Raw genomic sequence first — 52806 nt, forward strand, 5'->3', positions numbered from 1 at the left:
CAACTGACCGAAGACTTTGCAGCGTTCGCCGGACTTCTGGGCGTCAAGTTCCTGCTCTGCAAGCCCCGTGACCCCGAGGCCAAGGGCCTGGTCGAGCGGGCCAACGGCTATCTCGAGACGTCGTTCCTGCCCGGGCGGGTGTTCACGTCACCGGCGGACTTCAACATTCAGCTCGCCGACTGGCTGACCAGGGCGAACCGGCGCATCCACCGGACCTTGCAGGCCCGCCCGGCAGACCGGCTGGAAGCGGACCGCTCCCGAATGCTGGCCCTGCCGCCGATCGCCCCGCCGGGCTGGTGGAAGGCATCCCTGCGGCTGCCCCGGGACCACTACGTCCGCCTGGACACCTGCGACTACTCGGTGCATCCGCTGGCCGTCGGCCGCCGCATCGAGGTCGCCGCCGACCTGGACCAGGTCCTGGTGACCTGCGACGGCGTCGAGGTCGCCCGCCATGCCCGCAGCTGGGCCCGACACCAGACCATCACCGACCCGGACCACGCGGCCGCTGCCGCAGCCGCCCGCAAGGCGGCCGCCGGCACGAAACCGGCGCCGGTGGACGTGACGGAGGTCGAGGAGCGGTCGCTGGACACCTATGACCGGATCTTCGGTGTCATCGACGGCGGGCTGAGCACGGGTGAAGGGGCAGCGTGATGAGCACGAAGAACGGCACGAACCAGGCCCGGGCCAGCCGCGACGTCGGCTCCGAACTGATCTACCTGACCAAGGCGTTGAAGGCCCCGGCCCTGCGGGATGCGGCCACCCGGCTCGCCGAACGGGCCCGCGACGAGGGCTGGAGCCACGAGGAGTATTTGGCCGCATGCCTGCAGCGGGAGGTCGCAGCCCGTGACTCCCACGGCGCCGAGGGACGCATCCGGGCGGCTCGTTTCCCCTCTCGCAAGTCGCTGGAGGACTTCGATTTCGACCACCAACGGTCCGTGAAACGCGAGGTCATCGCCCATCTGGGGACGCTGGACTTCGTCACCGGAAAGGAGAACGTGATCTTCCTGGGGCCGCCCGGCACCGGCAAGACCCACCTCGCCACCGGGCTCGGCATCCGGGCCTGCCAGGCCGGACACCGGGTCGCCTTCGGCACCGCCGCCCAGTGGGTCACCCGCCTCGCCGAGGCTCATCAGGCCGGACGTCTGAGCGACGAGTTGACCCGGCTGGGACGGATTCCGCTGATCGTGGTCGACGAAGTGGGTTACATCCCTTTCGAGCCCGAGGCGGCGAACCTGTTCTTCCAGTTCATCTCGGGCCGCTACGAACGCGCCTCCGTGATCGTGACCAGCAACAAGCCCTTCGGGCGCTGGGGCGAGGTCTTCGGCGACGACACCGTCGCCGCGGCGATGATCGATCGACTCGTTCATCATGCCGAGGTGATCTCGCTGAAGGGCGACAGTTACCGCATGCGCGGCCGCGACCTCGGACGGGTTCCCGCCGCCAACACCGGGGAATGACCAACATCAACTGACGCAGTGGGGGTCAATTTTCACCCGCCGGAACCGGCTCACTATTCAAGCGTCGCCGACAGTCTGCGGCTGTCCACCGCAATAGGCGCAGCCTCCGTCGTTGGCTTCGAGCACAGGTCTGGCTTCGCCACCAGGCTCTTTCGACCTGCTGCCACGGGACGGTATCCCGGACGCGGCAATCAGGAAGAGCACCCTGTGCCGGTGGTCGCCGAGCCGTGGCCCGGGATTCCGACACGTGGGCAAGGGGCCTGCAGGCGGGCTGAGGCGTGCTGGATGCCGATCGCTCCCGGTCTGACGCCGCACGGGTTCCGCCACACGCACAAGACTCCGATGCGAGAGGTGGGGACGCCGCCGAAGCTGATGGACGAACGGATGGGTCACGTGGACGGCTCGGTGCAGTCGCGCTACGACCACATCGCGGCCGGGATGCGGCAGGCGCTGATGACCGCGCTCACCGGGATGTGGGAGGAGGCGTTGGACGCGCGTCGAGCGATGAGCCCCGGCTCGCCCGTGGCTGCTCTGGATGCGCTGCTGAGGGCTCGTGGGTAGGGCACTGGTCTGGAGACGATTTCCGAGATCTTCCCAGAGAGCTTCTGGAGAACAGTTCAGGGCCGGTGCTGATCTCTCAGCACCGGCCCTGAACTGGTGTGTCTCTGTCGGGGTGGCGGGATTTGAACCCACGACCTCTTCGTCCCGAACGAAGCGCGCTGCCAAGCTGCGCTACACCCCGATGTCGCTGCTCGTCGCGGCGACGTCGTTTACTTTAGCCCACCGGTGGCTGGAGACGAAATCCGGTTTGTGAGCGGTGGTGGACGCGTCCGCGCAGCGGGTTCGGGCGGACGTGGTCCAGGGCCACCAGGAGCAGCGCCAGGGCGTACATCGCCAGGCCCAGGAGCAGCGCGTTGCCCAGGACGCTCTTGAGGCCGTGATCGGCGACGTCGAGGAACGGGTACAGGTAGCGGGCCGGCTCGGCGGGGACCAGGAACTCGCCCCGGGCCAGGACGAAGGCCAGGTAGGCCACCGGGTAGAGCAGCCAGGGCGCGGCCTGGCGCAGGTGCAGGTCGCGTGGGGGTGTGAGGAGCAGCCAGTCCAGCAGGGCCGCCAGGGGAGTCACCGTGTGCAGGATCTGGGTCGTCACCGCGTGCCAGCCGGTCGGGGCGGCCGCCTCGCCCGAGAGGACGCCGGGCAGGGTGAAGGGGCTCGCGCTGTTCACCAGGAGTAGGTGGTAGACCAGGCCCGTGATCAGGACGTAGAGCAGGGTCGCCCCGGTCAGTGACGAGGGGAGGGGGCGGCGGGCCGTCCAGGCGCGGCGAGCCGATGCGGCGAAGACCAGGACCAAGAGGATGTTGCTCTGGATCGCGAAGTGACTCAGTAGGCGCAAGGGGCTGCCAAGGATCAGTTCGATGATCACGGCCGCGGTCGCGAGTACGGCGACGACCAGACGGAACGCTGCCGCCAGGCGGCGGGGCGCCGGGGTCGCCACCGCCGTGGCGGGGACGTGCGACGGCATCAGTATCGGCACGCCCGGTATCGCGGGCAGATCCGGGATGTCCCTGGGTATCGGGGGTATCGGGGCGCTCATGTACCTCACGCTAGGGAGCGTGGGTGAAATGGGCGATATGGGTGGGCCAGGTGGGTTACGGCTCCTCCGTCGGCCCCAGTGGTCACATCGGCTCTCAGCGGCCCAGCGCCCAGCGGTCACAGCGGCACTCAGCAGTGATCACATCGCCCCACCAGCACCCGTTGGTCACACCAGCCTCACCGGCGTGCATCGGTCACACCAGCCCCACCGACCGCGCACCGGTCACGCCACTCCGGAGCCGCGGGCCGCAGCCCCCGGCCCCAAGCCCCCGGGGCAGCAGCCTCCCGACCGCAGCCCCCGACCCGCCTGGGGCCCCAGCCCCCCGACCGCAGCCCCCGCCCTACTCCCGCCCCACGAACGTCAGCAACGTCGCCTCCGGTGGGCAGGCGAAGCGGAACGGGGTGTAGCGGTTCGCGCCGCAGCCCGCCGAGACGTGGAGGTAGGACCTACGGCCCTCCGCCGTGTGCGTGGACAGGCCCCTCGCCCGGTCCGTGTCCAGGTCGCAGTTGGTGACCAAGGCGCCGTAGAAGGGGATGCGAAGCTGGCCGCCGTGCGTGTGGCCGGCCAGGACCAGCGGGTAGCCGTCGGCCGTGTACGCGTCCAGCACGCGCAGATACGGCGCGTGCACCACGCCCATCGCGAAGTCCGCCGCGCCGGACGGGCCGCCGGCCACCTGCGCGTAGCGGTCCCGCTTGATGTGCGGGTCGTCGAGCCCCGTCAGCTCCACGGACACGCCCTCGACCTTGAGCGTCCCGCGCGTGTTCGTCAGGTTGAGCCAGCCCGCCGCGTCGAAGCCCTCGCGGAGGTCCTCCCACGGGTTGTGGATCGCGTCGACCGCGGGCGCGTTGCCGTTCAGGCCGTGGCGGCCCTGGGCCTTCTCCAGCAGGTAACGGGCGGGATTGCGCAGCTTCGGGCCGTAGTAGTCGTTGGAGCCGAACACGTACGCGCCCGGGAACTCCATCAGCGGGCCCAGCGCGTCCAGCACCTCCGGCACGCCCTCCGGGTCGGACAGGTTGTCGCCCGTGTTGATCACGAAGTCGGGGCGCAGCCCGGCCAGGGAGCGCAGCCACCGCTGCTTCTTGCGCTGGCCGCCGACCATATGGATGTCGGAGACCTGGAGCACGCGCAGTGGGCGCATGCCGGCCGGGAGGACGGGGACCGTCACTCGTCGGAGGCGGAAGGAACGGGCCTCGAAACCGGCCGAGTAGAGCAGACCGGCGGCGCCGACCGCCGTGATGCCAAGGGGTACTCCGTATCGCGCGTGCATACGACCATCGTGTCAGACCGCGGAAGTGCCCCGCGCCCGGCGGTCCCGGACCGGCCGCGCCCGCCCCCGGTACGGCCTTCTGGCGCAGCTCCCTTGAAATCAAGGGGCGTTCCGATCCCCGCACCTGCGACAATCGGACACATGACCACGCTCAAGTCGAAGCTGCAGGAAGACCTCAACGCCGCGATCAAGGAGCGCGACGAGCTCCGCTCCGCGACGCTCCGGCTGACGCTCGCCGCGATCACCAAGGAGGAGGTCGCGGGCAAGACGAAGCGCGAGCTCTCCGACGACGAGGTGCAGAAGGTGATCACCCGCGAGGCGAAGAAGCGCCGTGAGGCGGCCGAGGCGTTCGCGCAGGGCGGGCGTGCCGAGCAGGCCGAGCGGGAGAAGGCGGAGGGCGAGGTCCTCGCCGCCTACCTGCCGAAGCAGCTCAGCGACGACGAGCTGAACCAGATCGTGGCGCAGGCCGTCGAGGAGGCCAAGGCCGCCGGTGCCGAGGGCCCGCGGGCCATGGGTGCCGTCATGAAGATCGTGAACCCGAAGGTGGCGGGTCAGGCGGAGGGCGGCCGCGTCGCCGCCGCGGTGAAGAAGCTCCTCGCCGGCTGAGGACGACGGGGGAGCGGGGCAGCACCTCCGCACACCAGACACGACGAGGGGCCCGGCACATGTGCCGGGCCCCTCGTGCTGTCACTCGCGTCGGCCGTCAGCCGCGCCCCCCGGTCCCGTTCCCGTTCGACTGGCCGCGCCAGAAGCCCTCCGGGATGGAGAAGGACGGGGCGGGCTCGGGGCCGCCGTTGCTGTTCCCGCCGCCGTTGCCGTTCCCGCCGCCGTTGGAGCCGCCGACCAGGCCGCCGATGACGTTGTCACCGTTGCCGTTGTCGTCGCCGCGCCCGTGGTCGCCGTCACCGCCTTCGTCCCCGCGGCCGTGCTCCCCGTCCTCGTCCTCGTCCGGGATGTGCACGGTGTGGAACCGCTCGGCCGGCTTGTTCTCCAGCGCGCCCGACATCGCGTCCCGCCAGATGGGGCCCGGGACCCGGCCGCCGTAGACGAGGTCGTGGTACTCGCCGCCGATGTAGATGTTGCGCATCTTGACCTTCTGGGTCGCGCTGCCGACCCAGACCGCGCCCGAGAGGTTCGGGGTGTAGCCCACGAACCACGCGTTGCGGCGCTCGTCCGTCGTACCGGTCTTGCCGGCGCTCTCCCGGGACGTGAGGCCGGCCTCCTTGCCGGTACCGGAGTCGACCACGCCCTGCAGCAGGCTGTTGACGGTGTCGGCGGTCTTCTCGGACATCGCCCGCGAGCACGTCGACTTGGGGACTTCCAGCGACTTCTGCTGGTCGCCGACCTTCTGCGTGATGGCCTCGATGGCGACCGGCGTGCAGTACATGCCGCGGGAGGCGAAGGCGGCGTACGCGCTCGCCATGGTCAGCGGGGAGAGACCGACGGAACCGAGGGCGATGGCGGGCCGCTCGGGGAGCTTGTCGCCGTTGCCCTGGCGGACCTGGAGATGGTCGGTCATGTCGACCACCGGGCACAGCCCGATGTCGGCGATCATCTGCACGAAGTAGGTGTTGACCGACAGCTCCATCGCCTTGCGCAGGCGGTACGGGCCGTGCTCCGACTCGCTCTCGTTCTCCAGCTTCTCGCCGCGCAGGTTGGTCCACGGCTTGCTGTCGCACGTCTGGACCGGGCTCGGGTACTCCATCTGGTACGGCGAGGAGTACTCCTGCGTCGGTGGCCGGCCCTCCTCCAGGGCGGCCGCGGCCACGAACGGCTTGAACGTCGAACCGGTCGGGAAGCCGTAGTTGGAACCGCCGTACGCCGCGTCCACCGAGTAGTTCAGCTCGGTCTGGTTCTTGCCGGAGCCGTACGGCTTCGACTGGCCCATGCCGAGGATCTTGCCGGTGCCGGGCTCGACCAGGGTGGCCGCCGCGGCGACCTTGTCCGACTTGTAGACGTGCTGCCTGAGCGAGGCCTGGACCGACGTCTGGGACTTCGGGTCCAGGGTGGTCTTGATCGTCAGACCGCCGCGGTTCCAGATCTTGGCGCGCGCCTCGCGGTTCTTGCCGAAGACCGGATCGTTGAGGAAGACGTGCTTGACGTACTCGCAGAAGAAACTGGCGCCCTCGACGGCGGTGATGCAGCCGTTCTCCGGCCTGCGGACCTTCAGGCCCAGCGGGGCCTTCTTGGCCGCGTCGGCCTCCTGCTGCGAGACGTCACCCAGGTCGGCCATGCGCTGGAGGACGGTGTTGCGCCGCTTGGTGGCCTCGGCCTCGTCGTTGACCGGGTCGTACCGGCTGGGCGACTGCACGATGCCGGCGAGCAGCGCCGCGTCCTGGAGCTCGAGGTCCTTCGCGGACTTGGAGAAGTAGCGCTGGGCGGCGGCCTCGACGCCGTACGCCTGCTGGCCGAAGAACGTGATGTTCAGGTAGTTCTCGAGGATCTTCTTCTTGCCGAGCTCCTCCTCGACCTGGATCGCGTACTTCAGCTCCCTGATCTTGCGGCCGAGGGTCTGCTGGGTGGCCTGCGCGACCTTGGTCGGGTCGTCGCCGGCCTCCTCCACGAAGACGTTCTTCACGTACTGCTGGGTGAGCGTCGAGGCGCCTTCGGAGACGCCGCCGCTCTGCGCGTTCTTGTTGAGGGCGCGCAGGATGCCCTTCAGGTCGACCGCGCCGTGCTGGTAGAAGCGGGCGTCCTCGATCGCGACGATCGCCTTCTGCATGTACGGCGAGATGTCCTTGAGCTCCAGCACCGTACGGTCGCGCGAGTAGACCGAGGCGATCATGCCGCCGTCGGCGTCCAGGATCGTGGTCCGCTGGCTCAGCGGCGGGGTCTTCAGGTTGGCCGGGAGTTCGTCGAAGCTTTCGACCGACCCCTTGGCCGCGAGCCCCAGCGCGCCGACGGCGGGCAGCGCGATGCCCGCCAGCACGGCTCCGGCGAGCACACTGACACCGAGGAACTTCGCGGCCTGCTGCGTTGGCGACAGACCACCGCCCGAGCGCTTCTTTGGCATGGGGGAAGCCTAAACCGTAGAGATGAGCGAACCGAGAGCCGACCGTGCCGGGTGATGGCATGGCGGGGTGACGCGGGCCACGGTGCCTTCCCATTCGCCGGACAGGCGCACAGGCCTTGGCCTAAGCTGCTCTCAACTGTCACAGCAGAGCGGCCACGTATCAATACGTCCGGCGACCCCGAATCGTTCCGGAGATTCCCCACTTTTCCGGTGGGGGCGTGTCCGAATCCGCCTCGTGTGTCATCCGGCGTCCGTTGTGGCGCAAGGTAACTGTCCCGGTTTGCCGGGAAGGTCACGCATGTCGCCAGCTCACTCCCCCGGGTGATCTGCCGCTTACCCATAGTCCGTTCGGACCATTCAAGATTGGGCCCGCTGGGGGTGTTGCGCTGTGCCCACCTTCCGTAACGTCCTCAACTGGCGGCGGTGAATATGCCGCTGCCGCCGTGGGGGAGCCTCGATTCGGGAGAGGACGGCGCCGGTATGGGCTGGGTAGTCGACTGGAGTGCGCAGGCGGCCTGCCGCACTACCGATCCGGATGAACTGTTCGTTCAGGGAGCAGCGCAGAACAGGGCCAAGGCGGTGTGCACCGGATGCCCGGTGCGTACGGAGTGCCTGGCGGACGCGCTCGACAACCGCGTCGAGTTCGGCGTGTGGGGAGGCATGACGGAGCGAGAGCGTCGCGCACTGCTGCGCCGGCGGCCCACCGTCACCTCGTGGCGCCGGCTGCTGGAGACGGCGCGCACGGAGTACGAGCGGGGAGCGGGACTGCTGCCCCTCGACGACGACGAGGTCTACGAGGACTACGCCGCCGTGGGCTGAGGCGCGGCCGGTCACCGGGCCCTGATACAGGGACAGGGCCCAGACACGCCGTACGGGTGCCCAGGCACGCCCACAGGAGTCGGCCGTCAGGCCTCGGGCACCTGGGCGGGTGGCTCGGGATCGGGAAGCTCCGGCCGGTTGGCCGCGAGCCTGTTCCCGATGTCCCGCAGCCCGGCCAGGTCGTGCACGTCACCGGGGAGCGCGGCCACTTCGGCCACCGCCACCTCGGGGTGCAGCGCGGCGAAACGGTCGCGCGTGCGCTGTTCGCGGGAGAGCAGTTGCATACGTTCGGCGTGCAGCTTCAGCAGGCCGGCCGTGAGTTGGTCGACGGTCCGCTCCACATGCGGAGCGCCGGTCTCGGGCTGGTCGGGGGCCGCGATGTGCTCCATGTCCGTGGCGGCGGGGGAGCCTGCGTCGGGAGCTGGCGCCTCGGGAGCGGCCGTGTCTGAACTGTCGTACGTGTCGGGAGAGTTACGAAGACCAGCTTTCCCGGCCTCCTGATCCACAATGCGGGGCTCTTCAAGATTTTCCGCGGCGGCGAGCGCCCGCTCGGCCGACAGGCGGTCGGCGCCGCTGCCGTGGACCCGGTTGAGCACCAGCCCGGCGAGCGGCATGTCCTCGGCGGCCAGCCGCTCCACGAAGTACGCGGCCTCCCGCAGCGCGTCCCGCTCCGGCGCCGCCACCACCAGGAACGCCGTACCGGGCGCCTGGAGCAGCTTGTACGTGGCGTCCGCGCGCGTGCGGAAGCCGCCGAACATCGAGTCCATCGCGGCCACGAACGTCTGCACGTCCTTCAGCAGCGGCCCGCCGAGGAGCTTGCCGAGGGCGCCGGTCATCATCGACATACCGGCGTTCAGGAACTTCATGCCCGCGCGGCCACCGACCTTCGCCGGAGCCAGCAGGACGCGGATCAACTTGCCGTCCAGGAACGAGCCGAGCCGCTTCGGCGCGTCCAGGAAGTCCAGCGCCGAGCGGGACGGCGGGGTGTCCACGACGATGAGGTCCCACTCGTCCTTGGACCGCAGCTGGCCCAGCTTCTCCATCGCCATGTACTCCTGCGTGCCCGCGAAGCCCGCCGAGAGCGACTGGTAGAAGGGGTTGCCCAGGATGGCGGCCGCGCGCTCCGGGTCCGCGTGCGCCTCGACGATCTCGTCGAAGGTGCGCTTCATGTCGAGCATCATCGCGTGCAGTTCGCCGACTCCCTCGACGCCCTTCACCCGGCGCGGAGTGTTGTCCAGCGAGTCGATGCCCATGGACTGGGCGAGCCGGCGGGCCGGGTCGATGGTCAGCACGACCACCTTCCGCCCCCGCTCGGCGGCCCGCAGGCCCAGGGCCGCCGCCGTCGTGGTCTTGCCGACCCCGCCCGAGCCGCAGCACACCACGATCCGGGTCGCCGGGTCGTCGAGCAGCGGGTCCAGGTCGAGCACGCGTGACGCGGAGAGGTGGTGGGGGCGGCGGGCGGTGTCCTGCCCTTGTGCCCATTTCTCCGCCCGATTCTGCGACTGCGACGGCGACTGCGACTGCGACTGCGACTGCGCCTGTTCCTGGGTCTGCGCGGAATTCGGACGGCTCATGAGTTCCCCTCTGCTTCTGGGGCCGACGCCCGTGGTCCAGCTTCAGGCCCGCGGCGGGTCACCATGACAGGTCCTGTTCCCGCAGCTCGCGCGCGAGGGCGTACAGGCCCGCCAGATCCATGCCCTCGGCGAGCAGGGGCAGTTCGTGCACCGGCAGCCCCAGGTCGGCCAGCACGGTGCGCTGCTCGCGCTCCAGGGCGTGCCGCTCGGCGTACTCCGCGGCCTGCCCCAGCAGCGGGTCGACCAGTCGCTCGGCCAGTCCGCCACGGCGCGCCCCGCCGAGTCCCGCCGCCGACAGCGACTTGGCCACGGCGGCGCGCGGGACACTGCGGACGAGTTCCAGATCGATCGCGTCCAACACCTGGGGCCGCATCATGTTCACGATGATCCGGCCCACCGGCAGCCGCGCCGCCCGCAACTCGGCGATGCCGTCCGCGGTCTCCTGGACGGGCATCTCCTCCAGCAGCGTCACCAGGTGCACCGCCGTCTCCGGCGACTTCAGCACCCGCATCACCGCCTGCGCCTGATTGTGTATCGGCCCGATGCGGGCGAGGCCCGCCACCTCGTCGTTGACGTTCAGGAAGCGGGTGATGCGCCCGGTGGGCGGCGCGTCCATGACCACGTGGTCGTAGACGAAGCGGCCCGCCTTGTCCTTGCGGCGGACGGCCTCGCAGGCCTTGCCGGTCAGGAGGACGTCCCGGAGCCCCGGGGCGATGGTGGTGGCGAAGTCGATGGCGCCGAGCTTCTTCAGGGCCCGGCCGGCGCCGCCCATCTTGTAGAACATCTGGAGATACTCCAGAAGGGCCAGTTCGGGGTCGATGGCGAGGGCGTACACCTCCCCGCCCCCGGGCGCGACGGCGATCTTCCGCTCCTCGTAGGGCAGCGCCTGCGTCTCGAAAAGCTGTGCGATGCCCTGCCTGCCCTCGACCTCGACGAGGAGTGCCCGTTTCCCCTCCGTCGCGAGGGCGAGCGCGAGTGCGGCGGCGACCGTGGTCTTTCCGGTCCCGCCCTTACCACTGACGACCTGGAGCCTGCTCACGTCTTCGAGCCTAACCAGTATGTGCGCCGAGTACGCGGCAGCCTGTGGACAACGTGACGCGGTCGGCCGTCCGGGCCGCCCGGGGCAGCGGATAAAGTCGGCCGCATGACCAAGTGGGAATACGCAACCGTGCCGCTGCTCGTCCATGCCACGAAGCAGATTCTGGACACCTGGGGCGAGGACGGCTGGGAGCTCGTCCAGGTCGTGCCCGGGCCGAACAACCCCGAGCAGCTCGTCGCCTACCTGAAGCGGGAGAAGCAGGCGTGAGCGCGGTCGAGGAGAGGCTGGCCGAGCTGGGCCTGACGCTGCCGGAGGTCGTCCCTCCGCTGGCCGCGTACCAGCCTGCCGTGCAGTCGGGCGTGTACGTCTACACCGCCGGCCAGCTGCCGATGGTGGACGGCAAGCTTCCGGTGACCGGCAAGGTGGGTGCCGAGGTCACCGCCGAGGAGGCCAAGGACCTCGCGCGCGTCTGTGCCCTGAACGCCCTGGCCGCCGTGAAGTCGGTCGCGGGCGACCTGGACCGTGTCGCACGTGTCGTGAAGGTCGTGGGCTTCGTGGCCTCCGCGTCGGACTTCACCGGGCAGCCGGGTGTCATCAACGGCGCCAGCGAGCTGTTCGCCGAGGTCCTGGGCGACAAGGGCGTCCACGCGCGCAGCGCGGTGGGTGTGGCGGTGCTTCCGCTGGACGCGCCCGTGGAGGTCGAGGTGCAGGTGGAGCTGAGCGGGGCGTAGGTCTCCGACGGTTCGGCCGCGGCCGGCTCCGGCTGCGGCCGTCCGGCTTCCGCCGCCTGTTCGGGGCGCGTGGTCAGAGGGCCGAGCGCGGTTCGATGAGGCCGTGTTCCTCCAGGTAGTCCAGCTGCGCCCGGACCGACAGCTCCGCCGCCGGCCACAGCGAGCGGTCCACGTCGGCGTACACATGGGCGACCACCTCGGCCGGGGAGCGGTGGCCGTCCTCCACCGCCGTCTCGACCTGCGCCAGGCGGTGGGCGCGGTGGGCCAGGTAGAACTCGACCGCGCCCTGGGCGTCCTCCAGGACCGGGCCGTGGCCCGGCAGGACCGTGTGGACGCCGTCGTCGACCGTGAGGGACCTCAGGCGCCTCAGGGAGTCCAGGTAGTCGCCGAGGCGGCCGTCGGGGTGTGCCACGACGGTCGTGCCCCGGCCCAGGATCGTGTCGCCCGTCAGGACGGCCTGGTCGGCCGGCAGATGGAAGCACAGCGAGTCGGCGGTGTGGCCCGGCGTCGGGACCACCCGCAGCTCCAGGCCCCCGACGGTGACCACGCCCCCGGCGCCGAGCCCCTCGTCCCCGAGCCGCAGCGCCGGGTCGAGCGCACGCACGCGTGTGCCGGTCAGTTCGGCGAACCGCAGGGCGCCGTCGGCGTGGTCCGGGTGCCCGTGCGTGAGCAGTGTCAGGGCGACGCGCTTGCCGGACCGCTCGGCCGTGGCGACGACGTTGCGCAGGTGCCCCTCGTCCTGCGGCCCCGGGTCGATGACGACGGCGAGGTCGGAGTCCGGCTCCGAGACGATCCAGGTGTTGGTGCCGTCCAGGGTCATCGGTGACGCGTTGGGGGCCAGGACGTTGACGGCGCGGGCGGTGGCCGGGCCGGAGACGACCGCGTCTCGCGGCTGGCCGGGAAGGGCTGCGGCGTCCGTCATACGAGGGGGCCTTCCGGGGCTCGGGGCGTGGGCGCGAGCGGCCGCGCGGTCGCGGTCACGCGGGGGCTCCGCCGGTCGGGATGTGCTTGGTGAACTCGTCGTGGCCGGGCCAGGCGAGCACGATCTCGCCGTTCACGAGGCTCGCCTGTGCGAGGACGGCGGTGAGGTCACGGCCGGGGGCGGCGGCCAGGGCCTCGGCGGCGCTGCCGTACGGGATGAGCTGGCGCAGGGTCGCGATGGTGGGCGGCATCATCAGCAGCTCGCCCTTGTCGTACGCGGCGGCGGCCTCGGCGGGGCGGATCCAGACGGTGCGGTCGGCCTCGGTGGAGGCGTTGCGCGTGCGCTGGCCCTCCGGGAGGGCGGCGACGAAGAACCACGTGTCGTAGCGGCGGGGCTCGAACTCGGGGGTGATCCAGCGGGTCCAGGCGCCGAGCAGGTCGGAGCGGAGGACGAGGCCGCGGCGGTCGAGGAACTCGGCGAACGACAGGTCGCGGGCGACCAGGGCGGCGCGGTCCGCCTCCCAGTCGTCGCCCGTCGTGTCGCCGACGACGGTGTCCTCGGTGGGGCCGGCGAGCAGGACACCCGCCTCCTCGTAGGTCTCGCGGACCGCCGCGCAGACGATCGCCTGGGCCGTGGCCTCCTCGACGCGCAGCCGGGCCGACCACCACGCGCGCGTGGGGCCCGCCCAGCGGATCTCGTGCTCGTCGCGGGGGTCGACACCGCCGCCGGGGTAGGCGTAGGCGCCGGCGGCGAAGGCCATCGAGGTGCGGCGGCGGAGCATGTGGACGAGGGGTGCCTGGTCCGAGTCCTTGAGCAGCATCACCGTGGCGGCGCGTCTGGGGACGACCGGGGTGAGGCCTCCTTCCGCGAGTGCGCGGATGCGGTCCGGCCACTCCGGTGGGTACCACTGCCCGTTTGCCATGGGCGCGAGGCTATCTCGTGACGCGCAGATGTTCGAGGGGGCTCTGGGGGTGGGGGTGTGTGGAGGTGAGGTGCGGGTTTGTGTCCGCGACGGCCCTGGCGGGCGGACACCCCCGGCACGTCCCCGCACCGCCGTGGGCGGGGGCCCGTCCGTGGCGGGTCGCGGATCGGCTTCGCCGTACGCGGGGGGCCTGTCCATGTCGGGTCGCGGTTCGTCGTCGTACGTACGCGGCGGGGCCCCGCCTCGGTGGGAGGCGGGACCCCGTTCCACGGCTGTGTCAGCGCGAGCGCTTGGCCAGGCGTTCGACGTCCAGGAGGATCACGGCGCGGGCCTCCAGGCGGAGCCAGCCGCGCTGGGCGAAGTCGGCCAGGGCCTTGTTGACCGTCTCGCGCGAGGCGCCGACCAGCTGGGCCAGCTCCTCCTGCGTCAGGTCGTGGACGACGTGGATGCCCTCCTCGGACTGCACCCCGAAGCGGCGGGAGAGGTCGAGCAGAGCGCGGGCCACGCGACCCGGGACGTCCGAGAAGACGAGGTCGGACATCGCGTCGTTGGTGCGGCGCAGGCGCCGGGCGACGGCGCGCAGGAGCGCGGTGGCCACCTCGGGGCGGGCGTTCAGCCAGGGCTGGAGGTCGCCATGGCCGAGGCCGAGCAGCTTGACCTCGGTCAGCGCGGTGGCGGTCGCCGTGCGCGGGCCCGGGTCGAACAGGGAGAGCTCGCCGATGAGCTCTCCGGGGCCGACGACGGCGAGCATGTTCTCGCGGCCGTCGGGGGACGTGCGGTGAAGCTTGACCTTGCCCTCGGTGACGACGTACAGCCGGTCGCCCGGGTCGCCCTCGTGGAAGAGGGAGTCGCCCCGTGCGAGCGTCACCTCACTCATGGAGGCGCGCAGTTCCGCGGACTGCTCGTCGTCGAGAGCCGCGAAGAGCGGATTGCGCCGCAGAACGTCGTCCACGAGTTCTCTCCTTGTCGACCTGCTCAGGGGGTCGATTCCCCCGCGTGCCAGGGGACCGTGTTCCCCATTTTGCCGGACGGTCCAAACAGTGTGATCTGTCACAAGGATGCCGCACACATGTCCGGAGGTACGCGGCAGGGGTCCAATTGGGCGCCGATCTTCCCGGTCCAGGGCGGATGTCGGTGCCGGGCTTTAGGCTGGCCGGGTGTCCAAATCGCCGGTGAGAGCACAGGCCAAGGGGGCTGGGTGGGTGGTTGATCGTCATGATTCCGCTGTGGGCGAACAGGGCCCTGGTGGAGGGAAGAGGACGGCGCGAACGGCGAAAAAGGCGCCGGGCGGAGCCGCTGCGCGCGGCAGGAAAGCGCCGGTGAAGAAGGCTGTCGCCAAGAAGCCAGCCGTTGTTCCCGAGAAGGGTGCCGTGCCGGTGAAGGGCGCCTCGGCCGCCAAGGCGGTGGGGGGCTCGCGGACCGCTCTCGTGCGGCGGGCCCGGCAGATCAATCGGGAGCTCGCCGAGGTCTATCCGTACGCCCATCCCGAGCTGGACTTCGAGAACCCCTTCCAGCTTCTTGTCGCGACCGTTCTGTCCGCCCAGACCACGGACCTGCGCGTCAACCAGACGACACCGGCGCTTTTCGCCAAGTACCCCGGCCCGGAGGATCTGGCCGCCGCCAATCCGGAGGAGGTCGAGGAGATCCTGCGTCCGTGCGGGTTCTTCCGGGCCAAGACCCGGTCGGTGATGGGGCTGTCCAAGGCGCTTGTGGAGGATTACGGCGGGGAGGTCCCGGGGCGGCTGGAAGACCTGGTCAAGCTGCCCGGCGTGGGGAGGAAGACGGCCTTCGTCGTCCTGGGCAACGCGTTCGGGCGGCCCGGTATCACCGTCGACACCCACTTCCAGCGGCTGGTGCGGCGCTGGCAGTGGACCGAGCAGACCGACCCGGACAAGATCGAGGCCGAGGTCGGCTCGCTGTTCCCGAAGAGCGACTGGACGGACCTGTCGCACCATGTGATCTGGCACGGCCGCCGTATCTGCCACGCCCGCAAGCCCGCGTGCGGCGCCTGCCCCATCGCCCACCTGTGCCCGGCGTACGGGGAGGGCGAGACCGACCCGGAGAAGGCGCAGAAGCTGCTGAAGTACGAGAAGGGCGGCTTCCCCGGGCAGCGTCTGAAGCCGCCGCAGTCCTATCTGGACGCGGGCGGCAAGCCGGCTCCGCCGCTGGGGGCCGCGTGACGCGGTGCGGGTGCACGGAACGATCCGGAGAGCGTCCCGCGTTGAAGCAGGCAGGACGACAGGGGTGGCGATGGCGCGGGTGAGCGGTACGCAGGACGGCCCGGTGGTGCTCAGCAAGGACGGGCTGCCGGGCTGGCTGGAGCCGGTGGCGCGGGTCGTCGACACCGTCGAGCCGTTGCAGCTGAGCCGCTTCCTGCCGCCGAAGGACGGGGCCGGGCGCCAGTCGGCCGTACTGATCCTCTTCGGGGAGGGTGAGCGCGGGCCCGAGCTGCTGCTCATGGAGCGGGCCAGCTCCCTGCGGTCGCACGCCGGGCAGCCGTCCTTTCCGGGCGGCGCGCTCGACCCCGAGGACGGCGATCCGGGGACCGACGGGCCGCTGCGGGCCGCCCTGCGCGAGGCCGAGGAGGAGACCGGCCTCGATCCGGGCGGTGTGCAGCTCTTCGGAGTGCTGCCGCGGCTCTACATCCCGGTCAGCGGGTTCGTCGTCACCCCGGTGCTGGGCTGGTGGCGTGAGCCGAGCCCGGTCGGCGTCGTCGATCCGAACGAGACCGCCCGCGTCTTCACCGTCCCCGTGGCGGATCTCACGAATCCGGACAACCGTGCCACCACGGTCCACCCCAGCGGCCATCGAGGACCGGCATTTCTGGTCGAATCGGCCCTCGTGTGGGGCTTCACGGCCGGTGTCATCGACCGGCTGCTCCACTTCTCCGGCTGGGAGCGGCCCTGGGACCGGGGGAAGCAGGTCCCGCTCGACTGGCGGTCATGACAGGGTGTCTGCGGTGCTGTGCCGTCCCGGGGGCCTCGTGTCCGAAATGCCGCCGGGTCCATGGCTGACCTGGTGAGCGAAGAATGATGAGGCGAGGCTAGAACCGGTGAACGTGCTGGACATCCTGTTGCTGGTCGCCGCCGTCTGGTTCGCGATCATCGGTTACCGCCAGGGCTTCGTCGTCGGCATCCTGTCGGTGATCGGCTTTCTCGGGGGCGGTCTCGTGGCCGTGTACCTCCTTCCGGTCATCTGGGACGCCCTCACCGACAACGCCGAGGTGAGCACCACCGCGGCCGTCGTCGCCGTCGTCGTCGTGATCGTCTGCGCCTCCATCGGGCAGGCGCTGACCACCCATCTGGGCAACAAGCTGCGCCGCTACATCACCTGGTCGCCGGCCCGTGCGCTGGACGCCACCGGCGGCGCCCTCGTCAACGTCGTGGCGATGCTCCTCGTGGCCTGGCTGATCGGCTCGGCCCTCGCCGGGACGACGCTGCCGACGCTCGGCAAGGAGGTCCGCGGCTCCAAGGTGCTCCTCGGTGTCTCCCGGGCGCTGCCCGCCGAGGCCGACACCTGGTTCGCCGACTTCTCCTCCGTCCTCACGCAGAACGGTTTCCCGCAGGTCTTCAGCCCGTTCTCGAACGAGCCCATCACCGAGGTCCAGCCGCCCGACCCGGCCCTGGCGAACAGCCCGGTGGCCACCCGCGCCCGGCGCTCCATCGTCAAGGTCGTGGGCACGGCGACCAGTTGCGGCAAGGTTCTGGAGGGCACCGGCTTCGTCTTCTCCGAGCGCCGCGTCATGACCAACGCGCATGTCGTCGGCGGCGTCGACGAACCCACGGTCCAGATAGGCGGCGAGGGCCGGCGGTACGACGCGACGGTCGTCCTGTACGACTGGAAGCGCGACATCGCCGTACTGGACGTGCCCGATCTCGACGCACCCGCGCTGCGGTTCACGGCCACCGACGCCAGGAGCGGCGACGGCGCGATCATCGCGGGCTTCCCGGAGAACGGCGCGTACGACGTACGGGCCGCGCGGGTGCGCGGGCGTCTGCCGGCGAACGGGCCGGACATCTACCACCACGGCACCGTCAGCCGTGACGTCTACTCCCTGTACACGACCGTGCGCCAGGGCAACTCCGGCGGCCCGCTGCTCACCCCCAAGGGGAAGGTGTACGGCGTGGTCTTCGCCAAGTCCCTCGACGACGCGGACACCGGGTACGCGCTGACCGCGGACGAGATCCGGGAGGACATCGCCAAGGGGCGTACCGCCAAGCAGCAGGTGGACAGCGACAGTTGCGCGCTGTGAGCCCGGTGCCGTGGTGAGAGGGCGCCGCCTGTCAGCCGCGCGGGTGGCGCAGGCGTACCGAGACCCAGCGGGCCCTGCGGCGGAGAATGCGCGGAATCCCCACCCGGGGGTCCGCGACCGGCATCTGCCCGGCGCTGCCTCGCTGGTGGGAGCTCAGCCCGCCGGCCGAGCGCCGATCGCGTGCCGCGTCACTGTAGTCGTGCGTCCAGCCCATACCCCGACGTCTGCCCCCGCCCCAAGGTCGATAACCGCGCCGGAAGGCCCCAATTGGCCTATGCGCCAGGCAATTGGCTGTTCGAAGAACAGGTGTTCAGTACCGGATAGCGGGCGTGCCGGCCCGGTCACCGGTCGGGCTCGGGGTCCTTCAGCCAGTTGATGAGCTCGGTGGAGAAGGCGACCGGGTCCTCCTCGTGCGGGAAGTGCCCCAGACCGTCGAACAGGCGCCAGCGGTACGGCGCTTCGACGTACTCGCCCGAACCGGCCGCGCTGCGCGTACGCATCACCGGGTCGAGGGAGCCGTGCAGATGCAGCGTCGGCACCCGCACCGGCCGCTTCATCCGGCGGTTGAACTGGATGCCGTCGGGCCGTGCCAGCGAGCGCACCATCCACCGGTACGGCTCGATCGAGCAGTGCGCGGTGGACGGGATGCAGAGGGCGCGCCGGTACGTCTCCACCGCCTCGTCGTCCGGCAGTCGCGGGCCCGACCAGCCCCGGATCAGCCGGCCGACCAGCGCCCCGTCGTCGGAGGTCAGCTGCCGTTCGGGGATCCAGGGCCGCTGGAACCCCCAGATGTAGGAGCTCGCGCTGGTCTGCTTCACGTCCGAGAGCATCGCCGAACGCCAGCGCCGGGGGTGCGGCATGGACGCGACCGCGAGCCGGCGGACCAGCTTGGGGCGCATCACGGCCGCCGTCCAGGCCAGATAGCCGCCCAGGTCGTGCCCGACGAGAGCGGCGTCGGGCTCGCCGAGCGAGCGGACCACACCGGTGATGTCGAGGGCGAGGTTGGCCGGGTCGTAGCCGCGCGGCGTACGGTCGCTGCCGCCCACGCCGCGCAGGTCCATCGCCACGGCACGGAAACCCGCGTCGGCGAGCGCGACGAGCTGGTGCCGCCACGCCCACCAGAACTGCGGGAAGCCGTGCAGCAGCATGACCAGGGGGCCGTCGCCCATTTCGGCGATGTGGAAGCGCGCGCCGTTCGCGGCGACGTCCCGGTGCGTCCAGGGGCCGTCGAGCCGTACGACCGAGCCGGGTTGTGCCGAAGGGGCGGGATCCGTCATGACGACGAGCGTGCCACAGCCTCGATGGCCGCGGGTGCCCGGTCCTCCAGCTCGGCCGCGGGAGCCGGCCGCGGGTGCGGCTTGGCGTTCTGCAGGACGCCCGCCGTCTCCTTCATCGACGACGCGACCTTCTGCGGGCTCTTGCTCTTCTTGGCCTTCTTCGCGAAGACGACGCCGATCAGCGCGAGAACCACCGCGACGAGGACGTTGGCGGCGAAGGACAGCAGGAAGCAGAGCGCCAGGTTCCAGTCGCTCCAGGTCCTGATGCCGTACGCCAGGGCGAAGTTCAGCATCGGCAGCGAGAACACCAGCACCGCGCCCGCCAGCGAGAACGCCCCGCCGCTGGTCGCGCCGCGCTTGACGTCCTGCTTGAGCTGCGCCTTGGCCAGGGCGATCTCGTCATGCACCAGCGCCGACAATTCGGTCGTCGCCGAGGCGAACAGCTGGCCGATGCTGCGTTCGGCGCCGACCGGGCTGCCGTCGGGTGCGCTCATCGCGGTCTCCCTCGTAGTCACGGTTCCGTCTTCCGCCTGACCGGGTACGGTTCCGTCTTTTGTACCGTCCCGTCAGATCATGCCCGACGGTGCCCCTCATCGCCTGCCCTGCCCGCCCCTTCGGCAACCGCGTGGCGTGCGGCGGCCTTCTCCTCGGCGAGCCGGCGGTGCTCGGCGGCCCTGCGATCGTGCAGGGCGGCCATGCGCAGGTGGTACTCGGGGTCGTCCTGCTCGTAGATGTCCGGCACGCCGGAGGCGTCCTCGTCGCGCTCCTCGTCCTCCCACATCCGGCGGTACTTGGCGTTCCGGATCTTCAGCAGCACGGTCGCCAGGATCGCCGCGGTCAGGGAGCCGAGGAGGACGGCCGCCTTGACCTCGTCGGTGAGCGCGGTGTCGCCCGCGAAGGCGAGCTCGTCGATCAGCAGGGAGACGGTGAAGCCGATCCCGGCGAGGGTCGCCACGGCGAACACGTCCGCCCACGCCAGGTCGTCGCTGAGCGAGGCCCGGGTGAAGCGCGCCGTCAGCCAGGTGCCGCCGAAGATGCCGACGGCCTTGCCGACGACCAGCCCGAGCAGCACCCCGAGCGTCTCCGGCTGGGTGAACACGTCGCGCAGCGCTCCCCCGGAGACCGCCACCCCGGCGCTGAACAGCGCGAACAGGGGCACGGCCAGGCCCGCCGACAGCGGCCGTACCAGGTGCTCGATGTGCTCGCCCGGGGACTCCTTCTCGCCCTCGTGCCGGGTGCAGCGCAGCATCAGGCCCATCGCGACACCGGCGATCGTGGCGTGGATGCCGCTGTTGTACATCAGCCCCCAGATGACGAGGGCGAGCGGCACGTACACGTACCAGCCGCGTACTCCCCTGCGCAGCAGCAGCCAGAAGACGACCAGGCCCGCGACGGCGCCGCCGAGCGCGGCGAAGTTCAGCTGCTCGGTGAAGAAGAGCGCGATGATCAGGATGGCGAAGAGGTCGTCGACGACGGCGAGGGTCAGCAGGAACGCGCGCAGCGCGCTCGGCAGCGAGGTGCCGATGACCGCGAGCACGGCCAGCGCGAACGCGATGTCGGTGGCCGTCGGCACGGCCCAGCCCGCCAGCGAGCCGCCGCCGGTCACCGCGGTCAGCGTGTACACGAGGGCCGGTACCGCCATGCCGCACAGCGCCGCGACGACCGGCAGGACGGCCTTGCCCGGGTCCTTGAGATCGCCGGCGACCAGCTCGCGCTTGAGCTCGATCCCGGCGACGAAGAAGAAGATCGCGAGGAGCCCGTCGGCCGCCCAGTGCTCGACGGACAGATGCAGGCCCAGGGCCTCGGGGCCGACGTGGTAGTGCCCGACGCTCTCGTAACTGTCCTGCAGGGCCGGAATGTTCGCCCACAGCAGGGCGGCGATCGCGGCGACGAGGAGCAGGACGCCGCCGACGGTCTCGGTGCGCAACGCGTCCGCCACGAAATTCCGCTCGGGCAGGGAGAGCCGGCCGAAGGCCTTGCGGGCGGGGGTGGGGGGAGGGGACGCGGCCACGGGGGATTACCTCCGGTCGGTGGGCATGACGGAGAACATGCCGACCAGACTTCCCGGCGCACCTATGAACGAGTTTCGCTGCGTTCAGCCTACTCACGGGTGCACCGGGGTGCATCCGGGTCTCATCGTACGAACGCCGAGGGCACCCGGCGCGCCTGGCGCCGGGTGCCCTCGGGGCGTGCTCAGTCCTCGCTGGACGACGTCGGCAGCTTCGCCTGGATGAAGTCCATGACGGTCGAGTCGGTCAGCGTGGTCACATCACCGAGCTGGCGGTTCTCGGCGACGTCCCGCAGCAGCCGGCGCATGATCTTCCCGGAGCGGGTCTTCGGCAGCTCGGCCACCGGCAGGACCCGCTTGGGCTTGGCGATCGGGCCGAGGGTGGCGCCGACGTGGTTGCGCAGGTCGGCGACCAGGTCCTCGGTCTCGGCGGCCGTGCCCCGCAGGATGACGAAGGCCACGATGGCCTGGCCGGTGGTCTCGTCGGCGGCGCCGACGACGGCCGCCTCGGCGACCGACGGGTGGGACACCAGCGCCGACTCCACCTCGGTGGTGGAGATGTTGTGCCCGGACACCAGCATCACGTCGTCGACCCGGCCCAGGAGCCAGATGTCGCCGTCGTCGTCCTTCTTCGCACCGTCACCGGCGAAGTACTTGCCCTCGAAGCGCGACCAGTACGTGTCGATGAACCGCTGGTCGTCACCCCAGATGGTGCGCAGCATCGACGGCCACGGCTCGGTCAGGACCAGGTAACCGCCTCCGCCGTCGGGCACCTCGTTCGCCTCGTCGTCCACGACGGTCGCGGAGATGCCGGGCAGCGGCCGCTGGGCCGAGCCGGGCTTCGCCTCGGTCACACCGGGCAACGGCGAGATCATCATGGCGCCGGTCTCGGTCTGCCACCAGGTGTCGACGACCGGGGTGCGGTCGGCGCCGATGTTCTTGCGGTACCAGATCCACGCCTCGGGGTTGATCGGCTCGCCCACCGACCCCAGGACGCGCAGCGAGGACAGGTCGAACTTCGCGGGGATGTCGTCGCCCCACTTCATGAACGTCCGGATGGCCGTCGGCGCCGTGTAGAGGATCGTCACCCCGTACTTCTGCACGATCTCCCAGAAGCGGCCCTGGTGCGGCGTGTCCGGCGTGCCCTCGTACATGACCTGGGTCGCGCCGTTCGCCAGCGGTCCGTACACGATGTACGAGTGACCGGTGACCCAGCCGACGTCCGCGGTGCACCAGTAGACGTCGGTCTCCGGCTTGAGGTCGAAGACGGCGTGGTGCGTGTAGGCGGTCTGGGTGAGGTAGCCGCCGGAGGTGTGCAGGATGCCCTTGGGCTTACCGGTCGTCCCGGACGTGTAGAGGATGAAGAGCGGCTGCTCGGCGCCGAACGCCTCCGCGGTGTGCTCGGCGGACTGCCGGTCGACGACCTCGTGCCACCACACGTCACGGCTGTCGTCCCACGCCACGTCCTGGCCGGTACGGCGGACCACGAGCACGTGCTCGACGTTGTCCACCTTGGAGACCGCCTCGTCCACGGCGGGCTTGAGCGCGGACGGCTTGCCGCGCCGGTAGCCGCCGTCGGAGGTGATGACGACCTTGGCGTCGGCGTCCTGGATCCGGGTGGCGAGCGCGTCGGCGGAGAAGCCGCCGAAGACGACCGAGTGGGCGGCGCCGATACGCGCGCACGCCAGCATCGCGATGGCCGTCTCGGGGATCATCGGCAGGTAGACGGCGACCCGGTCGCCCTTGCGCACGCCCAGTTCGAGCAGCGCGTTGGCCGCCTTGGAGACCTCGTCCTTGAGCTCGGCGTAGGTAATGGCGCGGCTGTCGCCGGGCTCGCCCTCGAAGTGGATGGCCACCCGGTCGCCGTGTCCGGCCTCGACATGGCGGTCCACGCAGTTGTAGGCGACGTTGAGCTCGCCGTCCTGGAACCACTTGGCGAACGGCGGGTTCGACCAGTCCAGTGTCTCGGTCGGCTCCTTGGCCCAGGTCAGGCGGCGGGCCTGCTCGGCCCAGAAGCCGAGCCTGTCAGCCTTGGCCTGTTCATACGCCTCCGCGGTGACGTTGGCGTTGGCAGCCAGGTCGGCGGGGGGTGCGAACCTGCGCTCTTCCTTGAGCAGGTTGGCCAGGCTTTCGTTGCTCACGACATCTCCCTTTCCCGGGGTGTCCGTTGTGTCCCAGGCCACAGCTCATCAGACCCGAGGGCCCGCTGACAAGGGTCGACGGATAATTGGTTTAGACCTGTGCGGCCGGGTGTGCACCTGCTGTCGGCGCCGGGGGTCATCCGTTCCCACGGACGCCGTACGCACGCGGTTCAGGTGTGTAATCCCTTTCACACTCCGGCACCCAGCCCTGTGCGGACCCCCGCACGAGTCGCCCGGACGGCCCCGCCCCTCGCGGCCCCCGCTCCCGCGTCATGCCGCTCGCCGGATGCGCGGCCGCGCCGGGGGGCGGGGCCGCGCATCCGCCGGTTCAGGCCGACAGGTCGGCCGCCCCCACGTGGTCGAACACCTCGTCCTCCCCGCCTTCGGCCAGCAGGTACGCCTGCGCCTCCCCGACGTGGAAGTACATCCCGTGCAACTCCAGCTCTCCCGCCCGCAGGGCCCGGCTCACCGAGTCATGGGCGCGCAGATGCTCCAACTGCTGGATCACATTGGTCAGGCAGAGCTGCTCGACCGCGTCGGCCGCCGCCCGCCCGGCGAGCCTGGCCGTGGGCCGGCTCCTGTCGGCCATCCGGGCGACGCTCGGTCCGCCGTGCCGCAGCCATCTGCGGAGCGGGGTGTCCACGGCATCCTGGCCGGAGGCGAGCAGGGCCTGCATGGCCCCGCACCCGGAGTGCCCGCACACCGTGACGGACCGCACCCGCAGCACGTCCACCGCGTACTCGATCGCGGCGGCCACCGAGTCGTCCCCGCTCTCCTCGCCGGGAGGCGGGACGAGATTGCCGACATTGCGGACGACGAACAGGTCACCGGGGCCACTGCTGGTGATCATCGAGGTGACCAGGCGCGAGTCCGCGCAGGTGAGGAACAGCTGCGAGGGCTGCTGCCCCTCCCGTGCCAGCCGCGCCAGCTCGCCACGCACGAGCGGCGCGGTGTTGCGCTGGAACGCGCTGATGCCGCGGGCCAGTTGCCGGGCTGTGCCGGTGCTGCCGGTGGCGCCGATCGTCTCGGTCCCGTCGGCGGCCGGGTCGCCGGGGCCGGAGGAGGTCGTCGGAACCATCGGTGTCCCCGCCGATGCGGCGTCCGCGGTGAGTCGGTCGGTGAGCCCGGAGGGCTCGGTGTCCTGGGGTGCATGTGTCCCCTCGCCCGTGATGCCGGGGCGGGCGGGGGTGCTGGTCGGGCGGTCGGAGGTGCCCGTCTCCGGGATGGCGCACTGGTGGTTGCGCCACGGCGTCCACGGGTGGCAGCGGCAGCCGGACACGTCAGGTGTGCCCGGCCTGCCGTCCAGGTGGAAGCCCGCCGCTCCCATCGGTTCGCCGATCCGGACGCCGGCGCGGCGGCCGACCAGTTCGACGGTGCCGCCGTGCGCCGCCTGGGTGTTCTGCCAGTCCTGCAGGGACTCGTACGCGGCGTGGTCCATGAACGAGCCGTCCAACTCCACGACGGCGTGGGCACCGTGGGGGACGAGATGCAGGGTCCGGCTGAGCCGGGGCACCGCGAGGAACGTCAACTGCCCTCTGACGCGGACGTGATGGACTCCTCCCTCCTCGTGATGTGTGATCCGGGTGCGGGTCAGGCGGTGCAGGGCGACGGCGACGGCCATGCCGATCCCCAGCGTCACGCCTTCGAGGACGCCGACGAACACCACGCCGAGGGTGGTGACGACGTAGACGAGCACTTCGCGGTGGCGGGTCACCGTGCGGATGTGATGCAGGGACACCATCTGGATGCCGACGGCCATCACCAGGGCGGCGAGCGAGGCGAGCGGGATGAGCTCGAGGACCGGGACCATCAGCAGCGCGGCGATCACTACGAGAACGCCGTGCAGCATCGTGGAGTTCCTGCTGACGGCACCGGCGTTCACATTCGCCGTGCTGCGGACCGCCACTCCGGCGATGGGCAGGCCGCCGAGGGCGCCGGAGACGACGTTGGCGGCGCCCTGACCGAGCAGTTCGCGGTCGAGGTCGGCGCGGCCGACGCGGGCGGACAGCTCGGGCCGGGCGGCGATCAGTTTGTCCACGGCGACCGCGCCGAGCAGCGACTGCACGCTGCACACCAGCGTGATCGTGAGCACGGCGGCGATCAGGCCCAACACGGGGCCTTCGGGGAGACCGGCCAGGGCGTGGCTGCTCCAGGAGGGCAGGTCGACCTTGGGCAGGCTGAACCCGAGGAGTGCCGCGCAGGCGGTGGCCCCGGTGACGGCGACGAGGGGCGCGGGCACCGCCCTCAGGAGCCGTCCGGCACGGCCCGGAAGGCGGGGCCAGGCCAGCAGCAGCGCGAGGGTCAGCGCGCTCACCGACAGGGCGGCGGTCTGTACCTGGGCCAGCTGGGCCGGCAGGTCCCGCAGGTTGAGCAGGACCGAGCTGTGCGGGGTGCCGCCGAGCACGATGTGCAGTTGGGCCACGGCGATGGTGACGCCGATTCCGGCGAGCATGCCGTGCACGATGGCCGGGCTCACGGCGAGAGCGCCACGCGCCACGCGCAGGAGTCCGAGGCCCAGCTGGGCGACTCCGGCGAGGACGGTGATGGCACAGGTCGTGCGCCATCCGTAGCGCTGGATGAGCTCGGCGGTCACGACGGTGAGTCCGGCGGCGGGGCCGCTCACCTGGAGGGGGGCGCCGCCGAGCCGTCCGACGACGACTCCCCCGACGGCGGCGGCCACGAGGCCGGCCTGGAGGGGGGCGCCGGTGGCGAGGGCGATGCCCAGGGAAAGCGGGAGGGCGATCAGGAAGACCGCGATGGACGCCGATACGTCGGCGCCGGCGAGGCGGGGGCCGCGGCGCCGGCGCGGCGGACTGTGCGGCTCGTGGCTGTGCTCCTTTCGGTTGGCGTCGTCGTGGCGTGTGGGGGTGCAGGCTGACATGTTCCCGTCTCCTCCGGGGCAGCGCGGTCGCGGATCGTGGGGCTCCTGGCGGTGTGCCAGGGTCTGTCGCGGCCGTGTGGGCACGGCGTACAGCGGCGGGTGGTGACAGTCGGTAAACGAATCGTAATGGAGAGTAAAGGAAGGGAATAGAGTGTCCGAGCAAATGGACTAATAAATCCCTCTGGAGGATGAAGCCGCTGATTAGTCGGCTTGTCGTATTAATTCCACCTTCGACTCGTGCGATCTTGGCGGCGCCGCCGGACCCGAGAGAAGGAAGAAGGTGGAGGGACATGGCCGCCACCCGCAGGACCGCTCCTCACCGCGCCACCGCCACACCCGCCAGGTCGGCCACATCCCGCGGATGCGCCCCACCGCATCGGTCCGCCGTGCCCCGCAGGATCGCCGCGGGCACCGCGATCGCCGCCGTCTGCGCGGCGTCGCTCGCGGGATGCGCGATCGGTTCCGACCCGGACGGGCAGGCCGCGCCCGGGCCGCAGAAGCAGAAGCCGGTGGCTCCCGCCCCGAAGAGCGCGATCCGTCTGATCGGCGACGGCTCCACGGCGTACACCGGTGCGCAGCCTCATCTGCCGCGGCCGGCGAGGCTGAAGCCGGGCCAGAAGCCGCCGCAGTTCGTTGTGTTCTCGTGGGACGGCGCCGGTGAGGACAGCCAGAGGCTGTTCTCCCACTTCCGCAAGGTCGCCAAGGCCAACAACGCGACCATGACGTACTTCCTCAGCGGCGTGTACATGCTGCCGGAGGACAAGCGCGACCTGTACCGGCCGCCGCAGCACTCCCCGGGCCGCTCGGACATCGGCTTCAACGACCAGCAGGGGATCGCCGACACCGTGCGGCAGCTGCGCCTCGCGTGGCTGGAGGGCAACGAGATCGGCACCCACTTCAACGGGCACTTCTGCGGCAAGGGCGGCGGGGTCGGCGAGTGGTCGGTGAAGGAGTGGAAGGAGGAGATCACCCAGGCCAAGAGGTTCGTGAAGTCCTGGAAGACCAACACCGGGATGGCACAGGCGGACCCCCTGCCCTTCGACTACGACAAGGAACTCATCGGCGCCCGCACACCCTGCCTGGAAGGCCGCTCGAACTTCGTGAGGGCCGCCCGGGAGATGGGCTTCCGCTACGACTCCAGCGGCGTCAACAACCAGCTCTGGCCCACGAAGAACGACGGCATCTGGGACCTGTCGATGCAGCTGGTGCCGTTCCCCGGGCACTCCTACGAACAGCTCACCATGGACTACAACTTCATGGTCAACCAGTCCGGCGCCAAGACCCAGGGCGACCCCGCCAAACACGAGTTCTGGGGTGACCAGATGCGGGACGGGCTGCTCATGGGCTTCCAGCGGGCGTACCACGGCAACCGCGCCCCCCTGATCATCGGCAACCACTTCGAGTCCTGGAACGGCGGCACCTACATGCGTGCCGTGGAGGAGGTCGTCGAAGCCGTCTGCAACAAGCCCGACGTGCGCTGCGTGTCCTTCCGCCAGCTCGTCGACTGGCTCGACGCCCAGGACCCCGCGACCCTGCGCAAGCTGCGCACGCTGAGCGTCGGCGAGGCCCCGAGGCAGGGCTGGGCGTCCTTCCTGTCGGGCGGCGGCGCCCCGGCTCCGAAGGGAGTGCCGGGGGCGCCGCCGGCCGGGCGGTAGACCCGGCCGGCCGGCCGGCGGCGGAACGGGGCCGGACGGGCGGGCCGGTGGGTCAGGCGGTGGGGGACAGGGAGGAGTCCGCCCCGGAGAGCGCCACGAGGTGCTCGCCGAGGACGAACCCGGGGTCGATCTGCGCGGCCAGATCGGCCCCGGTGCGCTCGTTCCCCCAGGACTGGGCGTTCTTCAGGTGGAAGTGCACCATCTGACGGGTGTAGCGCTCCCAGTCGCGCAGCTCGTACGTGTCGTCGGCGGCTGTCCGCAGCCGGTGCAGAGCCGTGTGGTTGGCGTCCTCCAGGAGCTCGAACCGCGGCGGACGGCCCTTCTCCATGGCCCGCACCCAGTCCGAGTGCCCGACGGTCACCAGCAGGTCGTCCCCGACCTCGGCGCGCAGGAAGTCCAGGTCGTCCTGCCCCTGGACCTTGTTCCCGACGACCTTGAGGACGATTCCGTAGTCGCGCGCGTAGTCCCGGTACTGGCGGTAGACCGAGACTCCCTTCCGGGTCGGCTCGGCGACGAGGAACGTGATGTCGAAGCGGGTGAACATCCCGGAGGCGAAGGAGTCCGAGCCCGCCGTCATGTCGACCACGACGTACTCGTCGCGGCCGTCCACCAGGTGGTTCAGGAACAGCTCCACCGCTCCCGTCTTGGAGTGGTAGCAGGCGACCCCGAGGTCGGAGTCGGTGAAGGAGCCGGTGACCATCAAACGGACGGCGCCGCCGTCGAGTTCCACCGGCCGGGCGCAGGCGTCGTACACCGGGTTCGGCTCGCGCACCCGCACCAGCCGCGACCCCTCACCCGGCGGCGTCGTCTTGATCATCGTCGCGGCGGACGCGATGCGCGGGTTGTGGCCCCGCAGGTAGTCCTTGATCAGTGGCAGCCGCTCGCCCATCGCGGGGACCGCGGCGGCCTCCCTCTCGTCGAGGCCGAGCGCGGCTCCGAGGTGCTGGTTGATGTCGGCGTCGATGGCGACGACCGGCGCTCCGGCCGCCGCCAGATGGCGGATGAACAGGGAGGACAGCGTCGTCTTTCCGCTGCCGCCCTTCCCGACGAAAGCAATTTTCATGTTCACCAAGAGTAGTCGGAAGATAGCTGTACGTGGCAGGCGTGCCCGAAAGGCCACCCGATCGAGGGGCGGAGGCTGGCGCCTGGCGGGCGAGAAGCCGGACGGGGTGGCGGCCGGATCGCGGGCGGCGCGTAATGTCGTACTCATGAGTACGACAGGCGCGTCCGCCGATCCGCTCGCGGCCCTCGGGTCGCTCCCCGGTGTGCCCGAGGCCGTGGAGTCGGTGCGCAAGGCAGTCGACCGGGTGTACGGGCACCGGATAATGCGGCGCCGCAGCAACGAGATCACGTCCGAGGCGGCCCTGCGCGGCGCCCGTGGCTCCGCGGCGCTGTCCGGGGCGGACTGGGCGCTCGAGGAGGTGCGCCGGCGTACCGACTTCAGCGGTGACGACGAGGCGCGCGTGATGGGCGCGGCCCTGCGGCTCACCGCCGAGGCCGGTCAACTTCTGTCCATCTGGCGTCAGTCGCCGCTGCGGGTGCTGGCCCGGCTGCACCTGGTGGCCGCGGCGGACGGTGACGAGCGGGTCGGGCGGCCGCGGCAGGAGGGCGAGGCGGTCGACGAACCGCTGATCGAGCTGCCCCTGCCGAGCGCCGCGGAGGCGCACGGCCGGCTGGAGGGGCTCTCCGAGCTGATCATCGCGGGCGGATCGGCGCCCGCGCTGGTGACGGCCGCCGTCGTGCACGGCGAGCTGCTCGCGCTGCGCCCCTTCCCCTCCCACAACGGCCTGGTCGCGCGTACGGCCGAGCGGGTTGTCCTGGTCGGCAGCGGGCTCGACCCGAAGTCGGTGTGCGCCGCCGAGGTGGGGCACGCCGAGCTGGGCCGTGCGGCCTATCTGGCGGCGCTCGACGGCTACGTCTCCGGCACCCCCGAGGGCGTGGCGGCCTGGATCGCCCACTGCGGCAAGGCGGTCGAGCTGGGCGCGCGCGAGTCGATGGCGGTCTGCGAGGCGCTTCAGCGCGGAGCCGCGTGAGCGGCGCTTTGCGGCGTGGCGCGATGTGAATTCAGTGAGCCGCGTGAGTCGCGGAGAACCCGGACGACGAAATGCGGCGGTACGAAAAATCGTACCGCCGCTGGCATGTCCACCGCGTTACCAAGCGTCCTCGATGTATTGCCCATCAGGTCGGGAACATTGCCCGTCACCTGGTGCGGCTGGCCCGTATTCGACGGGTCGACGTCGCGTGGGTGCTCGATGTCCATGCTCGGTCCGTGGGGCCAAAATGCGTAGCTAAGGTGATCCTCTCGGATGTCCTTGGTCTCGCGGGCCGTTGAGTCCTTTGTACTCCGAACCGCAACCAAGCGGAAGACCTCGCTGCAGTTCTTTACTTTTACTCTCAAATACGGGCCAAACGGGCACCGATATCCGCACGTGACGAGAGAGGCGGCGGGCGCGCGGTTCAGGCGAGCGCCGTACGGCGCCGGCTGGCGTACCAGACGAGGCCGGCGGTGGCCGCGGCCGCGCCTATGGCGGCCGCCGCGACCAGGGCGGGTCGCGGCGGTACCGAGAAGGCGGGGAGGCGCTGCTTGAGCCGGACCGGCCGGTGGAAGTCGAGAATCGGCCACCCGCGCGCGAGCGCCTCGCGGCGCAGCGCGCGGTCCGGGTTCACAGCGTGCGGGTGCCCGACGGTCTGCAGCATCGGCAGATCGGTGGCCGAGTCGCTGTAGGCGTAGCAACGAGCGAGGTCGTAGCCCTCGGACGCGGCCAGCTCCCGGATCGCCTCGGCCTTGGTCGGGCCGTACGCGTAGTACTCCACCTCTCCGGTGAAGCAGCCGTCGTCGCCGACGACCATGCGCGTCGCCACCACGCGGTCGGCGCCGAGCAACTCACCGATGGGCTCGACGACCTCGGCGCCGGACGTCGACACGATCACGACGTCGCGGCCGGCCGTGTGGTGCTCCTCGATGAGGGACGCCGCCTCGTCGTAGATGATCGGGTCGATGAGGTCGTGCAGCGTCTCGGCGACGATCTCTTTGACCTGCTGGACGTTCCAGCCGCGGACCATCGCCGAGAGGTACTCGCGGGTGCGCTCCATCTGGTCGTGGTCCATACCGCCCACGCGGAAGACGAACTGCGCATAGGCGGTCCGCAAGGCGGCCCGGCGGTTGATCAGGCCGCCTTGGTAGAACGACTTGCTGAACGTGAGCGTGCTCGACTTCGCAATGACCGTCTTGTCCAGGTCAAAGAAGGCGGCTGTGCGGGGCAAGGAGTGGTTTTCCACGACCCTGAGCATAGGCGCAGCCCATTCGGCGTAAGGTGGGCGCGTGGGTTTGCTTGAGAAGGCTCTCGGGTACACCATGGAAGTCACGGATCGTTCGCGACCGTGCTAACCCGGTCCGACTCCTCCCCCCCCCCGAGTCGGCCGTGGAGACGACCCCCGCTCTCCCCCCCGGCGGGGGTCGTCGCATGTCCGGGGCCGTTTTCCCCTTACGAGCGTGGCCGCGAGGCCGAAGCCGGGCGGCTGTGGCCGCGCTTTCGGCATGCTTCTGATCCGTGACACTGTGTAATCGTCGCGCCACTGCGGGGAGATCGTCCAGAGATGGGTGCATGGCTCACCGGTTTGGGTGACGGTCATATTCACAACTACCGAGTTGTCCACAGTTATTGACCAAGATCCACACGATTTGCCGGATCGCTGCATCGTGATTCCAACGCGTCCCGGCGGTCCGACTTCATGGCCGGTTCCGGTTTGTCGGGCGTGATTGGCCGGTTCCTATCGGCCGTTCATGTGGGGGCCGCTTACCGGCTCTTCACACCTTTGGGAATGGCGTGGCCGCAGGGCCGCGCGAGCGATGCAGCGATGGGGGATGGAAACCGTGACCGCAGCCGTCACACACGATCCGCCGGAGCCCGCCTCCGGGCGGCCCGGAAAGCCGTTGATCGTCACCGAGGACGCCGACCTGCTCGACGACCTGCTGCGCCTGTGCGCGGCGGCCGGCGCCACACCCGAGGTCCACCACGGGGTGCCCGAGCCCTGGAGCAGTTGGGAGGCCGCGCCGCTCGTGCTCGTCGGCGACGACGCCGCCCGCCGGGTGCGCGGCGCCGGACGCCGAGGCGGTGTGGTCCTCGTCGGCCGGGACCAGGACGACTCGGGGGCTGGCGCCGGGCCGTCGAGATCGGTGCCGACCACGTCCTGATGCTTCCCGACGGCGAGCAGTGGCTGGTCGACCGGATCGCCGACGTCGCCGAAGGCGTCGGCCGGCCCGCCCTCACCGTCGGGGTCATCGGCGGCCGCGGCGGATCCGGGGCCTCCACGCTCGCGTGTGCCCTCGCCGTGACCGCCGCGCGCGAGGGACTGCGCACGCTGCTGGTGGACGGCGATCCACTGGGCGGCGGACTCGACGTCGTCCTCGGTGGGGAGGCGGTGGAGGGCCTGCGCTGGCCGGCCTTCGCCGGCTCACGCGGACGGCTGGGCAGCGGCGCCCTCGAGGAGTCCCTGCCCGAACTGCACTCCCTGCGGGTGCTCAGCTGGGACCGGGGCGACAGCGTCGCCGTTCCTCCGCAGGCGATGCGCGCCGTACTGGCGGCGGCCCGCCGCCGCGGCGGAGCCGTCGTCGTCGACCTGCCCCGCCGGATCGACGACGGTGTCGCCGAAGCCCTGGCCCAGCTCGACGTCGGCATCCTCGTCGTCCCCGCCGAGCTGCGCGCGGTCGCCGCGGCACGGCAGGTGGCCTCGGCGGTCCAACTACTGCTGAGAGATCTGCGCCTGGCCGTGCGAGGGCCCTACGCGCCCGGACTCGACGACCGGGAAGTGGCCCGGCTCCTGGATCTGCCGCTGGTGGGCGCGGTGCCGGTGGACCCGGGTCTGCTGCGGCCCCACGAGCACAGGGAGCCACCCGGCGCGGCGGCGCGGGGTCCGCTCGCCCGCTTCTGCCGGGAGTTCTGGGAGCGCGCGCTGTGCGAGGCAAGGGCGGCGTGAGGGGCGACATGGAGAGGAGGGCTGCGCTGTGGGAGAGGGAGGCGGTGGCCGGGTGAGTGCGGACGCGGCGCGCGGGGGCGCGGCGATGGTGTCGGCAGGGGGTGCGAGTGCGAGTGCACGGGCGCGGGTGCCTCGTTGGGCGGTGAGTGGTCCCGGTCGGCGGCCGGGGCAGGCGGGCGTGGGAGGGGGGCCGGAAGGTTCGGAAGGGTGGGCCCTGGGCGCCGGTGGGGTGCCGGCCCGGACGGCAGTCCGTGAAGTGGGAGCCCGGTCGGCTGGCGTGGGGGGCGCGCCCGGGCGGTGGGCGGTGAGCGGAGCCGGCGGCGCGGCGGACGTGCCGGCGGGGCTGCTCGATGGGGTGCGGCAGTGGCTGGCGGAGAGCGGGGCCGAGCCGACTCCGGCCCGGGTCGCGCAGGCCCTGCGGGAACAGGGCAGGGTGCTGGGCGACGCCGAAGTGCTCGGTGCGGCCGAGCGGTTACGGTCCGAGCTGGTCGGAAGCGGCCCGCTGGAGCCACTGCTCGCCGATCCCGCCGTCACCGACGTGCTGGTCTCGGCACCGGACCGGGTCTGGGTCGACCGGGGCGGGGGCCTGGAGCTGACCTCCGTGTCCTTCCCCGACGCGGCCGCCGTACGTCGTCTCGCGCAGCGCCTGGCCGCGGTGGCCGGCCGGCGGCTGGACGACGCCCGGCCCTGGGTGGACGCCCGGCTGCCCGACGGGACCCGTCTGCACGCGGTGCTCCCACCGGTGGCCGTGGGGTGCGCCTGTCTGTCGCTTCGGGTGGCGCGGCCTCGGGCGTTCAGGCTCGACGAACTGGTCGCGGCGGGGACGGTGCCGCCGGGCGGGGACAGGGTGCTGCGGGCCCTGGTCGGCGCGCGGTTGTCCTTCCTCATCAGCGGCGGGACCGGCAGCGGCAACCCAAAGATCCCTCTGAGACACCATTGACGAGTGATCACTTTGCGAGCGTCCGCGGAGTGATTTGGACGGCCTCTGACCTGCGGCTTTGCCTCCATCCTGGGCTGCCCGCGCTGCGGCCTTCGAATCCAAGGTGACCTCGTTTGCGGCTCCTGGTGGGACCAGTGGGGGAGGGGGGCGAAATTCGTTTCGCGGATTCCTGGCGTTGCCGCCGACGGCGAACCAGTCTGTCCTCATGACCAACCTGAAGATCGCCCTGGAGGCGGACGACGCATCGGGGCTTCTGCGCGGCGCCGACGAGTCCGGCATCACGGTTCATGCCTACGACGTCGAGGCCGGACGATTCCCCTTCCACCCTCGCGGGCACGACCACACGATCGTCTACGACGTGCGGCCTGACCTCGACTGGCCGGCGAGGGGCGTGAGCGGGAGGACGTGCCCGGACTGCGAGCGCGGCATGGCGGTCCGAGTCGCCCCGAAGGCGTAGGACATACGTCGGCCCCGGCCGGATCGGCGTCCGGCCGGGGCCTGGTCCCGCCCGCCCGGTAGTTCACGGGGTGCGGGGGCGGGCGGGGGATCAGGGGGACTCGTTGCCGAGGTTCTCGAAGTGGTCGCACAAGGCGTTCACCGATCGGGCCAGCTTGGTGGCGACGGTCCTGCGGACGGCGTCGTTGTCGCCCGGCCCCAGTCGCAGCCGCATCTCGGCCTCGCCGATGCATGCCAGCGCGCAGGCTCGGGGGATGGCGTTCTTCGGCAGCCGGGAGGCCCTGATCCCTACCTCGGGGATCAGCAACTGGATGTGCCCGCGCAGCTGCAGCGTGAGCGTCGCCAGCTCTTCAGGGGCAGGTTCCTGGGCGTCCTGGTCGAGCAGGCGGTGCGCCGCGGTGCGCATCGTGGCGATGTCCGGCGGTGGTACCGCTAGCCCTGCCACGGTGAATGGTCGGGATGTACCGTGCGGCATGTCGACTCCTCGTTAGTCGGCCACGCCCCCGGACCGTTCGCGCGGTCGCGGGGGTCTTTCGCGTCCGACGGTAACGCCACTTGTCAGGTGTTGTCAGGTGACGTCATACGACGCGAAGCATTGTCGTATGCCTCCTACGGTCGATATATGACCGTGGACCTCGACGGGCCTGAGCCCCTCTACGAGCAGATCGCTTCGGTCCTCGCTGCCCGCATCGCTGACGGCAGCTATCCGCCGCGGCGCCGCATCCCATCCGAGGCGGCGATCACGGAGGAGTTCAGCGTGAGTCGGCCGACCGCGCGGGCGGCCGTGCAGCTGCTCGTCGAGCGGGGCCTGGTCCACACCGTGCGCGGCAAGGGCAGCTTCGTGGTCGACTCCCCGCCCCGGACATGACGAAGCGGCCCCGCCCTCCCGGAAGGGAGGACGGGGCCGAGGTGTCAGGCTCCGGTGCTCATGTGCTCGCGCACTCGGTCGTGGATGTCTTCAGGCTCTGGGCTGATGCCGCGGTCCCGCATGCGGCTGATCAGCTTGTCCACGGTCCAGGAGTAGGCCAAGACCAGGCCGGACAAGCCGTCGATGCGGCGGTCCTGCCGCTCGATCTTCTCCTTCAGCTCGTCGCGGATTTCCTTGAAAGCCGTCAGGTCGGCCTGCCGCTGAGCCGGTTCTGCCGCGGCCTCTGCCGCGGCCCGCTGGGCCTCGGCGGTGGTGCGGGCCGCAGCACGCGTAGCCCGTGCCGCGAACAGGCCGGCGCCCAGCAGAGCCGCCGCGCCGAGCACGGAGCCTATGATCCCCGCCGCTACCCCCCACCCTCCGGTCACGGTCTCTCCCCTACTGCAAGGTGGGGCACCTCGTACTCCGGTACGCTCGCGGCCCACAAGATCATCCCTATGTGGCTGGTGGCGTACCAGCCGAAGACCGCCAGTCCGCGCGGGAAATCGCCAGATGCTGCCCCCCACAGAAACGCGCTCCCCCAGAAGAACGGCGGGACCAGGGCGGCGATGAAGCCCCACCGGTCCCGGCCGATCCGCAGCCACGCCGACCCGAACGTGATCGCCCCGCACACCACCCAGACCGACGCCCAGCAGCGCAGGTCAGCCCACCGGGTCAGTGCCTCGAGGCCCGGGGGGTCGGGCTCCGGGCTGAGGATGTAGCCCAGGCCGAAACACACCTTGCCCGCGCCAAGCAGCACGAGCGCCACGCCGCGGCGGCCCAGCCTGGCGTCTGACGGATGAGACGCTCGATCCGCTTGAAGGCGTTCTTCGCCGTCTTGAATTCGTGCGCGCTGTGGAGGATCAGTTCCTCGCCGCCGATGAACAGGCCCCACAGCTCGCGGGCTTCGATGATTCCGCCCTTGCCGTTCTGCCGAGGGACATTGACCGCGACCTCGAACGACGCCCAACTGCCGTCCGGCTTCTCCCCCATGCCGACCCGGAGCACGTGCTGCTGCCACGGATCCAGGATGAGCCCGGCCCGGGCCGCCAGGTCGATCGCCTCCTGGCCCGCCGTGGACACCACCGACGGCGCTACCTGGATCGGCGGCTCCTGCCAGCCGTACACCGGGCCGTCGTCAGCCACCAGCGGCCTGCTCGCGGGCGGACTCACGGCGCTTCTTTCGCTGCTCAGCAATGTCATCGACCGCGTCCCCCTTCACCTTGACAGGCGCGAGCTTGCGCAGGTCGGCCATGATCGCCCGGAGCTGGTGGGCCGCCTGCGCCTTCGCGCCGGGGACGTCCGTGCTGTCCATCGCCTTGGCGAGGTCGAGGGCGACGGCCGCCATTCCGGGCGAAGTCGACTCGGCCTCAAGATCGGCGATCTCCTCGGTGATCTTGTCAGCGACACTCATGATCACTCCCGGCCGTCACAGAGGGTGACGTCACGCACAGTGACGGTCTGCTAATTCAGTCGAACCGAGTTCACGGTGATTAGCGAGTGGATCGGGCCGCGCAAAAAATCGGGCGACAAGGGCGTTTGGGTCGCCCGGTCTCGCCCTGAAGTTTTGATCCACTCTCTCCTGGCCGAGCTTGATCACGTCCATCAACCGGGCTGCCCCAGCGGCGCCCCGCCCGGCGGCCACACCCTCGGTGACTCCAGGTCACCAGGCGCGGGACGCCTGCGGCATGGCCTCGCGTGGCTTGCCTCGCCGGGCGTTGTACCAGCGGGCCGCGACCCTCTGCATACCCGCATCCCGCATCGCTTCGATGCGCTGCATGACGACCGCTTCGCCTGGGTCGACCACGATCACGCGCGCCTTGAGCCGCTTGTACTTGGTCATGTGCTTGGCGCTCGGCATGGTGTGGATCAGGTAGACGTCGAGCTGGTCGAGGAGTTGGAAGGCCTCGTCCATGGCGGCGTACCGGGCGCGGTGGGCGACCCGGAGCGCGAGCGGATGCTGGTTCCACTGCGGTGCGCCGGGTCCGGTGAGCGCGGTGGTGATGCGGTCGAGGTCGATGACCATGTCGGTGGGCTTGGCGTGCGCGTCGATCCAGCTGGACTTGCCCGCGGCCGGCGGGCCGGTGACGACGTACAGCACGCTGCGTCACCACCTTCGTGAGGCGCGCTGTGGTGTTGCCCTGGGTGACGGTGCTGTGCGGTTGCCCTTGCTGCTGTTGCAGCGGCGGTGTGCGGCGCGGGCGTTGGCCTTGTCGAGCAGCGAGCCGCCGCGGCTGAGCGGCAGCTCGTGGTCGAGGGTGAAGGACAGCGGGTGGCGTGCGTCGAGGTCGTAGCCGATGTTGTGGCCGCAGAGCCAGCAGGGCAGGCGTTGGGCGCGGAGCCAGGTGGTGAGGCGGCGGTAGGGGCGCCCGTTGCGGGGGTTGCCGGCCACGGGCGCCTCCTCCTGGGTCTACTTGGGGACCGCCCACTCAGCGTTCCCAGACAGCGTTTCCGACGTGTAGAGGATGCGTTCGGGCCTCTGGTCCCCGGGGACAGCGAAGACCGTCTTCCCGCGCACGCATTCCCCCGCCTTCATGCGGGCTTCGTAGGGGTACTCGGGCTTGGGGAAGTCGCCGTAGGTGACGGTGCTGGGCTCGATGCGGGTTCCGTCGGCGTAGGCGAGGGCCCAGGGATAGCGGGTGACTCCGCTCTTGCCCTTCTTGAGGCAGGCCTTGATGTCGACGGCAGCCCAGACGTAGCCGTCGGTACCGAACTCCTCGTCGGCACTGATGGAGTTCTTGGCGACGTCCTGCTGGTAGCCCATGACGGTCATGGCGAAGGCGATGCCGTCGTCGGCTGTCCAGGTGAGCGTTTCTCCGAAGGCTCTGGGTGGCTCTGGTGTGGACTCAGAGGGCTTGGGGGTGCTGGTGGTTGCGGGTGTGCTCTTGCTCTTCGCGGTGGGCTCGTTGTCGGCGGTGCAGCCGGCGCTGACGGTTGCAGCGGCGAGTAGGGCGGCGACAGCGGCTCTTCGGACGTGCATGGTCCCCCCAGGACAGTCGTGATGCTGGGGGCATCATGCGTCGCGGGCGGGCGGCATGGGGGCTGCTGTGGCCGTCCTGTGACACGACGAAGCCCCAGCCGGTGAGCAGTCGGCCGGGGCTTCGTCGTGCGCCTGTGGTGCCGTCTGAGGGCACAGTTGTTCACCGAGATCGTGACACCCGCTGTGACCTGTGGTCAAGCAGCGTTGCGGTGTTGTCGCTTGACGGCGAGGGCGGCGACGTCTGGGACGGCGTACCAGGGCTGTCGTGGGCTGCCGCCGGAGCGGGTGAGCTGGCCGCGGCGGACGAGTTGGCGGACGCCGTCGAGGGTGATGCCGAGCTGTCGCGCGGTCTGGTGTGCGGTGAGGTGGCCGGGCCGGATCATCTGCGACTCCATGAACCCCATGATGCAGCGGGCCCCGCCGCGACGGGGTACGCGGCGGGGCCCGTCTCGGGGCGGGGTTCAGCAGCTCTCGCCGTCCTTGACCGCGTACAGCGTCACGGGAGTGTCCGTGGGGTGCGTGCCAGCCTCGGGCTCCTGGCTGCACACGGTCCAGTTGCGGTCGAAGACCTGCAGCCGCTGCTGGCCGCTGGCGTCCTGGTCGTCGAGGACGTAGAACCCGGCGGCCTGTGCTTCGTCTTGGGCGGCCTGGAGGTCCTGGCCGACGAGGTCGGGCAGCGTCGCAGTTTCCGCTTCGGCCTCGTCGGCGGGCGCGTCTGCGTCGGTCTCGGGCGTGCTCGTGTCCTGCTTCGTCTTGTCGCTGGTGTCCTCGGCGGCGGCGGACGGCTTGCTGGAGCCGGTGTCCTCGGTGCCTTCGCAGGCGGTGAGCGTGAGGAGCGCTGCGGCGGCGAGTCCGGCTGCGATGTTGCGGATGCGCATGGTTCCCCCCGGGAACTCTGGTGCTGGGGAGTCATCATCGCGCTACGTGTAGCTCGAATGTAAGTCGTGTGGCTGTTCTGTGATGAAGCGTGAGTCCGGGTCGGGGCAGGCGGCCGCGGAGGCGGCTCTCCGGGGTGAAGGGTGGTGTCGCTCGCGGGCGGTCTCCTGAGGTGCCGTTTCGGGCTGGAGACGGAGCTGCGGGCGAGGGCCCGAAACCCGAAACTGTGCAGCTCAACCCCGATATCGGGGGCGAAACCGGTTTCGGATCAAGGTGAAACCACAGGCTTGATCCGAAACCGGCTTCGGGGCCTCTACTCGCCGTCGTCGGCGGCCGGGATGTCCTCCCAGCGGAGGCCCTTGGCACCGCCGCAGCAGTCGCGGATGGTGAGCTGTCGGGTGCTCACCTTGAACGGCTTGAGGGCGGCTGAGAGGGCGGTGGAGGCTCCGGCGGCGTCCATTTCCGTCCACGGCCGGTACAGGTCGGCTCGGTAAGCGGCGAGGGCTTCGACGAGGCGGTGGGAGTGGACGGTCTCGGCGCCGTCGGGCCAGATGGCGCGCAGGTGGTCTACGACGGTCTCGACGTCCTTCTCCTCGACGGCGGCGCCGACGGACTGCCCGGAGAGGGTGCCGGCGGCTGTGCGGAGCGCCAGGGCGCGCCCTGCGATGTCGTCGGCTTCGGTCTGCTTGATGAAGGCGGCGCGGACGGTGATCCCTTCGCGGCCGCGGGCGAGGATGCCGGTGCCCTGCTCGTCGACGCTGATGTCGGTGGCGCGCAGGCCGCGGTCGTAGGCGCCGGTGCCCAGCACGTTGTTGTTGGCGCGCCAGTCCATGACGGCGAGGCAGAGACGGGTGCCGACGCTGCTGGAGACGCTGGTGGGCAGGCTCGGGGCGTCGGGGTTCTGGGTGAGGAGGATCAGGATGATGCCGTAGGCGCGGGCCTTCTTGATCAGGCGGGTGGCGAGGGCGGCGGCCTCTTCCTTGTACTCGGGGTGGGTGAACAGCTCCTGTACCTCGTCGATGACGATGACGCGGGGGCCGAGCTGCTGCTCGGGGTACTTCTCGGCGAGCGCGCGGGTGACCTTGCGGCCTTCGGGGACCTCGGAGGCGGGCAGGGACCGCACGAACGCGGCGCGGCGCTGGTACTCGGCGATGCCGGAGCGCATGCCGGCGAGGGCGGCCTCCAGGTCCTCGTCTTCGTCGCCGGAGACGTACCGGTGGCAGATCGGCTTGACGGAGTCGAGGTCGCCGGAGCCCTTGAGTTCGTAGATCCAGAGTTCGGCGGTGGGGTCAAGGGCGACGCCGAGGACGATGGCGAGGGCGCAGGACGTCTTGCCGGAGCCGGGGATGCCTCCGACCAGCAGGTTCGAGTACATGAGGGTGATCTCGACGAGGTTCCCGCGGGGGTCGAAGCCGAACGGCAGGGGCTCGTAGACGTCGGCCTGGCCGTCCTTCATGAGCGGCCACAGCTTGCGGCCGGCCTTGGCGGGGTCGCGTTGGGCGACCCAGAGGACGAGGCGGCCGGGGTGGGCGGTGCGGTCGGCTTCGGGCCACACGGTGCTGATGGGGCGGCGCATGGCGGCGGCGAGGGCGGCGCGCTTCTCCAGGACGGCGGTGGCCTCGATGCCCGGGGGCAGGTCGACTTCGGCGCGCCAGCCGGGGCCGTCGCGCATGACTTCGGAGGCGAACTCGACGCCGCGGCGTCCCTTCTTGCCCTCGATGCCGATGGCGGCGAGGGCGTCGAACACCTCGGTGGAGTCGAGGCGGCGCATGACGTTGGTGGCGACGTAGCGGGTGATCAGGGGCTTGTCGCCCTTGCGGCCGTTCAGCCCGCACAGGGCGGCGGCGGCCACGGCGGCGGTGAACGTCCAGCCGGGCACCAGGAAGGCGCTGACGGTGCTGGTGATGGCGGTGGCGGTGGCGACGGCCAGGGAGGCGATGCGGCGCGGGCGGACGCGGCGGGAGTGCTCGCGGGACAGGGCGAGCCAGGCTTCGACGTCGGCGGATGCGGCGGCCTTGGCCTCGACGGGGCGGGCGTCGGTGTCGGCGACCCACTTGCCCCAGCGGACGATGAGGCGTCCGGCGCCGCGGGGGGCGCGGAGCAGGAGTCGGGCCAGGTAGACGGGGGCGCGCAGGGTGTGGAAGCCGATGACGTGTGCGTAGTAGGAGGCGGTCCAGCGGGTGGCGTCGACGAACTCGGCGGCGTTGCGCAGGAAGGTGGGCACGACGGGCGGGGCGTCGGCGAGGTAGGCCTGCTTCTCGGCGATCCAGGCGCCGACGTGCGGGGCCTGCTCGGGCGGGTCGACGGGCCGGGGTTCGGCGTCGTGGATGACGTCGATGATGGTCTCGTTGAGTGGGTCGGTGAGGTCGGGCGGCGTGGTCTTGTGAAGGGCGACGACGTTCTCGGTCATGCTGGTGGCTACCTGCCTCTTGCTGGGGTTGGGAGGCCCGGGGCGGCCGGCTTGCTTGGCGGCCGTCGGCCGCCCCAGGCGTCACTTCTTGGTCTTGCGGCGCATCGCGTCCTGCTCGATGCGCTCGATCTGCCGCTGCAGCTTGGTGAGGTTGGCGCGCGGCAGGAGCATGCGCGCGGTCAGGCGGGCGACGCGGGCCTTCTCGGCCGTCGTGAAGTCGCTGAACTCGGGTCCGTTCGCCATGGTCAGCGTCCCTTCTTCATGTCTCGCCACATGTCCCGCAGGACCAGGACGACGATGGCGGCGACGCCGCCGAGGATGGCCAGGGCCAGCGACGCGAACGCGATGCCGACGCTGGCGGCGCAAACGGCGCAGGCGATGCCGATCCACTCGCCCGCGCTGCGGCGCTGGCGGTGGTCGTGCTGGCACTGGAGGGCGGGCGCCGGTGCCTGCTGGGTGGCCTGCTGGGTGGCGAGGACGGCCGCGACCATCCGGGCGACGTCCGTGCTCACCTCGGCCTCCCGCACGGCGGCCTCGGCCTTGTCGAGGGGAGTGGGCTCGTTCACCGGGTCCACCTCCTCGACCGGACGCGGAGGCCGGCGGTCAGGCCGAGGCCGAACGCGAGGGCGAGCGGCTCGGAGAGGACGGCGGCGACCGCGCTGAGGGCGGCCGGGCCGAGCGCCGGGTAGAGCACCAGCAGGACGGCGGCCAGGGCGCCGAAGATGAGCCACCTCATGACCGGCCCTCCCCTTCCTCGGCGAGCTGCTTCTCGCGGTCGTACAGGGCGTCGATGACGTCCCACCCGCCGGTGAGGCCGCGGGCGTTCATTGCCGCGCGCATCGCCTCCCGGAACTTGCGCTTCGAGGGCGGCGGATCGGTCGCGTACAGCTCCACGGCGAGCATGGCCACGGCTCGGCTGTTCGCCTCCCGCGGGCCCTCCAGAGGGGGCGTGCCAGAACCGTGACCGGCCTGGGTCTCGGTGATGGCGAGACCCCCCGTGCCACCTGCGGTGTTGTCGTCCGGCACGCCCCCGGCGAGGAGGGCTTCCAGCTCGCGGTCGGAGACCAGGGCGGGCAGGTCGGTGCGCCAGTCCGGCACGGGGTGCTGATCGAGGGTCTCGGTGTACGCCTCGAATGCTTCGAAGGCGGTCACTGCGGCGTCCGCCTCAGCCTCGCGGTCTCCATGGCGAGCCCGTACAGCCACACCGCGTCGTAGAGCACGGCGACGGAGTACGCGAACGCGGGGTGCGCCTGCGCGGTGAGGATGTCGCCGATGGCGGCGACCGCCCACACGACGGCGATCACGGTCAGTACGACCGGGAGCGCCCACGTGCCGATGCTCTTCAGCCTGTTCACTGGCCCTCACCCCCGTCGAGGATCCGGGCGAGCCGGTCGGCGAGCTCGCGGAGCTGGTCGGCGTGCCCTTCAATGGCGGCGGCGAGGTCGTACAGCTCGGCGGGGCTGCGCCCTCGGTCCTCGCCGTAGTGGAGGCTGAGGAAGCCCTGGATCTCGCGGGTGCCTCGGTCGGCGAACGGGGCCTGCGAGATCAATGCCTCGCCGACGGGGACGCCGTCCAGCTTGAAGACGATCGGCTGGGTGTCGTGGGTGATGTCCACGCGGAAGCGGGCGCCGGCCTCGTCCGAGTCGGGGTCGGGGTGTCCGGCACACCAGGCCGGTTCGTCGACCTCGAGCGGCTGGACGGTGAGCAGGTTGATGGTCGCGGTGCGGGGTTCGGTGCTCACTGGCCCTCACCCCGTTCGGTGGCGAGGAAGGCGGCGATCGCGGGGAACTGGGCGTCGACGGAGCGGCGGACGGCCTCTTCCTCGGTGACCGGCTCGGCGCCGAGGGCGCGGAGCAGGAGGCGGAGGGCCTCGCGGAGGGAGAGGACGCTGTCGCTGTCGAGCAGCTGCTGGGCGACGCGGACGGCGACCTCGAGGTCGCTGGGCTCGGTCGTTGCTGCGGCAGCGGTGATCGCCATGTACGACAGGGAGGGGACGCGGACGGTGGCGCGTTCGGCCTGGCCCTTGGCGTAGTCGGCGTCGCAGAGCTTGTGCAGCTGGGCGACGCGTTCGGAACTTGCGGCCGTGTGAGGGCGCGCGAAATGATCGGTCATGCCGACTCCTGGTTAGGTCAGGACGTTCGGTAGAGGGTCGGGCGGTGCGATCGCCCCGGGTGCGCCAACACCTGGGAGCTGCTGTCCGGCCCTCGTTGTCTATTCGGTTGTGGGGGCGTCCTTCGCGGACTTCTTGGCGTCGCGCTTGAGCGCCTGGTCGACCGCCTGCCAGCTGCGGCCGAGGTCCCGGGCGACGGCGGCGACGGTGCCCAGTTCCGCTACGCCATCGCGTAGGGCCTGGGCTCGTCGTGTGGCGGCCTCGGATACGGCGTGGTTGAGCTGCGCCAACAGCTCTTCCTCGTCGCGGAGCCGGTCCCGCCAGGGCTTCGGTTCCATCGAGACAACCCTATCCAACACCGGTATTGGATACAAGGTCTTCACGCCCCTTCCGGCTGGAGCGTCCTCAACATCAGGAAGTCCTGGGCCTCGTACACGCATGTGCACCACGGGCAGACGAGCCTCGTCTCGCCGTGCCGGTGCCGGAGGACGGCCCCGCAGACGACGCCGGAAGCATCCACCGCGACGCAGTTCCCGATCCGGTTACCGCGGTCCTCGGTGGCACCGACGATGGACAGGACGGCGCCCTCCAGCTCCCGTATCTCGCGGGCCAGGTCACCGGCCGCCGGGTACGAGGCGGCGATCCAGGAGAGCTCCATCCCGAGCCACCGGGCGGCACGGAGGACGCGGCCCCCGATGCTGCCCTCGGTGGTCGGCTCGCCCCAGCCGCGCACCCTCTGGACGCCGGACCGCCAGCCCTCCAGGATCAGCGCGATGCCGCCGTAGCGCAGGTCGAGGACCGCCTCGTCGACGGGCAGGGATGCGCCGGCGTGGCCGCGGGAGACGAACTCGGCGGAGGCCCGCGTGGCCGGGCTGAGGAACCCGGCCAGCGCGTCGTACAGCTTCGGCATGCGGTCGAGGCGCTCCGCCAGGGCGAGCGTGTCGCCCGGGCAGAGGTAGCCGTCGACCAGGGCGCAGTCGCACAGGCCGCAGGACGCGGTCATACCCGGCTCCGCTGCTGGAGGCGGTACAGGCGGAGGCTGCTCAGGTAGTGGTCGCCGGCAGCGCGCTTCCTGGCGGCCTCCGATTCGGCCAGGCTCCGGTCGGCGTCGCGCATGTTCCACCACGCATGGAGGAGGGCCATGCCCTGGGCGCCGAGGGCGAAGCCCAGGCACAGCATCACCGTCTCGTTCTCTGTCATGGCGATCTCCTAGAAGGGGGCCTGCTCGGTGCGGCCGGCGCCCTGCTGGGCGGGCGGGGTGGTTGACCACCCGCCGCCCTGCTGCTGCCCGTTGGCGGGCTTCGCGCCAGCCCAGGGGTCTGCGTTCGGGGCACCCCCCTGTCGCTGGCCGCCGCTGGCCTTGGTGACCTTGGCGGTGGCGAAGGTGAGGGACGGACCGACCTCGTCGACGTCCAGCTCGTAAACGGTGCGCTTCACCTGCTCCTTGTCCTCGTAGGACCGCTGCTTGAGGCGGCCCTGGACGATGACGCGGAGGCCGCGGGCGAGGGACTCGGCGACGTGCTCGGCGGCCTGCCGCCACACCGAGCAGGTGAGGAACAGAGCCTCGCCGTCCTCCCAGGCGTTGGTCGTCTTGTTGAAGGTGCGCGGGGTGGACGCGATGCGGAACTTGGCGACGGCCACGCCGGCCGGGGTGAAGCGGAGCTCGGGGTCGTCGACCAGGTTGCCGACGACGGTGATCACGGTCTCGCCTGCCATGGCGGACTCCTTCGGGTTTGTGAGGTCCCTCGAGAACCTCGCAACGTGCGGGATGCTGGGTGGGTGGCCGGGCCCGATATCCGCGGGCCCGGCCGGCGTTGTTCGGATCAGGCGCTGTGTCGTGTGGCCAACTCGCGCTGGAGGGAGTCGGAGACGAAGGAGAGGATCGCGGCCAGCTCGTACACGGGGGCGAGGTTGCGGTCGCCGATCGAGGTTGCCGCGAGAACATCCCGCACGGCCCAGTAGGCGGAGACGGGGCTGAATCCTCCGGGGCTGCGTGTGCACCCGCGGTAGGTGCCGCGGTCGAGCTGCCCCAGGCTGCGCCTCAGGCCCTCCAGCCGCGCGACCTTGGCGCCGAGGTCCTTGCTGGACCCCCAGTCGCTCTTGGGCAGGGCGTCTTGCGTCCATCCCTCGCGGCGGATCCTGTCGCGGACGCCGTTGATGGAGGCCGTGAGGATCGTTCGCATGGTGGGGTAGGCCGCGTTCCACCGGCTGGCGATGTCCGCCGCGGTGGTGTCGTCGAGCCGGCCGGTGTCGCGGATGGTGGCAACGGTGGTCACTGGTTCTCCTCGAGCAGTTCGGTGTTGACGGTGCCGCCGATGGACACCCAGAGCACTTGGGCTTGGGCGCTGATGAAGTCGCGGCGGCGGGCTTGGTCTTCGAGCTCGGCGTAGGTGAGGCCGAGGCGGGCGAGCGCAGTACGGACGCCGTCGTGCCACTCGACCTCGCTCACCACGGTCACCACGTCGTCGAAGTCGTCGTGCGGGGCCGCGCAGGCGGGGTCGCGCTCGGCCACGGTGCAGATGCACGCGTCGGTGATCGGGTCGGCGGCTGGCTTAGGTTCTTCGGCGTCGGTGCGGGCTGCGGCCTGGTTGCGGAGGCGTTGTGCGTGCCGGTGGGCGAGGCCGCGCTGCCGGGCGGCGTTGAGGGCTGCGCGCCGGCGCTTCGCCTCCTCGGCGCGGCGGCGGGCAGCGGCGATCTTCTCCGCCACGATGTCGTCGACGTTCACGCTTCGTCCTCCGGCTGGTACAGGCGGACGAAGTTCGACGCGGTCGTGGGGTCGTCGGTGTAGCCGTCGCGATCCGCGACGGTCGGGGTGCAGTAGCCGTCTGCGTGCACGAGCCATGCCAGGACGGGGGTGGACTCGATGTCCCCTTCCTCGGTGCTGTGCTCGGCGCGCCAACTTCCGCCCGGGACTGCCCCGATGACTGCGGCGGTGGCCTCACGGAGCCCGGCGAAGTTGTTCCAGCTGTCGGCGTCGCGCAGGCGGCCTGTCTTCATGTCGACGACGAGGGCGGCACCGTCGTCGCTCCACGCGATCACGGGCTTGGAAGTGAAGTGGGCTCGCCCGTTGCTCTCGTGGCGGTAGCTGGCTTCGTAGGCGGTGGTGGCGGGGATCATGTCTCTCCTTCTCGGGCAGTCCCACCGGCCCCGCGGCTCCCACTTTTCCCACTTCCCACCCCCCTAAGAGAGGGGGGGTGGGTGGGAATTTGGGCGGGCCGCTGGGAAGAAGATGGGAAGTTGGGAGGTGCGCAGGTCAGTGGTTGTGCGCGGGTTGGGAAGTGGGTGGCAAGGGTGGGAAGTTAGGGCGATCCGCCAAGATCAATTCCCACGACGAGAATGGGAAGTTTTCTCTACGCAGCGTCACCGTCCTGGGTACTCGCAGTAGCGGAGGACAGGCGCCAGGTGGGACGGGTCTCGCTGCCCGTCTTCACCAGGTAGCCCAGCCGTTCGAGCTTGGCTACCGACCGGTAGACGGTGCTCGACGCGACCTCGGACACCTCGACGAGACGGGCCCGGGAAACGGATTCCTGCGGGAAGACCTCGTGCATCACGTCGAGGATCTTCTGCTCGGTCTTCGACAGCTGGTTCTCCTCGACCGGGCTTGCGGTCCGGTTGATGAGCACGCAGGACTCGAGGATGGGCTGCATCTTCAGGAAGACGGTGTCGAAGTCCTCGACGTCCTTCTGCTTGTCGCAGTGGACCTCGACGTACTCCTCGTTCTTCGTGACCTTGATGATCGAGGTGGCTGCGCCGTCGAAGGCTGAGGCGCCGCGCATGTTCTCGCCGTTGCGGCCGGAGTGGTGGATCAGCAGGACGCACGCGCCGGACGCTTCCCGAAGCTGGTCTGCGGCCGCGACGACCTGGCCCATCTCGCCGTTGTCGTTCTCGTTGGCGCCGACGGTGCAGCGCGCCTGGGTGTCGATGACGATGAAGGCCGGCCGCATCTCCTGTACGAGCAGGCCGAGCGCTCCCCGGTCGGTGCCGTGCAGCAGCTGCACGGCGATCGGCAGGAACGTCACCCCCTGCATGGGGATGCCGGTGTGACGCTCCCAGGCGCGGACGCGCTTGCGGATGCCGGACGTTCCCTCGGCGACGAGGTAGAGGACAGTGCCCTTGCTGACCTCGTGTACGCCAGCCCAGGGCAGCCCGTTCGCCACGCACCCCGCCCAGTCGATCCCGACGAACGACTTCCCCGATCCAGGCTTGCCGTAGATCCAGGCGAGGGAGTCCCGGAACAACACGCCCTCGATGAGCGGCACAGGGTCGGGCAGTCCGTCCAGGCCGCTGGTGTCGACGAGCGCGGCTCGCAGCGTGGCGAGGCGGGCCTGGGTGGGGTTCTCTCCGCCGTCCTCGCCTGGTGGCTCCTCGGGCGGCGGCTCCTCACCGAAGAGCCGCTCGAAGTCCTCGTCGAAGGCCGTACTCACGCCGCGTACCCCTTGTCGCTGGGCCGGTTGGCGGCACTGTCGAAGGAGGCGCGGGCCTCGGAGTCGGTGAGCCCGACGACCGACGCGGCGTGAAGCAGCGCGGCCTCGGCCTCGGCCAGACTGATGAGGCCCTGTGAGTCCAGCTCGTGGGCGCGGCAGGCGGCGAAGTACAAGGAGTTGTTGCGCCCGTGCTTCCGGTCGCCGGCCACGGAGTCCATGACGTGCTGGACGAGCTGGTCGACGGTCCACATCTTTCCGCCCCCGGGACGGCTGGCCATCCGCGTCCAGAACGGGTGGCGCAGGTCGGCCGGCTTAACTGCAGGGCGCGGCGACGGCGCGGGCTTGCGTTCCTTGCGGGGAAGGAGCGCTGCGGGCCAGGCGATCTCGGGCTTGTAGAAGATCCCACCGGCGCCCGGCCACAGGTAGCGGCAGCCAGAGGAGTGCACGGACGGGGCGAGCAGGATGTAGCCGTTGTGCTTGAAGTCGATGCCCTCGAACGGCTCGCCGGGGAGGTCGAAGCCGGGGGTCAGGTACAGCATGTGGAGGCCATCGCCCCCGGTGATCTGCATGGTGGTGCCGGGCAGGACGCCGACGCGTTCCTCCAGCCTGCACAGCGACTTGTATCCGCCATTGCGGGGGTCGACGTCGATGACGGCCCACCCGTTCAGCTTGCAGGGGGCGCCGATGTTGGCTTCGGGTTCTTCCTTCCACCAGCGGCGGACGAGGTCGATGTCTGTGGTGGCCGCGTGGAAGCCGTGGCAGGTGGGCACACCGCACTGGCAGTCCTCGGGGCGGTGCTGGACGTACAGGCTGCTGTTCTTGTCGCAGCGCGCGCAGTTGGCATAAGGCGTCTTGTTGCGACGGACGCGGAAGATCTTGATGCCCGCTTCGGCGTAGGTCTCGGCGGCGGCCGGGAGCTCGGCGGGGATGCGGATTCCGACGGTCACGAACGTGCTCTCTCCTACGAGCTGGATCAGAAGTTCGCTGGGTGCTGGCCGGGCGCGACGGGGGGACGGTTGGCGCCCAGCCAGCGGCTCATGCGGTGTCGCGCTTGGCGCGGGAGATCTCCTCGGCGGCCGCGGTGATGCGGGTGCACCAATTGCGGGCGGCGGTCAGGACCGTGAGCGGGCTGGGCTGCTGCTCCAGGTCGTGCCGGATGGAGTCGAGGACCATCTCGTGCAGGGCCTTCTCGGCAGCCCGCTGCACGTACAGCTGGTCGTCGGCCAGCGGGTGCTCGCACTGGAGGGCATCGAGGTCGACCGGGTGCTCGACCGGCCACTGGCCGGGGCGTCGCTCGTTCACGTCTCCTCCTGCTTACGGATGGGCCAGCCGGGCCCGGGCGGGATTTCGGGGAGTCCCATGAGGGCGTTGGGGGTGTGGCCGGGGCAGCGGAGGCCGGCGATGTAGCGGCGGACGCCGTCACCTCGCCGGCAGTGGCGCTGCTCGGCGCCGATCCAGTGGCCGCACTCGGGGCGCGTCGTCTCTTTCACGCCGCCTCCCGCGTGGTGGGCGCGTGGAAAGCGGCTCGGATGACGGCCTTCTGCTCGGTCGAGAGCGGCGGTGCAGACGCCACGATGCGCTCGACGCGGGCCCAGTAGGCGGCGTCCCGCTCGGGGTCTTCGAACATGACAGGCCGGTCCGCACGGCGCGCAGGAGCCATCAAGTCCTCCACGGACTGATCAGGCCCCGCGCCTGTCTCCAAGGACAGCACGGATTTCGCGGCGTGTTCCCCCCTCTCGGAGGGGGCCGGGCGGCCGAGGGTGTCGGGTGTAGCGACACCCCTGGCCGTCGCGGTGTTGTGCGGGGTGTTCACGCGCGCTCCCCGCGGGCGCGCTCCATGCGCTGGAGCAGGTCGGCCACGACTGCCAGTCGCTGCACGGGGTCCTGGCCGAGGGGGACGACGATGACCCGGTCGCTCCCCGGGGACTGGTCGTAGGCTGCGAGGAAGTGGGGGCGCAACTTGGGGTCGAGGGTGGCGGTGTCCCACTCATCGAGTTCCACCTGGTGCTCGGCGAGCATCGCGGCGAGCGTGTCGCGCGCTTCCTGCTCGTCGGCCAGGCGCTCGATCTCGTCGAGCTGGGCGCGGGCTGCGGCGACCATGCCGCGCAGGCGGGCGGGGCTGACCTCTCGGAGGTCACCGGCGTTGCCCTCGGTGTAGGCGACGAGGGTGGGCCGGCCGTCGTCGAGGTCGCGCATGATCTCGGCGGTGAGGCTGGCGGTGATGCTCTGCTCGGAGGCGGGAGACGGCGCCTTTGCCGTCGCGGAAGGCTGTGCTTTCATGGCCATGAGGACGTTCTCTTTCCGGCGGCGGCACTGATGGGGCGGGCAAGGCCCCAAGGTGTCGCCGTCTTGCTGGGTAGCTCTGGTATGGACTGGGTCGTTCTCAGGCGGCGTCGGACGGGCAAGGTTCGGCGCCGCCGTCGTGTGTCGGCGCGATCTCCAGGACGCGCAGCAGGTCTGCGGTGACGGCCCTGATCGCCTTGCCGGCGCGAACCGTCTTGCACGGGAATGCCTCGCTGCGGGCGAGTGCGTAGGCCGTAGTGCGTCCGATTCCGAAGGCGCGGCCAGCGGTGACGAGGTCGATCGTCGGCGGCAACTCCAGGAGTTCCTTGGTCGTCAGGGGAGTGGTCACTGTGTAGTGCCTCCGTGCGAGCAAGGCCAAAGCGGGCAAGGCTGTGACCTGCGGATATGCTGTGAGAGGTTACTTAATGAACCCCTGGGGGACACTTTGGCATGATGCTTGGTGCCGGGTCAAGCCATCTGGGGTTTGGTTGTTCAACCCCTGATCGGTTAACCGATGAGATTCACTTACCTCGACTGACCGCGCGTGAACGCCTGGAGGGGTGCTCGTGTCGGGTCGTGCTGGGTGGTGTTGCCCTAAGCTGCTTTAGGTTCTAGCCTCGAACCTCATGAAGGTTGACCCGGTGGTTGAGCAGGCCATGAATGACGCAGAGCTTCGCATCGGCCGCAATATGCGGCGCATCCGCGAAAACCTCGATCTCTCGCAAGCGGACCTCGCTGAACGGCTGACCAAACTCGGGTACCGGTTTCACCAGACCCAGGTGGCGAAGGTCGAACGTGGCGAGCGCGCGGTGCGCGTGAACGAATGGATCGCTATCGCCGAGGCCCTTGGCATTCAGCCCATGGCTCTCATGGCTGGAGGCCTTGGGACGGACGACGCAGTATTTGAGGCGCGCCTTCAGTTCGAGCGCATGCGGTCCGCCGTCGAAGATGCGAGCAGCCGGTTGTACCAAGCGGGTCTCGACCTCGAGACGGTAAATCAGCTGTACCGGGAGGCCTTGGCCGCCTACCTTGCAGCGGCGGCCGAGGCGGGGCAAGAGATCGCGTGGAGTGAGGTCGAAGTCCAACGGGAGTGGGCGGAGAAACTGAGGAACTCCGCAGCTCACGAATACGCTGGAGACCTGGACGAGTTGCATGCCGGCGCGAAGTCTCAATTCGAAGAGTATCGACGCGGCATGCAGGCAGCGGAGGAGTAGCCATGCCTGCATCTCGCCGCGCTGGCGGCATCACGGCTCGGCTATCTCCGGCCCCGCCTCCACTCGAATTCCACGGCGTCGTAGTCGAAGTACCCGCCGTCCGGCATCCGCCCCTGACGCGGCGTCTTTAGCGTCACCGTGACCAGCGCCCGCAGTACGTTCCGCTGCCGCTCCAGGTCCAGCGCCTTCCATGCCTTGCGGACGTCGGGCGCGCCGACCAGGCCGACCAGCGGATCCCGCGTCGCCGCGCGCGCCAGCTGCTGCGTGACGCCCTCCAGTTGTGCGCGGGCCGTGTCCATGCCCTCGGTGAACGGGCCGAGCTCCAGTTGGCCGGCGCCGAACAGGCCGCCGAGGTCCCGCATTCGCTGCCGGATCTGCTCCGCTTCCGCCTGTAGCCCGGCGACGTTGACTCCGTCCGGGGCCGGCTCGAGGAGACTGTCCGCGTCCAGCTGTGAGAGCCGCTCGACGACGATGTTCTCGACGTGCTGGTCGACCTTCTCGGCGCGCCGGCCGCCGCCGTGCCCCGTCGGGCACCGGTAGCTGGGGTACCGGCGGCCGCCGGACTGCGTGACGGTCATGCCCTGACCGCAGTTGTCGCGGCCGCAGACGTAGATCAGCGAGCCGAGCCACTTCGGCTGGGCTCCTCGGTTCACGATGCGGTCCGGGTTGGTGAGGATGGCCACGACGGCCCGGAACTTGGCCTCGTCGACGATCGGCTCCCACTGCCCGCGGCCGACTTCCTCGCCGCGGTAGACGGCGATGCCGGCGTTGCGGGGGCGGATGAGCATGTCCCGCATGTCGGTGTGCGTGACCGGGTTCCCTCTGGTCGTGCGGACACCTTTGTCCTCGCACCACTTCACCAGGGAGCGGATCGACCCGCCGGACAAGATCTCGTCCGTCCAGAAGCGCAGCGCCTCGGCCTCCTCGGGCACGGCCTTCATCATGTCGAGGACGGGTTCCAGCCGTTCCTCGCCCGTCTTCCGGTCGGCCACGGTGCGCACCTCGTCGGTGGGCACACCCCAGCCGAACGGGCGGATGCCGCCCATCCACTCGCCAGCGAGGGCCTTCTGACGGCGGGCCCGGGCCACGCGCTCGCCCTTGTGCTCGGACTCCTGCTTGGCGACCGCCCCGAGGATCCGCGCGGTCATGCGGCCAGACGGCGTGGACAGGTCCAGTTGGCCCGCCTGCACCGTGTGCGTGGAGACGCCGCGGCGCTCGCTGATGCTGATGTACCGCTCCAACTCGGTGGGGGAGCGGTGCAGCCGGTCGGTGTGCCAGGCGACCACGATGGTCGCCGCCCCGTCCTCGAGGTCGGCGAGCATCTGCTCATACCCCGGACGCTTCTTGCCGCTGTACGCCGAGATGTCATTGTCGACGTAGGTCTCGACGACCTCCCAGCCGTTGCCGCGGGCGAGCGCCTCGCAGTCCTCGCGCTGCCGGTCGATACCGAGGCCGGCGCCAGTGCGGTCCTGGGAGATGCGGCAGTAGATGACGGCGCGCGTCCGGCCGCCCCCCGTCTGGGTGGTCTTCATGACGTGAGTGTGCCTCAGCAGTGGCGTCCCTGTCCCTGGTTCGGCAAGACGACGCTGCTGAGCGCCCTGCTGGGGCTGGTCGGGCCGGACGAGCGGATCGTGCTCGCCGAGGACTCGGCGGAGCTCAAGCCGGACCATCCCCATGTCG

The 52806-nt window shown here is 70.6% G+C and carries 63 protein-coding genes, 1 tRNA gene and 4 pseudogenes (1 of these 68 only partly in view); 18 read left to right on the forward strand and 50 right to left on the reverse strand.

All coding sequences use genetic code 11. The features are described 5' to 3' along the window. From ACFRAC_RS20960 to ACFRAC_RS20970, 3 genes and pseudogenes are all read left to right on the forward strand, one after another. A partial coding sequence (locus ACFRAC_RS20960) for an integrase core domain-containing protein (RefSeq protein WP_382925652.1) occupies positions 1–651 on the forward strand: 651 nt, incomplete at its 5' end. Then, a complete protein-coding gene (istB, locus tag ACFRAC_RS20965) occupies positions 651–1457 on the forward strand; it encodes an IS21-like element helper ATPase IstB (protein ID WP_382925655.1) in 807 nt (268 codons plus the stop codon). The genes ACFRAC_RS20960 and istB, both read left to right, overlap by 1 nt. A 126-nt stretch (positions 1458–1583) precedes the next feature. After that, positions 1584–2018 (forward strand): annotated as a pseudogene (locus tag ACFRAC_RS20970) (LacI family transcriptional regulator); the annotation flags it as partial. Positions 2019–2125: 107 nt separating this feature from the next. Here the strand turns inward: ACFRAC_RS20970 and ACFRAC_RS20975 are convergent. The 3 genes from ACFRAC_RS20975 to ACFRAC_RS20985 all read right to left on the reverse strand — a co-directional run bounded on the left by ACFRAC_RS20975 (position 2126) and on the right by ACFRAC_RS20985 (position 4318). Then, positions 2126–2199: transfer RNA gene (locus ACFRAC_RS20975), tRNA-Pro, on the reverse strand. A gap of 33 nt (positions 2200–2232) precedes the next feature. Beyond that, the gene (locus ACFRAC_RS20980) at positions 2233–3051 is read right to left on the reverse strand and encodes a Pr6Pr family membrane protein (RefSeq protein ID WP_382925657.1); all 819 of its coding nucleotides are present in this window, start codon (positions 3049–3051) and stop codon (positions 2233–2235) included. 340 nt (positions 3052–3391) lie between these two features. Then, entirely contained in the window at positions 3392–4318 is a 927-nt protein-coding gene (locus tag ACFRAC_RS20985) for a metallophosphoesterase (RefSeq protein WP_382925661.1), read from the reverse strand. A gap of 141 nt (positions 4319–4459) precedes the next feature. On the opposite strand from ACFRAC_RS20985, the gene ACFRAC_RS20990 reads away from it, so the two are divergent. After that, a complete protein-coding gene (locus ACFRAC_RS20990; RefSeq protein ID WP_382925663.1) occupies positions 4460–4924 on the forward strand; it encodes a GatB/YqeY domain-containing protein in 465 nt (154 codons plus the stop codon). 97 nt (positions 4925–5021) lie between these two features. Here the strand turns inward: ACFRAC_RS20990 and ACFRAC_RS20995 are convergent, their stop codons facing one another. Further along, the gene (locus ACFRAC_RS20995; protein WP_382925665.1) at positions 5022–7331 is read right to left on the reverse strand and encodes a transglycosylase domain-containing protein; all 2310 of its coding nucleotides are present in this window, start codon (positions 7329–7331) and stop codon (positions 5022–5024) included. A 480-nt stretch (positions 7332–7811) separates the two neighbouring features. On the opposite strand from ACFRAC_RS20995, the gene wblA reads away from it, so the two are divergent. Beyond that, on the forward strand, positions 7812–8150 hold the full coding sequence (gene wblA / locus ACFRAC_RS21000) for a transcriptional regulator WblA (protein ID WP_055625082.1): 339 nt from the start codon (positions 7812–7814) through the stop codon (positions 8148–8150). Between the two features lie 86 nt (positions 8151–8236). Here the strand turns inward: wblA and ACFRAC_RS21005 are convergent, their stop codons facing one another. Continuing rightward, positions 8237–9724, reverse strand: a complete 1488-nt coding sequence (locus ACFRAC_RS21005) for an ArsA family ATPase (protein ID WP_382925669.1) — start codon at positions 9722–9724, stop codon at positions 8237–8239. A gap of 58 nt (positions 9725–9782) precedes the next feature. Then, positions 9783–10763, reverse strand: coding sequence for an ArsA family ATPase (locus tag ACFRAC_RS21010; RefSeq protein WP_382925672.1), 981 nt, complete (start codon positions 10761–10763; stop codon positions 9783–9785). A 105-nt stretch (positions 10764–10868) separates the two neighbouring features. Here ACFRAC_RS21010 and ACFRAC_RS21015 point away from each other — a divergent pair, with 105 nt between their 5' ends. Together ACFRAC_RS21015 and ACFRAC_RS21020 are read left to right on the forward strand one after the other, a co-directional pair. Next, positions 10869–11030 carry a DUF4177 domain-containing protein gene (locus ACFRAC_RS21015; protein ID WP_003975360.1) on the forward strand — a complete coding sequence of 54 codons (162 nt, stop codon included), beginning with the start codon at positions 10869–10871 and terminating at the stop codon, positions 11028–11030. Next, positions 11027–11494 (forward strand): RidA family protein, encoded by a 468-nt coding sequence (locus tag ACFRAC_RS21020; protein WP_382925674.1) that lies wholly within the window; start codon positions 11027–11029, stop codon positions 11492–11494. Before ACFRAC_RS21015 ends, ACFRAC_RS21020 begins: the two co-directional genes overlap by 4 nt. A 73-nt stretch (positions 11495–11567) precedes the next feature. On the opposite strand, the gene ACFRAC_RS21025 is transcribed toward ACFRAC_RS21020, so the two are convergent. From ACFRAC_RS21025 to ACFRAC_RS21035, 3 genes are all read right to left on the reverse strand, one after another. After that, positions 11568–12416, reverse strand: a complete 849-nt coding sequence (locus tag ACFRAC_RS21025; protein WP_382925676.1) for an MBL fold metallo-hydrolase — start codon at positions 12414–12416, stop codon at positions 11568–11570. A gap of 55 nt (positions 12417–12471) precedes the next feature. Then, complete coding sequence (locus ACFRAC_RS21030) at positions 12472–13338, reverse strand: NUDIX hydrolase (protein ID WP_382925678.1); 867 nt, start codon at positions 13336–13338, stop codon at positions 12472–12474. Positions 13339–13615: 277 nt separating this feature from the next. Further along, positions 13616–14290 (reverse strand): Crp/Fnr family transcriptional regulator, encoded by a 675-nt coding sequence (locus ACFRAC_RS21035; protein WP_015658871.1) that lies wholly within the window; start codon positions 14288–14290, stop codon positions 13616–13618. Between the two features lie 205 nt (positions 14291–14495). On the opposite strand from ACFRAC_RS21035, the gene nth reads away from it, so the two are divergent. From nth to ACFRAC_RS21050, 3 genes are all read left to right on the forward strand, one after another. Then, positions 14496–15518: an endonuclease III gene (nth, locus tag ACFRAC_RS21040; RefSeq protein ID WP_382925680.1), complete on the forward strand. Its 1023-nt coding sequence runs from the start codon at positions 14496–14498 to the stop codon at positions 15516–15518. Between the two features lie 70 nt (positions 15519–15588). Further along, positions 15589–16284, forward strand: coding sequence for an NUDIX hydrolase (locus ACFRAC_RS21045; protein ID WP_382925682.1), 696 nt, complete (start codon positions 15589–15591; stop codon positions 16282–16284). 106 nt (positions 16285–16390) lie between these two features. Continuing rightward, positions 16391–17590, forward strand: coding sequence for a MarP family serine protease (locus ACFRAC_RS21050; protein WP_382925686.1), 1200 nt, complete (start codon positions 16391–16393; stop codon positions 17588–17590). Between the two features lie 31 nt (positions 17591–17621). Here the strand turns inward: ACFRAC_RS21050 and ACFRAC_RS21055 are convergent, their stop codons facing one another. The 6 genes from ACFRAC_RS21055 to ACFRAC_RS21080 form a co-directional block, all read right to left on the reverse strand. Further along, positions 17622–17804 carry a hypothetical protein gene (locus ACFRAC_RS21055; RefSeq protein ID WP_382925688.1) on the reverse strand — a complete coding sequence of 61 codons (183 nt, stop codon included), beginning with the start codon at positions 17802–17804 and terminating at the stop codon, positions 17622–17624. Between the two features lie 127 nt (positions 17805–17931). Continuing rightward, positions 17932–18867: an alpha/beta fold hydrolase gene (locus ACFRAC_RS21060; protein ID WP_382925689.1), complete on the reverse strand. Its 936-nt coding sequence runs from the start codon at positions 18865–18867 to the stop codon at positions 17932–17934. Continuing rightward, positions 18864–19361: a phage holin family protein gene (locus ACFRAC_RS21065; protein ID WP_382925692.1), complete on the reverse strand. Its 498-nt coding sequence runs from the start codon at positions 19359–19361 to the stop codon at positions 18864–18866. The genes ACFRAC_RS21060 and ACFRAC_RS21065 overlap by 4 nt, the downstream gene beginning before the upstream one ends. A gap of 77 nt (positions 19362–19438) precedes the next feature. Further along, positions 19439–20878 carry a Na+/H+ antiporter NhaA gene (gene nhaA / locus ACFRAC_RS21070; protein ID WP_382925695.1) on the reverse strand — a complete coding sequence of 480 codons (1440 nt, stop codon included), beginning with the start codon at positions 20876–20878 and terminating at the stop codon, positions 19439–19441. 182 nt (positions 20879–21060) lie between these two features. Beyond that, positions 21061–23016: an acetate--CoA ligase gene (gene acs / locus ACFRAC_RS21075; RefSeq protein WP_382925697.1), complete on the reverse strand. Its 1956-nt coding sequence runs from the start codon at positions 23014–23016 to the stop codon at positions 21061–21063. A gap of 328 nt (positions 23017–23344) precedes the next feature. Then, entirely contained in the window at positions 23345–25897 is a 2553-nt protein-coding gene (locus tag ACFRAC_RS21080; RefSeq protein ID WP_382925699.1) for a SulP family inorganic anion transporter, read from the reverse strand. A gap of 290 nt (positions 25898–26187) precedes the next feature. On the opposite strand from ACFRAC_RS21080, the gene ACFRAC_RS21085 reads away from it, so the two are divergent. Beyond that, positions 26188–27552: a hypothetical protein gene (locus ACFRAC_RS21085; RefSeq protein ID WP_382925702.1), complete on the forward strand. Its 1365-nt coding sequence runs from the start codon at positions 26188–26190 to the stop codon at positions 27550–27552. Positions 27553–27604: 52 nt separating this feature from the next. On the opposite strand, the gene ACFRAC_RS21090 is transcribed toward ACFRAC_RS21085, so the two are convergent. Continuing rightward, the gene (locus tag ACFRAC_RS21090) at positions 27605–28615 is read right to left on the reverse strand and encodes an ATP-binding protein (protein ID WP_382925704.1); all 1011 of its coding nucleotides are present in this window, start codon (positions 28613–28615) and stop codon (positions 27605–27607) included. 145 nt (positions 28616–28760) lie between these two features. On the opposite strand from ACFRAC_RS21090, the gene ACFRAC_RS21095 reads away from it, so the two are divergent. Further along, entirely contained in the window at positions 28761–29585 is an 825-nt protein-coding gene (locus ACFRAC_RS21095) for an oxidoreductase (RefSeq protein WP_382925706.1), read from the forward strand. Here the strand turns inward: ACFRAC_RS21095 and ACFRAC_RS21100 are convergent. Continuing rightward, positions 29567–29812 carry a hypothetical protein gene (locus ACFRAC_RS21100; RefSeq protein WP_382925708.1) on the reverse strand — a complete coding sequence of 82 codons (246 nt, stop codon included), beginning with the start codon at positions 29810–29812 and terminating at the stop codon, positions 29567–29569. The two genes, ACFRAC_RS21095 and ACFRAC_RS21100, sit on opposite strands and share 19 nt — an antisense overlap. Before the next feature lie 197 nt (positions 29813–30009). Then, the gene (locus ACFRAC_RS21105; protein WP_382925710.1) at positions 30010–30843 is read right to left on the reverse strand and encodes an HAD family hydrolase; all 834 of its coding nucleotides are present in this window, start codon (positions 30841–30843) and stop codon (positions 30010–30012) included. A gap of 574 nt (positions 30844–31417) precedes the next feature. Here ACFRAC_RS21105 and ssd point away from each other — a divergent pair. The 3 genes and pseudogenes from ssd (at position 31418) to ACFRAC_RS21120 (ending at position 33926) form a co-directional block, all read left to right on the forward strand. After that, a pseudogene (ssd, locus tag ACFRAC_RS21110) lies at positions 31418–32529 on the forward strand (septum site-determining protein Ssd). A 304-nt stretch (positions 32530–32833) separates the two neighbouring features. Beyond that, positions 32834–33439 (forward strand): annotated as a pseudogene (locus tag ACFRAC_RS21115) (ATPase, T2SS/T4P/T4SS family); the annotation flags it as partial. A 235-nt stretch (positions 33440–33674) separates the two neighbouring features. Then, entirely contained in the window at positions 33675–33926 is a 252-nt protein-coding gene (locus ACFRAC_RS21120) for a hypothetical protein (protein WP_382925713.1), read from the forward strand. A 90-nt stretch (positions 33927–34016) separates the two neighbouring features. On the opposite strand, the gene ACFRAC_RS21125 is transcribed toward ACFRAC_RS21120, so the two are convergent. Continuing rightward, complete coding sequence (locus ACFRAC_RS21125; protein ID WP_382925716.1) at positions 34017–34370, reverse strand: DUF6415 family natural product biosynthesis protein; 354 nt, start codon at positions 34368–34370, stop codon at positions 34017–34019. Positions 34371–34547: 177 nt separating this feature from the next. Between ACFRAC_RS21125 and ACFRAC_RS21130 the strand changes: the two genes are divergently transcribed. After that, complete coding sequence (locus ACFRAC_RS21130) at positions 34548–34793, forward strand: GntR family transcriptional regulator (RefSeq protein WP_382925719.1); 246 nt, start codon at positions 34548–34550, stop codon at positions 34791–34793. Between the two features lie 44 nt (positions 34794–34837). On the opposite strand, the gene ACFRAC_RS21135 is transcribed toward ACFRAC_RS21130, so the two are convergent. The 30 genes from ACFRAC_RS21135 to ACFRAC_RS21280 form a co-directional block, all read right to left on the reverse strand. Beyond that, positions 34838–35176, reverse strand: coding sequence for a hypothetical protein (locus tag ACFRAC_RS21135; protein WP_382925720.1), 339 nt, complete (start codon positions 35174–35176; stop codon positions 34838–34840). 328 nt (positions 35177–35504) lie between these two features. Further along, on the reverse strand, positions 35505–35975 hold the full coding sequence (locus ACFRAC_RS21140; protein WP_382925722.1) for a hypothetical protein: 471 nt from the start codon (positions 35973–35975) through the stop codon (positions 35505–35507). After that, entirely contained in the window at positions 35968–36243 is a 276-nt protein-coding gene (locus tag ACFRAC_RS21145) for a hypothetical protein (RefSeq protein ID WP_382925724.1), read from the reverse strand. Before ACFRAC_RS21145 ends, ACFRAC_RS21140 begins: the two co-directional genes overlap by 8 nt. 249 nt (positions 36244–36492) lie before the next feature. Beyond that, positions 36493–36930: an AAA family ATPase gene (locus tag ACFRAC_RS21150; RefSeq protein WP_382925727.1), complete on the reverse strand. Its 438-nt coding sequence runs from the start codon at positions 36928–36930 to the stop codon at positions 36493–36495. 6 nt (positions 36931–36936) lie between these two features. Continuing rightward, entirely contained in the window at positions 36937–37221 is a 285-nt protein-coding gene (locus ACFRAC_RS21155; protein ID WP_382925729.1) for an HNH endonuclease, read from the reverse strand. Between the two features lie 18 nt (positions 37222–37239). Beyond that, positions 37240–37809 (reverse strand): hypothetical protein, encoded by a 570-nt coding sequence (locus ACFRAC_RS21160; protein ID WP_382925732.1) that lies wholly within the window; start codon positions 37807–37809, stop codon positions 37240–37242. A gap of 194 nt (positions 37810–38003) precedes the next feature. Then, a complete protein-coding gene (locus ACFRAC_RS21165; RefSeq protein ID WP_382925734.1) occupies positions 38004–38204 on the reverse strand; it encodes a hypothetical protein in 201 nt (66 codons plus the stop codon). A 66-nt stretch (positions 38205–38270) separates the two neighbouring features. Then, positions 38271–38687: a PASTA domain-containing protein gene (locus tag ACFRAC_RS21170; protein ID WP_382925736.1), complete on the reverse strand. Its 417-nt coding sequence runs from the start codon at positions 38685–38687 to the stop codon at positions 38271–38273. Positions 38688–38998: 311 nt separating this feature from the next. Next, a complete protein-coding gene (locus ACFRAC_RS21175) occupies positions 38999–41095 on the reverse strand; it encodes an FtsK/SpoIIIE domain-containing protein (RefSeq protein WP_382925739.1) in 2097 nt (698 codons plus the stop codon). Between the two features lie 81 nt (positions 41096–41176). Beyond that, entirely contained in the window at positions 41177–41338 is a 162-nt protein-coding gene (locus ACFRAC_RS21180; RefSeq protein WP_382925741.1) for a DUF6257 family protein, read from the reverse strand. A gap of 2 nt (positions 41339–41340) precedes the next feature. Beyond that, the gene (locus ACFRAC_RS21185) at positions 41341–41661 is read right to left on the reverse strand and encodes a hypothetical protein (RefSeq protein ID WP_382925744.1); all 321 of its coding nucleotides are present in this window, start codon (positions 41659–41661) and stop codon (positions 41341–41343) included. Next, a complete protein-coding gene (locus ACFRAC_RS21190) occupies positions 41658–41831 on the reverse strand; it encodes a hypothetical protein (RefSeq protein WP_382925747.1) in 174 nt (57 codons plus the stop codon). The genes ACFRAC_RS21185 and ACFRAC_RS21190 overlap by 4 nt, the downstream gene beginning before the upstream one ends. Beyond that, the gene (locus ACFRAC_RS21195) at positions 41828–42247 is read right to left on the reverse strand and encodes a hypothetical protein (protein ID WP_382925750.1); all 420 of its coding nucleotides are present in this window, start codon (positions 42245–42247) and stop codon (positions 41828–41830) included. Before ACFRAC_RS21195 ends, ACFRAC_RS21190 begins: the two co-directional genes overlap by 4 nt. Continuing rightward, on the reverse strand, positions 42244–42450 hold the full coding sequence (locus ACFRAC_RS21200; RefSeq protein WP_382925752.1) for a hypothetical protein: 207 nt from the start codon (positions 42448–42450) through the stop codon (positions 42244–42246). Before ACFRAC_RS21200 ends, ACFRAC_RS21195 begins: the two co-directional genes overlap by 4 nt. Beyond that, positions 42447–42836: a DUF6907 domain-containing protein gene (locus ACFRAC_RS21205; RefSeq protein WP_382925756.1), complete on the reverse strand. Its 390-nt coding sequence runs from the start codon at positions 42834–42836 to the stop codon at positions 42447–42449. The genes ACFRAC_RS21200 and ACFRAC_RS21205 overlap by 4 nt, the downstream gene beginning before the upstream one ends. Continuing rightward, complete coding sequence (locus ACFRAC_RS21210) at positions 42833–43207, reverse strand: hypothetical protein (RefSeq protein WP_382925758.1); 375 nt, start codon at positions 43205–43207, stop codon at positions 42833–42835. Before ACFRAC_RS21210 ends, ACFRAC_RS21205 begins: the two co-directional genes overlap by 4 nt. 99 nt (positions 43208–43306) lie before the next feature. Further along, a complete protein-coding gene (locus tag ACFRAC_RS21215; RefSeq protein WP_382925761.1) occupies positions 43307–43543 on the reverse strand; it encodes a hypothetical protein in 237 nt (78 codons plus the stop codon). A 41-nt stretch (positions 43544–43584) separates the two neighbouring features. Beyond that, on the reverse strand, positions 43585–44208 hold the full coding sequence (locus tag ACFRAC_RS21220) for a hypothetical protein (RefSeq protein WP_382925763.1): 624 nt from the start codon (positions 44206–44208) through the stop codon (positions 43585–43587). Continuing rightward, positions 44205–44405: a hypothetical protein gene (locus ACFRAC_RS21225; protein WP_382925767.1), complete on the reverse strand. Its 201-nt coding sequence runs from the start codon at positions 44403–44405 to the stop codon at positions 44205–44207. The genes ACFRAC_RS21220 and ACFRAC_RS21225 overlap by 4 nt, the downstream gene beginning before the upstream one ends. 9 nt (positions 44406–44414) lie before the next feature. Beyond that, entirely contained in the window at positions 44415–44921 is a 507-nt protein-coding gene (locus ACFRAC_RS21230; RefSeq protein WP_382925770.1) for a single-stranded DNA-binding protein, read from the reverse strand. 107 nt (positions 44922–45028) lie between these two features. Next, the gene (locus ACFRAC_RS21235) at positions 45029–45481 is read right to left on the reverse strand and encodes a hypothetical protein (protein ID WP_382925771.1); all 453 of its coding nucleotides are present in this window, start codon (positions 45479–45481) and stop codon (positions 45029–45031) included. Continuing rightward, entirely contained in the window at positions 45478–45930 is a 453-nt protein-coding gene (locus tag ACFRAC_RS21240; protein ID WP_382925773.1) for a hypothetical protein, read from the reverse strand. The genes ACFRAC_RS21235 and ACFRAC_RS21240 overlap by 4 nt, the downstream gene beginning before the upstream one ends. Then, positions 45927–46322 (reverse strand): hypothetical protein, encoded by a 396-nt coding sequence (locus tag ACFRAC_RS21245; protein ID WP_382925777.1) that lies wholly within the window; start codon positions 46320–46322, stop codon positions 45927–45929. Before ACFRAC_RS21245 ends, ACFRAC_RS21240 begins: the two co-directional genes overlap by 4 nt. A gap of 233 nt (positions 46323–46555) precedes the next feature. Further along, complete coding sequence (locus tag ACFRAC_RS21250) at positions 46556–47629, reverse strand: helicase RepA family protein (protein ID WP_382925780.1); 1074 nt, start codon at positions 47627–47629, stop codon at positions 46556–46558. Beyond that, entirely contained in the window at positions 47626–48576 is a 951-nt protein-coding gene (locus ACFRAC_RS21255; protein ID WP_382925783.1) for a bifunctional DNA primase/polymerase, read from the reverse strand. Before ACFRAC_RS21255 ends, ACFRAC_RS21250 begins: the two co-directional genes overlap by 4 nt. A gap of 88 nt (positions 48577–48664) precedes the next feature. After that, complete coding sequence (locus tag ACFRAC_RS21260; RefSeq protein WP_382925785.1) at positions 48665–48931, reverse strand: hypothetical protein; 267 nt, start codon at positions 48929–48931, stop codon at positions 48665–48667. Further along, positions 48928–49119, reverse strand: coding sequence for a hypothetical protein (locus tag ACFRAC_RS21265; protein ID WP_382925787.1), 192 nt, complete (start codon positions 49117–49119; stop codon positions 48928–48930). Before ACFRAC_RS21265 ends, ACFRAC_RS21260 begins: the two co-directional genes overlap by 4 nt. After that, positions 49116–49256, reverse strand: coding sequence for a hypothetical protein (locus tag ACFRAC_RS21270; protein ID WP_382925789.1), 141 nt, complete (start codon positions 49254–49256; stop codon positions 49116–49118). Before ACFRAC_RS21270 ends, ACFRAC_RS21265 begins: the two co-directional genes overlap by 4 nt. Positions 49257–49438: 182 nt before the next feature. Continuing rightward, positions 49439–49909 (reverse strand): hypothetical protein, encoded by a 471-nt coding sequence (locus ACFRAC_RS21275; protein WP_382925792.1) that lies wholly within the window; start codon positions 49907–49909, stop codon positions 49439–49441. Positions 49910–50012: 103 nt separating this feature from the next. Continuing rightward, positions 50013–50261, reverse strand: a complete 249-nt coding sequence (locus ACFRAC_RS21280) for a DNA-binding protein (protein ID WP_382925793.1) — start codon at positions 50259–50261, stop codon at positions 50013–50015. A 277-nt stretch (positions 50262–50538) separates the two neighbouring features. Between ACFRAC_RS21280 and ACFRAC_RS21285 the strand changes: the two genes are divergently transcribed. After that, on the forward strand, positions 50539–51126 hold the full coding sequence (locus tag ACFRAC_RS21285; RefSeq protein WP_382925796.1) for a helix-turn-helix domain-containing protein: 588 nt from the start codon (positions 50539–50541) through the stop codon (positions 51124–51126). 41 nt (positions 51127–51167) lie between these two features. On the opposite strand, the gene ACFRAC_RS21290 is transcribed toward ACFRAC_RS21285, so the two are convergent. Continuing rightward, positions 51168–52658 (reverse strand): recombinase family protein, encoded by a 1491-nt coding sequence (locus tag ACFRAC_RS21290; protein ID WP_382925799.1) that lies wholly within the window; start codon positions 52656–52658, stop codon positions 51168–51170. 42 nt (positions 52659–52700) lie between these two features. On the opposite strand from ACFRAC_RS21290, the pseudogene ACFRAC_RS21295 reads away from it, so the two are divergent. Continuing rightward, a pseudogene (locus ACFRAC_RS21295) lies at positions 52701–52806 on the forward strand (ATPase, T2SS/T4P/T4SS family); its annotated part runs 503 nt beyond the window's last position; the annotation flags it as partial.

The sequence above is a fragment of the Streptomyces sp. NPDC056628 genome (genome assembly GCF_042792555.1).
In the GTDB taxonomy this organism is placed as follows: Bacteria; Actinomycetota; Actinomycetes; order Streptomycetales; family Streptomycetaceae; genus Streptomyces.

What these genes read in the sequence shown, in the direction of transcription:
- istB (WP_382925655.1), top strand. Translation starts at nt 651, where the DNA reads ATGAGCACGAAGAACGGCACGAACCAGGCCCGGGCCAGCCGCGACGTC.
- ACFRAC_RS20980 (WP_382925657.1), bottom strand. Translation starts at nt 3,051, where the DNA reads ATGAGCGCCCCGATACCCCCGATACCCAGGGACATCCCGGATCTGCCC.
- ACFRAC_RS20985 (WP_382925661.1), bottom strand. Translation starts at nt 4,318, where the DNA reads ATGCACGCGCGATACGGAGTACCCCTTGGCATCACGGCGGTCGGCGCC.
- ACFRAC_RS20990 (WP_382925663.1), top strand. Translation starts at nt 4,460, where the DNA reads ATGACCACGCTCAAGTCGAAGCTGCAGGAAGACCTCAACGCCGCGATC.
- ACFRAC_RS20995 (WP_382925665.1), bottom strand. Translation starts at nt 7,331, where the DNA reads ATGCCAAAGAAGCGCTCGGGCGGTGGTCTGTCGCCAACGCAGCAGGCC.
- wblA (WP_055625082.1), top strand. Translation starts at nt 7,812, where the DNA reads ATGGGCTGGGTAGTCGACTGGAGTGCGCAGGCGGCCTGCCGCACTACC.
- ACFRAC_RS21005 (WP_382925669.1), bottom strand. Translation starts at nt 9,724, where the DNA reads ATGAGCCGTCCGAATTCCGCGCAGACCCAGGAACAGGCGCAGTCGCAG.
- ACFRAC_RS21015 (WP_003975360.1), top strand. Translation starts at nt 10,869, where the DNA reads ATGACCAAGTGGGAATACGCAACCGTGCCGCTGCTCGTCCATGCCACG.
- ACFRAC_RS21025 (WP_382925676.1), bottom strand. Translation starts at nt 12,416, where the DNA reads ATGACGGACGCCGCAGCCCTTCCCGGCCAGCCGCGAGACGCGGTCGTC.
- ACFRAC_RS21030 (WP_382925678.1), bottom strand. Translation starts at nt 13,338, where the DNA reads ATGGCAAACGGGCAGTGGTACCCACCGGAGTGGCCGGACCGCATCCGC.
- ACFRAC_RS21045 (WP_382925682.1), top strand. Translation starts at nt 15,589, where the DNA reads ATGGCGCGGGTGAGCGGTACGCAGGACGGCCCGGTGGTGCTCAGCAAG.
- ACFRAC_RS21055 (WP_382925688.1), bottom strand. Translation starts at nt 17,804, where the DNA reads ATGGGCTGGACGCACGACTACAGTGACGCGGCACGCGATCGGCGCTCG.
- ACFRAC_RS21060 (WP_382925689.1), bottom strand. Translation starts at nt 18,867, where the DNA reads ATGACGGATCCCGCCCCTTCGGCACAACCCGGCTCGGTCGTACGGCTC.
- ACFRAC_RS21065 (WP_382925692.1), bottom strand. Translation starts at nt 19,361, where the DNA reads ATGAGCGCACCCGACGGCAGCCCGGTCGGCGCCGAACGCAGCATCGGC.
- ACFRAC_RS21080 (WP_382925699.1), bottom strand. Translation starts at nt 25,897, where the DNA reads ATGTCAGCCTGCACCCCCACACGCCACGACGACGCCAACCGAAAGGAG.
- ACFRAC_RS21085 (WP_382925702.1), top strand. Translation starts at nt 26,188, where the DNA reads ATGGCCGCCACCCGCAGGACCGCTCCTCACCGCGCCACCGCCACACCC.
- ACFRAC_RS21090 (WP_382925704.1), bottom strand. Translation starts at nt 28,615, where the DNA reads ATGAAAATTGCTTTCGTCGGGAAGGGCGGCAGCGGAAAGACGACGCTG.
- ACFRAC_RS21095 (WP_382925706.1), top strand. Translation starts at nt 28,761, where the DNA reads ATGAGTACGACAGGCGCGTCCGCCGATCCGCTCGCGGCCCTCGGGTCG.
- ACFRAC_RS21100 (WP_382925708.1), bottom strand. Translation starts at nt 29,812, where the DNA reads ATGGACATCGAGCACCCACGCGACGTCGACCCGTCGAATACGGGCCAG.
- ACFRAC_RS21105 (WP_382925710.1), bottom strand. Translation starts at nt 30,843, where the DNA reads ATGCTCAGGGTCGTGGAAAACCACTCCTTGCCCCGCACAGCCGCCTTC.
- ACFRAC_RS21120 (WP_382925713.1), top strand. Translation starts at nt 33,675, where the DNA reads ATGACCAACCTGAAGATCGCCCTGGAGGCGGACGACGCATCGGGGCTT.
- ACFRAC_RS21130 (WP_382925719.1), top strand. Translation starts at nt 34,548, where the DNA reads ATGACCGTGGACCTCGACGGGCCTGAGCCCCTCTACGAGCAGATCGCT.
- ACFRAC_RS21145 (WP_382925724.1), bottom strand. Translation starts at nt 36,243, where the DNA reads ATGAGTGTCGCTGACAAGATCACCGAGGAGATCGCCGATCTTGAGGCC.
- ACFRAC_RS21160 (WP_382925732.1), bottom strand. Translation starts at nt 37,809, where the DNA reads ATGCACGTCCGAAGAGCCGCTGTCGCCGCCCTACTCGCCGCTGCAACC.
- ACFRAC_RS21165 (WP_382925734.1), bottom strand. Translation starts at nt 38,204, where the DNA reads ATGGAGTCGCAGATGATCCGGCCCGGCCACCTCACCGCACACCAGACC.
- ACFRAC_RS21170 (WP_382925736.1), bottom strand. Translation starts at nt 38,687, where the DNA reads ATGCGCATCCGCAACATCGCAGCCGGACTCGCCGCCGCAGCGCTCCTC.
- ACFRAC_RS21175 (WP_382925739.1), bottom strand. Translation starts at nt 41,095, where the DNA reads ATGACCGAGAACGTCGTCGCCCTTCACAAGACCACGCCGCCCGACCTC.
- ACFRAC_RS21180 (WP_382925741.1), bottom strand. Translation starts at nt 41,338, where the DNA reads ATGGCGAACGGACCCGAGTTCAGCGACTTCACGACGGCCGAGAAGGCC.
- ACFRAC_RS21190 (WP_382925747.1), bottom strand. Translation starts at nt 41,831, where the DNA reads ATGAGGTGGCTCATCTTCGGCGCCCTGGCCGCCGTCCTGCTGGTGCTC.
- ACFRAC_RS21210 (WP_382925758.1), bottom strand. Translation starts at nt 43,207, where the DNA reads ATGACCGATCATTTCGCGCGCCCTCACACGGCCGCAAGTTCCGAACGC.
- ACFRAC_RS21215 (WP_382925761.1), bottom strand. Translation starts at nt 43,543, where the DNA reads ATGGAACCGAAGCCCTGGCGGGACCGGCTCCGCGACGAGGAAGAGCTG.
- ACFRAC_RS21220 (WP_382925763.1), bottom strand. Translation starts at nt 44,208, where the DNA reads ATGACCGCGTCCTGCGGCCTGTGCGACTGCGCCCTGGTCGACGGCTAC.
- ACFRAC_RS21225 (WP_382925767.1), bottom strand. Translation starts at nt 44,405, where the DNA reads ATGACAGAGAACGAGACGGTGATGCTGTGCCTGGGCTTCGCCCTCGGC.
- ACFRAC_RS21230 (WP_382925770.1), bottom strand. Translation starts at nt 44,921, where the DNA reads ATGGCAGGCGAGACCGTGATCACCGTCGTCGGCAACCTGGTCGACGAC.
- ACFRAC_RS21245 (WP_382925777.1), bottom strand. Translation starts at nt 46,322, where the DNA reads ATGATCCCCGCCACCACCGCCTACGAAGCCAGCTACCGCCACGAGAGC.
- ACFRAC_RS21270 (WP_382925789.1), bottom strand. Translation starts at nt 49,256, where the DNA reads ATGTTCGAAGACCCCGAGCGGGACGCCGCCTACTGGGCCCGCGTCGAG.
- ACFRAC_RS21275 (WP_382925792.1), bottom strand. Translation starts at nt 49,909, where the DNA reads ATGAAAGCACAGCCTTCCGCGACGGCAAAGGCGCCGTCTCCCGCCTCC.
- ACFRAC_RS21285 (WP_382925796.1), top strand. Translation starts at nt 50,539, where the DNA reads ATGAAGGTTGACCCGGTGGTTGAGCAGGCCATGAATGACGCAGAGCTT.
- ACFRAC_RS21290 (WP_382925799.1), bottom strand. Translation starts at nt 52,658, where the DNA reads ATGAAGACCACCCAGACGGGGGGCGGCCGGACGCGCGCCGTCATCTAC.